At 73.7% G+C, this 57,671-nt stretch carries 40 protein-coding genes (1 of these 40 running past the window's edge); 17 read left to right on the forward strand and 23 right to left on the reverse strand.

Annotated features, from left to right (window positions below):
• Window positions 1-166: 166 nt before the first annotated feature.
• Window positions 167-991: a sulfurtransferase gene (locus ACH4SL_RS35510; RefSeq protein ID WP_398453955.1), complete on the reverse strand. Its 825-nt coding sequence runs from the start codon at window positions 989-991 to the stop codon at window positions 167-169.
• Between the two features lie 136 nt (window positions 992-1,127).
• Here ACH4SL_RS35510 and ACH4SL_RS35515 point away from each other — a divergent pair, with 136 nt between their 5' ends.
• Window positions 1,128-1,901 carry a VOC family protein gene (locus ACH4SL_RS35515; RefSeq protein ID WP_398453956.1) on the forward strand — a complete coding sequence of 258 codons (774 nt, stop codon included), beginning with the start codon at window positions 1,128-1,130 and terminating at the stop codon, window positions 1,899-1,901.
• An 8-nt stretch (window positions 1,902-1,909) separates the two neighbouring features.
• On the opposite strand, the gene ACH4SL_RS35520 is transcribed toward ACH4SL_RS35515, so the two are convergent.
• Window positions 1,910-3,046: an ROK family transcriptional regulator gene (locus tag ACH4SL_RS35520; RefSeq protein ID WP_398453958.1), complete on the reverse strand. Its 1,137-nt coding sequence runs from the start codon at window positions 3,044-3,046 to the stop codon at window positions 1,910-1,912.
• 282 nt (window positions 3,047-3,328) lie between these two features.
• On the opposite strand from ACH4SL_RS35520, the gene ACH4SL_RS35525 reads away from it, so the two are divergent.
• Together ACH4SL_RS35525 and ACH4SL_RS35530 are read left to right on the forward strand one after the other, a co-directional pair.
• Window positions 3,329-4,489: a Gfo/Idh/MocA family protein gene (locus tag ACH4SL_RS35525; protein WP_398454192.1), complete on the forward strand. Its 1,161-nt coding sequence runs from the start codon at window positions 3,329-3,331 to the stop codon at window positions 4,487-4,489.
• An 84-nt stretch (window positions 4,490-4,573) separates the two neighbouring features.
• A complete protein-coding gene (locus ACH4SL_RS35530) occupies window positions 4,574-5,581 on the forward strand; it encodes a sugar phosphate isomerase/epimerase family protein (RefSeq protein WP_398453961.1) in 1,008 nt (335 codons plus the stop codon).
• Between the two features lie 80 nt (window positions 5,582-5,661).
• Here the strand turns inward: ACH4SL_RS35530 and ACH4SL_RS35535 are convergent, their stop codons facing one another.
• From ACH4SL_RS35535 to ACH4SL_RS35565, 7 genes are all read right to left on the reverse strand, one after another.
• Window positions 5,662-9,312: a glycoside hydrolase family 3 C-terminal domain-containing protein gene (locus tag ACH4SL_RS35535; protein WP_398453963.1), complete on the reverse strand. Its 3,651-nt coding sequence runs from the start codon at window positions 9,310-9,312 to the stop codon at window positions 5,662-5,664.
• 243 nt (window positions 9,313-9,555) lie between these two features.
• Window positions 9,556-11,808 carry an ROK family protein gene (locus tag ACH4SL_RS35540; protein WP_398453965.1) on the reverse strand — a complete coding sequence of 751 codons (2,253 nt, stop codon included), beginning with the start codon at window positions 11,806-11,808 and terminating at the stop codon, window positions 9,556-9,558.
• The gene (locus ACH4SL_RS35545; RefSeq protein ID WP_398453968.1) at window positions 11,801-15,172 is read right to left on the reverse strand and encodes an alpha-mannosidase; all 3,372 of its coding nucleotides are present in this window, start codon (window positions 15,170-15,172) and stop codon (window positions 11,801-11,803) included. The genes ACH4SL_RS35540 and ACH4SL_RS35545 overlap by 8 nt, the downstream gene beginning before the upstream one ends.
• 259 nt (window positions 15,173-15,431) lie before the next feature.
• Window positions 15,432-16,508, reverse strand: coding sequence for a Gfo/Idh/MocA family protein (locus tag ACH4SL_RS35550; RefSeq protein ID WP_398453970.1), 1,077 nt, complete (start codon window positions 16,506-16,508; stop codon window positions 15,432-15,434).
• On the reverse strand, window positions 16,493-17,146 hold the full coding sequence (locus tag ACH4SL_RS35555) for a ThuA domain-containing protein (protein WP_398453972.1): 654 nt from the start codon (window positions 17,144-17,146) through the stop codon (window positions 16,493-16,495). The genes ACH4SL_RS35550 and ACH4SL_RS35555 overlap by 16 nt, the downstream gene beginning before the upstream one ends.
• Window positions 17,143-18,462: an enolase C-terminal domain-like protein gene (locus ACH4SL_RS35560; RefSeq protein WP_398453975.1), complete on the reverse strand. Its 1,320-nt coding sequence runs from the start codon at window positions 18,460-18,462 to the stop codon at window positions 17,143-17,145. The genes ACH4SL_RS35555 and ACH4SL_RS35560 overlap by 4 nt, the downstream gene beginning before the upstream one ends.
• 211 nt (window positions 18,463-18,673) lie before the next feature.
• The gene (locus ACH4SL_RS35565; RefSeq protein ID WP_398453977.1) at window positions 18,674-19,456 is read right to left on the reverse strand and encodes an IclR family transcriptional regulator; all 783 of its coding nucleotides are present in this window, start codon (window positions 19,454-19,456) and stop codon (window positions 18,674-18,676) included.
• 214 nt (window positions 19,457-19,670) lie between these two features.
• Between ACH4SL_RS35565 and ACH4SL_RS35570 the strand changes: the two genes are divergently transcribed.
• From ACH4SL_RS35570 to ACH4SL_RS35595, 6 genes are all read left to right on the forward strand, one after another.
• A complete protein-coding gene (locus ACH4SL_RS35570) occupies window positions 19,671-21,020 on the forward strand; it encodes an ABC transporter substrate-binding protein (RefSeq protein ID WP_398453981.1) in 1,350 nt (449 codons plus the stop codon).
• A complete protein-coding gene (locus ACH4SL_RS35575) occupies window positions 21,017-22,018 on the forward strand; it encodes a carbohydrate ABC transporter permease (RefSeq protein ID WP_398453984.1) in 1,002 nt (333 codons plus the stop codon). Before ACH4SL_RS35570 ends, ACH4SL_RS35575 begins: the two co-directional genes overlap by 4 nt.
• On the forward strand, window positions 22,015-22,905 hold the full coding sequence (locus ACH4SL_RS35580) for a carbohydrate ABC transporter permease (RefSeq protein ID WP_398453986.1): 891 nt from the start codon (window positions 22,015-22,017) through the stop codon (window positions 22,903-22,905). The genes ACH4SL_RS35575 and ACH4SL_RS35580 overlap by 4 nt, the downstream gene beginning before the upstream one ends.
• Window positions 22,905-23,756: an NAD-dependent epimerase/dehydratase family protein gene (locus tag ACH4SL_RS35585; RefSeq protein ID WP_398453988.1), complete on the forward strand. Its 852-nt coding sequence runs from the start codon at window positions 22,905-22,907 to the stop codon at window positions 23,754-23,756. The genes ACH4SL_RS35580 and ACH4SL_RS35585 overlap by 1 nt, the downstream gene beginning before the upstream one ends.
• Window positions 23,757-23,835: 79 nt before the next feature.
• On the forward strand, window positions 23,836-26,928 hold the full coding sequence (locus tag ACH4SL_RS35590) for an alpha-mannosidase (RefSeq protein WP_398453991.1): 3,093 nt from the start codon (window positions 23,836-23,838) through the stop codon (window positions 26,926-26,928).
• Window positions 26,929-27,183: 255 nt separating this feature from the next.
• Window positions 27,184-31,119, forward strand: coding sequence for a discoidin domain-containing protein (locus ACH4SL_RS35595; RefSeq protein ID WP_398453993.1), 3,936 nt, complete (start codon window positions 27,184-27,186; stop codon window positions 31,117-31,119).
• Between the two features lie 71 nt (window positions 31,120-31,190).
• Here ACH4SL_RS35595 and ACH4SL_RS35600 read toward each other — a convergent pair whose 3' ends face one another.
• The 4 genes from ACH4SL_RS35600 to ACH4SL_RS35615 all read right to left on the reverse strand — a co-directional run bounded on the left by ACH4SL_RS35600 (window position 31,191) and on the right by ACH4SL_RS35615 (window position 36,597).
• Window positions 31,191-31,838, reverse strand: coding sequence for a thymidine kinase (locus ACH4SL_RS35600; protein WP_398453995.1), 648 nt, complete (start codon window positions 31,836-31,838; stop codon window positions 31,191-31,193).
• Window positions 31,839-31,897: 59 nt separating this feature from the next.
• Entirely contained in the window at window positions 31,898-33,082 is a 1,185-nt protein-coding gene (locus ACH4SL_RS35605) for an alkaline phosphatase family protein (RefSeq protein WP_398453997.1), read from the reverse strand.
• On the reverse strand, window positions 33,082-33,666 hold the full coding sequence (locus ACH4SL_RS35610; RefSeq protein WP_398453999.1) for a DUF5998 family protein: 585 nt from the start codon (window positions 33,664-33,666) through the stop codon (window positions 33,082-33,084). The genes ACH4SL_RS35605 and ACH4SL_RS35610 overlap by 1 nt, the downstream gene beginning before the upstream one ends.
• 84 nt (window positions 33,667-33,750) lie before the next feature.
• Window positions 33,751-36,597, reverse strand: coding sequence for a GNAT family N-acetyltransferase (locus ACH4SL_RS35615; protein ID WP_398454195.1), 2,847 nt, complete (start codon window positions 36,595-36,597; stop codon window positions 33,751-33,753).
• 143 nt (window positions 36,598-36,740) lie between these two features.
• Here ACH4SL_RS35615 and ACH4SL_RS35620 point away from each other — a divergent pair, with 143 nt between their 5' ends.
• Window positions 36,741-37,022, forward strand: a complete 282-nt coding sequence (locus ACH4SL_RS35620) for an HPr family phosphocarrier protein (RefSeq protein ID WP_398454002.1) — start codon at window positions 36,741-36,743, stop codon at window positions 37,020-37,022.
• A gap of 225 nt (window positions 37,023-37,247) precedes the next feature.
• Here ACH4SL_RS35620 and ACH4SL_RS35625 read toward each other — a convergent pair whose 3' ends face one another.
• The 3 genes from ACH4SL_RS35625 to ACH4SL_RS35635 all read right to left on the reverse strand — a co-directional run bounded on the left by ACH4SL_RS35625 (window position 37,248) and on the right by ACH4SL_RS35635 (window position 40,877).
• Window positions 37,248-37,922 (reverse strand): GntR family transcriptional regulator, encoded by a 675-nt coding sequence (locus ACH4SL_RS35625; protein ID WP_398454004.1) that lies wholly within the window; start codon window positions 37,920-37,922, stop codon window positions 37,248-37,250.
• A gap of 187 nt (window positions 37,923-38,109) precedes the next feature.
• Window positions 38,110-39,474 (reverse strand): M16 family metallopeptidase, encoded by a 1,365-nt coding sequence (locus ACH4SL_RS35630; RefSeq protein WP_398454198.1) that lies wholly within the window; start codon window positions 39,472-39,474, stop codon window positions 38,110-38,112.
• A 17-nt stretch (window positions 39,475-39,491) separates the two neighbouring features.
• On the reverse strand, window positions 39,492-40,877 hold the full coding sequence (locus ACH4SL_RS35635) for a M16 family metallopeptidase (protein ID WP_398454007.1): 1,386 nt from the start codon (window positions 40,875-40,877) through the stop codon (window positions 39,492-39,494).
• A gap of 246 nt (window positions 40,878-41,123) precedes the next feature.
• On the opposite strand from ACH4SL_RS35635, the gene ACH4SL_RS35640 reads away from it, so the two are divergent.
• Both ACH4SL_RS35640 and ACH4SL_RS35645 read left to right on the forward strand, forming a co-directional pair.
• Window positions 41,124-43,571, forward strand: a complete 2,448-nt coding sequence (locus tag ACH4SL_RS35640) for a DNA topoisomerase (ATP-hydrolyzing) subunit A (protein WP_398454010.1) — start codon at window positions 41,124-41,126, stop codon at window positions 43,569-43,571.
• Window positions 43,572-43,682: 111 nt separating this feature from the next.
• Window positions 43,683-44,603 carry a sucrase ferredoxin gene (locus ACH4SL_RS35645; RefSeq protein WP_398454013.1) on the forward strand — a complete coding sequence of 307 codons (921 nt, stop codon included), beginning with the start codon at window positions 43,683-43,685 and terminating at the stop codon, window positions 44,601-44,603.
• A 76-nt stretch (window positions 44,604-44,679) separates the two neighbouring features.
• Here ACH4SL_RS35645 and ACH4SL_RS35650 read toward each other — a convergent pair whose 3' ends face one another.
• The 5 genes from ACH4SL_RS35650 to ACH4SL_RS35670 form a co-directional block, all read right to left on the reverse strand.
• The gene (locus ACH4SL_RS35650) at window positions 44,680-46,326 is read right to left on the reverse strand and encodes a cation acetate symporter (RefSeq protein ID WP_398454016.1); all 1,647 of its coding nucleotides are present in this window, start codon (window positions 46,324-46,326) and stop codon (window positions 44,680-44,682) included.
• Between the two features lie 11 nt (window positions 46,327-46,337).
• Window positions 46,338-46,817, reverse strand: coding sequence for a DUF485 domain-containing protein (locus ACH4SL_RS35655; RefSeq protein WP_398454019.1), 480 nt, complete (start codon window positions 46,815-46,817; stop codon window positions 46,338-46,340).
• Window positions 46,818-46,911: 94 nt separating this feature from the next.
• On the reverse strand, window positions 46,912-47,571 hold the full coding sequence (locus tag ACH4SL_RS35660; protein WP_398454022.1) for a response regulator: 660 nt from the start codon (window positions 47,569-47,571) through the stop codon (window positions 46,912-46,914).
• Window positions 47,568-48,722, reverse strand: coding sequence for a histidine kinase (locus tag ACH4SL_RS35665; RefSeq protein WP_398454025.1), 1,155 nt, complete (start codon window positions 48,720-48,722; stop codon window positions 47,568-47,570). Before ACH4SL_RS35665 ends, ACH4SL_RS35660 begins: the two co-directional genes overlap by 4 nt.
• The gene (locus ACH4SL_RS35670) at window positions 48,719-49,198 is read right to left on the reverse strand and encodes a DUF1453 domain-containing protein (protein WP_398454028.1); all 480 of its coding nucleotides are present in this window, start codon (window positions 49,196-49,198) and stop codon (window positions 48,719-48,721) included. The genes ACH4SL_RS35665 and ACH4SL_RS35670 overlap by 4 nt, the downstream gene beginning before the upstream one ends.
• Window positions 49,199-49,463: 265 nt before the next feature.
• Between ACH4SL_RS35670 and ACH4SL_RS35675 the strand changes: the two genes are divergently transcribed.
• The 5 genes from ACH4SL_RS35675 (at window position 49,464) to ACH4SL_RS35695 (ending at window position 55,134) form a co-directional block, all read left to right on the forward strand.
• Window positions 49,464-50,120, forward strand: coding sequence for a maleylpyruvate isomerase N-terminal domain-containing protein (locus tag ACH4SL_RS35675; RefSeq protein ID WP_398454031.1), 657 nt, complete (start codon window positions 49,464-49,466; stop codon window positions 50,118-50,120).
• A gap of 149 nt (window positions 50,121-50,269) precedes the next feature.
• The gene (locus ACH4SL_RS35680; protein ID WP_398454033.1) at window positions 50,270-51,508 is read left to right on the forward strand and encodes a phosphatidylserine/phosphatidylglycerophosphate/cardiolipin synthase family protein; all 1,239 of its coding nucleotides are present in this window, start codon (window positions 50,270-50,272) and stop codon (window positions 51,506-51,508) included.
• Between the two features lie 124 nt (window positions 51,509-51,632).
• A complete protein-coding gene (locus ACH4SL_RS35685) occupies window positions 51,633-53,372 on the forward strand; it encodes a diacylglycerol kinase family protein (protein WP_398454036.1) in 1,740 nt (579 codons plus the stop codon).
• Complete coding sequence (locus ACH4SL_RS35690; protein ID WP_398454039.1) at window positions 53,373-54,329, forward strand: YihY/virulence factor BrkB family protein; 957 nt, start codon at window positions 53,373-53,375, stop codon at window positions 54,327-54,329.
• Window position 54,330: 1 nt separating this feature from the next.
• Window positions 54,331-55,134 (forward strand): phosphatase PAP2 family protein, encoded by an 804-nt coding sequence (locus ACH4SL_RS35695; RefSeq protein ID WP_398454042.1) that lies wholly within the window; start codon window positions 54,331-54,333, stop codon window positions 55,132-55,134.
• Between the two features lie 33 nt (window positions 55,135-55,167).
• On the opposite strand, the gene ACH4SL_RS35700 is transcribed toward ACH4SL_RS35695, so the two are convergent.
• Together ACH4SL_RS35700 and ACH4SL_RS35705 are read right to left on the reverse strand one after the other, a co-directional pair.
• Complete coding sequence (locus tag ACH4SL_RS35700) at window positions 55,168-56,733, reverse strand: glycoside hydrolase family 88 protein (protein ID WP_398454045.1); 1,566 nt, start codon at window positions 56,731-56,733, stop codon at window positions 55,168-55,170.
• 338 nt (window positions 56,734-57,071) lie between these two features.
• Window positions 57,072-57,671 carry the 3' portion of a suppressor of fused domain protein gene (locus ACH4SL_RS35705; protein ID WP_398454048.1) on the reverse strand. Its footprint extends 105 nt past the window's final position, so only the last 600 of its 705 coding nucleotides appear in the window; the start codon falls outside the window, past its right edge; the stop codon is at window positions 57,072-57,074.

Consider the following 57,671-nt stretch of genomic DNA (forward strand, 5'->3'; position numbering starts at 1 on the left):
CGGGGCGCGGGTCGTCACCGACCCAAAGGGTCTCTTCGGTCCGATCCGGACCACCGGCCGGTGGTGGGTTGCTCGCGCAGTTCCCCGCGCCCCTGATGGTTGCCCGGCGCCGCAGGCGCAAGCCCCGCGCGGCAGCGCAGAACGCTTGCCGCGCGGGGCGAAGGGGTCAGAGGGGGCTGGGGCCCGTTTCGACGGGGAGGCCGGACGCAGTCCATTCGCTCCAGGAGCCGGGGTAGAGCGCCGCGGTGATGCCCGCCTCGGCGAGAGCGAGAACCTCCTGCGCGGCGGAGACGCCCGAGCCGCAGTAGACGCCGACCTCCGTGCCGGGCGCAGCCCCCAGCGCGGTGAAGCGGGCGGCGAGCGCCTGGGCCGGCAGGAAGGTGCCCTCGGCGGTCACGTTCCCGGTCGTGGGCGCGTTGACCGCGCCCGGGATGTGCCCGGCGACCGCGTCGATCGGCTCGACCTCTCCCCGGTAGCGCTCCCCGGCGCGGGCGTCGAGCAGCAGGCCGCTGCGGGCGAGCGCGGCGGCCCCCGCGGCGTCGAGCACCGGCATGCCGCCCGGCTTCGGCGTGAAGTCGCCCTCCCCCGGCGGGGGTTCCTCCGTGGAGAGCGGGAGTCCGGCGGCCCGCCAGGCGGCGAGCCCGCCGTCCAGCACCTTCACCCGGTGGTGGCCCGCCCAGCGCAGCAGCCACCAGGCGCGGGCGGGGCCCCAGCCGTTCCAGTCGTCGTAGACGACGACGTCGGAATCGGCGCTCACGCCCGCCCTGCGCATGGCGGCGCCGAACTCCTCGGCGTCCGGCAGCGGGTGGCGGCCGGCGGCGCCGGGCGGCGAGGCGAGTTCGGCGTCCAGGTCGACGTAACGGGCCCCGGGGATGTGCCCCTTGGCGTATTCACCGGCTCCGGGCGGTCCGCCCATCTTGTAGCGCACGTCGAGCAGGACCGGCGGCACGGGCGCGGCGGCGAGGTCGCCGGCCGAGATCAGGAAATCCATACGCCTATTGTGGAGGCCCGGCACCGCGTTGCGGCGCGGCCCGACGGCGTACCGCCACCCCTGGTGCGACGATCGCTGTGCCGGCTCCCGCGGAAAGCCGGGCAGGCAGCGGGCTGCCCACGAGGAGAGCGTTCGCATGACCACCGAGGTACCGGACCGGCGGGCGCCGGGCAGTCCTTGCTGGGCCAGTCTCATGGCCCACCGGGCGGACCGGACACGGGAGTTCTACGCGGCCCTGTTCGGCTGGGAGTTCGCGCCGGGGCCGCCGCAGCTCGGCTCGTACACGCTGGCGGCGAAGGACGGGCTGCGGGTCGCGGGGATCGGCGAGGGGTCGTCGGAGCCGCACCGCCCGGTGTCCTGGACGACGATGCTGGCGGCGGACGACGTGGACACCGCGGCGGAGCGGGTGCGCGAGTGCGGCGGCACGGTGGGCATCGGGCCGCTGAACGCGGGCGAGGACGGCCGGCTCGCCATCGCGGTGGACCCCTCGGGCGCGGTCTTCGGCATCTGGCAGGGCGGCCTGTTCAGCGGCGCGGACGTCATGGGGGTGCCGGGCAGTGTCGGCTGGAGCGAGCTGCTGACCCGTGAGGCGTCGATGGTCGGGAAGTTCTACGAGGTGGTCTTCGGCCTCACCGTGGAGCGGGTCGGGGAGCAGGACGAGGACCGCGCGGTGCTCGTGACCGGCGGCAACGCGGTCGCCGGGATCCGCGGGCTGGGCCGCGCGCTGCCGCGCGACCGCGGGGCGCACTGGATGACGAGCTTCGCCGTCGCGGACGTGGACGCCGCGGCCCATCTGGCCGTGCGGCTGGGCGGCCGGATCCTGACCGCCCCGCACGCGGGCCCGCACGGGCCCACGGCGGCGCTGTCCGACCCGGAGGGCTCCCCCTTCTCACTCGTGGGCCTGCCGTAGCGGCAGGCTCACGCCAGCAGTTGCGGGGCGGCCGTCAGCACCAGGCCCGCCGCGCCGCGGACCTCGGCGCCGGCGCCGAGGCCGCCGGTGACGATCTCGATGCCGCGGGCGGCGGAGGGCAGGGTGTGCCGCTCGATGCCCGCCCGGAGCGGTTCGAGCAGGTCCTCACCGGCCGCGGCGAGGTCGCCGCCGACCACGACGAGCCGCGGGTTGAGCAGCGTGACCAGGGTGGCCAGGGCGCGGCCCACCGCGTCACCGGCGTCCCGGACGGCCCGCAGCGCGCCGGTGTTGCGCTGCTTGATGAGCGCGAGCAGGTCGCGCGCGGCGATCGGTCGGCCCCAGCTCTGGCTGAGCAGCCGGGCGATGGCGACGGGGCTGGCGACGGTCTCCAGGCAGCCGCGGTTGCCGCAGCGGCAGATGAGCCCGTCGGTGATGAGCGGCAGGTGGCCGATCTCGCCCGCGAGGCCGCGGGCGCCGAGCAGCAGCCGCCCGTTGCTGACGATCCCCGCGCCGATGCCGGCGGACAGCCGGATGTAGACCATGTCGTCGACCTGCCGTCCGGCGCCGTACATCAGCTCGGCGAGGGCTCCGGCGTTGGCGTCGTTGGTGACGCGGACCGGCAGCCCGGTGCGGCCGCGCAGTTCGTCGGTGAGGTGCAGGCCGACCCAGCCGGGCATGATGCCCTCGGCGCCGAGTTCGCCGCTGCCCTTCTCGACGGGCGAGGCGATGCCCGCGCCGATGCCGAGCACCCGCGCGCGGTCGACGCCGGTCTCCTGGAGGGCGCGGCCGACGAGGACCGCGACGAGGTCGAGGGTCTCGCCGGGGGCGCGGTCGACGTCCTTGGCGACCCAGTGCTCCCACAGCACCGTGCCGAACAGGTCGCTGAGGATGACCCGGACGTGCTGGTGGCCGATGTCCGCGCCGATCGCGTACCCGGCGCTGGGCACCAGGGACAGCGTCTGGGCGGGGCGGCCGGTGCGCCGCGGCTCCGGCTCGTCGGCCCCTTCCCGGTGCGCCTCCTCGGTGACGAGGCCGACCGTGATGAGGTCGGCGACGAGTGAGGAGACGGTGGCCCGGGACAGCCCGGTGACCCGTACCAGTTCGGGGCGGCTGATGCGCGGCGCCGCGTGCAGCGCCTCCAGCACCCGGAGCCGTCCGACCTCGCGCAGGTTGACTGGTGTGTCGATCGTGACTCCCGTGGTGTGCCGGCGCGGCGCTGCGGGTAATCGGTTCGCAACACGGCGCCCTCTTGCGTCAGGCCCGGTCAAGAGCCTTGACTTATGACGAACTTCAGGCAGAAACTCGCGAACTGTTCTACCCAACTCGCTGACTTTCAGTCGATCCCGGATGAATAACGATTCACGGCCGCGCGCCGCCCGAGGAGGACACACGTGACGACGACAGACCCGCAGCCCCTGCGGATCGGCATGGTGGGCCATGCGTTCATGGGGGCGGCGCACTCGCACGCGTGGCGCACCGCGGGCCGCTTCTTCGACCTGCCGCGGCCGGTGGAGATGACCGCGGTGTGCGGGCGCTCGGCCGACCGCGTCCAGCAGGCCGCCGAGCGCTACGGCTGGCAGTCGTACGAGACGGACTGGCGCGTGCTGGTCGCCCGGCCGGACATCGATGTGGTGGACATCTGCACTCCCGGCGACAGCCACGCGGAGATCGCGCTCGCGGCGCTGGCCGCGGGCAAGCACGTGCTGTGCGAGAAGCCGCTGGCCAACTCGGTGCGGGAGGCCGAGGAGATGACCGTGGCGGCGGCCAAGGCGGCGGCCGAGGGCGTGCGTTCGATGGTCGCCTTCAACTACCGCCGGGTGCCGGCGCTGGCGCTCGCCCGGCAGCTGGTCGAGGAGGGCCGGCTGGGCCGGATCCACCAGGTGCGGGCGCAGTACCTGCAGGACTGGCTGGTCGACCCGGAATTCCCGCTGGCCTGGCGGCTGCGCAAGGACCGCGCGGGCTCCGGGGCGCTGGGGGATCTGGGCGCGCACAGCATCGACGTCGCCCAGTACCTGACCGGCCAGCGGATCTCGTCGGTGGGCGCGGTGCTGGAGACGTTCGTCACCGAGCGCCCGCTGCCGGCCACTTCCAGCGGCCTGTCCGGCACCGCGAGCAGCGAGCGCGGCCAGGTGACGGTGGACGACGCGGCGCTGTTCACCGCGCGCTTCGACGGCGGCGCGATCGGCGTGTTCGAGGCGACGCGCTTCGCCACCGGGCACAAGAACGCGATGCGGATCGAGATCAGCGGCTCGGCGGGCAGCCTGTCCTTCGACGCGGAGTCGATGAACGAGCTGTCCTTCCACGACCGCGGCGAGGACCCGTCGACCGCGGGCTTCCGCCGCATCCTGGTGACCGAGGACACCCACCCCTACCTGCACGCCTGGTGGCCGCCCGGCCACCTGATCGGCTACGAGCACACCTTCACCCACCAGGTGTCGGACTTCGTTTCGGCGATCGCCGAGGGCCGCGACCCGAAGCCGTCCTTCGCGGACGGCCTCCAGGTGCAGAAGGTGCTGTCCGCCGTAGAGTCCAGCGCGGCCGCGCTGGGCGTGCACATCCCCGTCCAGGGCGCTCCCGCGGCGTCCTGACGCCGGCGCCGCCCCTTCCCCGCCACCGGTCACCGTCCCCGCCCTCGCCCGTACTCCCGCCCACCTGTCCCAGGAGGACGCATCATGGCACGACCCGTCACGCTCTTCACCGGCCAGTTCGCCGATCTGCCCTTCACCGAGGTGTGCCGGCTGGCCTCGCAGTGGGGCTACGACGGCCTGGAGATCGCCTGCTGGGGCGACCACTTCGACGTCGAGGCGGCGCTCGCCGACGACGGCTACCTGCCGCGGCTGCGCGACACCCTGGACAAGCACGGGCTCAAGTGCTGGACGATCTCCTGCCACTTGACCGGGCAGGCGGTGTGCGACCACCCGATCGACGAGCGGCACCAGGGCATCCTGCCGGCCCGCATCTGGGGCGACGGGGAGCCCGAGGGGGTACGGCAGCGGGCGGCGGAGGAGATCAAGAACACCGCGCGCGCCGCGGCCGCCTTCGGGGTGGACACGGTGGTGGGCTTCACCGGCTCGTCGATCTGGCACACCGTGGCGATGTTCCCGCCGGTGCCGCCGTCGATGATCGAGCGCGGCTACCAGGACTTCGCCGACCGCTGGAACCCGATCCTGGACGTCTTCGACGAGGTCGGTGTGCGCTTCGCGCACGAGGTGCACCCCAGCGAGATCGCGTACGACTACCACACCACCGTGCGGACGCTGGAGGCGATCGGCCACCGCCCGGCCTTCGGGCTGAACTTCGACCCGAGCCACTTCGTGTGGCAGGACCTCGACCCGGTCGGCTTCCTGTGGGACTTCAAGGACCGGATCTACCACGTCGACTGCAAGGAGTCCGTCAAGCAGCTGAACGGGCGAAACGGCCGGCTCGGCTCGCACCTGCCGTGGGGCGACCCGCGGCGCGGCTGGGACTTCGTGTCCACCGGGCACGGCGACGTGCCGTGGGAGCCGGTCTTCCGGATGCTCAACAGCATCGGCTACGCGGGCCCGATCTCGGTCGAGTGGGAGGACGCCGGCATGGACCGCCTCCTGGGCGCCCCGCAGGCCCTCGCCCATGTGCGGGCGCTGGCCGCGATCGAGCCGCCGGCCGCCTCCTTCGACTCGGCGTTCAGCTCCTCCTCCTGACACCGCACGCGGTAAGGCAGCGGCCGCCCCGCCCGGAGAACCCGGGCGGGGCGGCCGCTGCCGTGTGCGGCGCCGGCGGCTCAGCCGCCGATCGCGACGGAGAACAGGTGCATGCCGACCTGGTGGTCGATCTGCCCCTTGCTGACGTTCGGCAGGGTGATCGCCTGCACGGTCTTGCCCGGCAGCAGGTCCACGGTGGCCGCGGAGATGTGCACGGTCTGCGTCTGCTGCCCGCCGCCGTTGTTCAGGTAGGGCAGGCTGGCGGCGAAGTCGCTGCCCTGCGAGGGTGCTCCGGCCCACCAGTCCGACAGCGCCAGCGCGTACGTCTGCGTGGTGCCGTCGGTGTAGAGGATCACGCCGGTGCCGGACGTGGAGCCGAAGGTGCTGGTGCCGACGAAGCCGAGCTTGCTGCCCGTCCCGGTGATCTGGACGGCCTGGCCGCCTGCGACGACGTTGTCGGGCTGCCCGGTGCCCGCGGTGGCGGGCCAGGGGAAGGACACCCCGTCGTGGTCGGTGCTCTTCCCGGCCGTCCAGCCCTGCGCGGCGAGCGCCTGGAGGGAGAGGCTGGCGCCCTCGGCGTCGATGCTGCCGGTCGTGGTGTGCGCGTCGTCGCTGATGCCCGAGTTGTCGAAGGCCGCGGCGAACGAGGCGTACGGGACGGTGACCGGGGCCTGCGCGCCGTAGTCGCCGCCCGGGGTGCTGACGGTCGCGCCGAGGGTGAGGGCGTCGGGCTTCGCCCCGTCCGGGACGGTCACGTTCCACCGGGTGGTGACCGACTGCCCGGGGCCGACCTCGCCGAAGACGTCCGGTGTGGCGGCGGTCGCCTGCCAGCCGTCCGGGACGGTGAGCCCCACCGCGACGTTCTGCACGGCCTGCGGGCTGCCGTTGGTAAAGGTCGTCGTGGCGGTCAGGGTGCTGCCCGCCGCGGCGATCGGCGGGGCGGTGAGGGTCAGCGTGTTGCGGACGACGATCGGCGCGGAGCCGGTGACGCCGCCCACGGTGGCCGACAGGGTCGCGACGCCGTCGGCGACCGCGTGCACGGTGCCGTCCGCGTCGACCGAGGCGACCGCCGGGTTGCTGCTGGCGTAGCGGACCTTGGTCTTGGACAGGTCCACGAAGGACTGGTCGTTGTTGACCGCCTCGACGACGCCGTCCGCGGTGATCGAGGTGTCGCGCTGCTCGCGCGTGTGGTCGGTGTCGTCCGCGATCCACCGGTTCCTGCCGGCGAGCGAGAAGGTGGCGCCCGCGTCCAGCACGACGTTCTCCGGCTGGACGGTGACGGTCTGCACCTTCGGGGTGAGGCTGCCGGTGATCTTGACCTTGGTGCTGCCCGCGGGGTGCGCGGAGTCCGGGCCGACCGAGAAGCGGTAGCCGCCGGCCGGCACGGTCTGCCGCGAGGCGGCGGCGTCCCACACCGCGAGGTCGGCGGCCTTGACGGTGAAGCTGAGGTGCTGGGACTTGCCGGGCTTCAGCACCTTGGTCTTGCCGAAGCCCGCGAGCCGCTGCTGCGGCAGGGTGAGGCCGGGGACGGCGAAGGGGGTGGCCGCGTAGAGCTGGGCGACGGCGGCGCCGGCGGCCTTGCCGGTGTTGGTGACGTCGACGCCGATCTTGACGGTGCCGTCCGCGGTGATCTGCGACTTGTTGGCGCTGATGTTCGTGAAGGAGAAGCTGGTGTAGCTCAGGCCGTAGCCGAAGGGGTAGGTCGGCTCGCCGGTGAAGTACTGGTAGGTGCGGCCGAGTCCGCCGGTCTCGGCCGGGGTGAGGCCGTAGTTCTGCTTGTCGGGGAGCTGCGAGTCGTCCTTGTACCAGGTGAAGTTCAGGTGCGCGGAGGGATTCTGCTTGCCGAAGAGTACGTCGGCGAGCGCGGTGCCCTGGTCCTGGCCGTTGTAGCCGCTGAAGAGGACCGAGGAGACCTTGTCCTGCACGTCGTCGACCTTGACCGGGCCGTCGGACTGGATGACCAGGGCCGTCCTGTCGTTGCCGAGGGCGGCGGTCTGGTCGATGAGCGAGTGGTAGTTGCCGGGCATGGCGAGGTTGTCGCGGTCGTTGCCCTCGTCGCCGTTGGCCTGGGTGGTGCCGACGAAGACCACGACGAGGTCCGCGGCCTTGATCGCGTCCTTGGTCGCGTCGCTGAGCACCGCCGGGGTGGTGGCGGTGGAGGAGGTGCCTGCCGCGTCGTAGACGACCGAGGCGTACGGGTCGACCGAGTGGACGGCGTTGAGCACGCCGCGCAGCGGGGTCGTGGTGTGGCTGGGCTTGCCGGAGTAGAGGCCGAGGGTGGTGGCGTCGGCGAGGTCGCCGAGGACCACGACCTTCTTCGCCTTGGCGACGTCCACCGGCAGCAGGGGCGCCTTGGCGGCGGCCGGCTTCGCGTTCTTGAGCAGCACCAGCGAGTTGTCGGCGACCTCGGTGGCCAGCGCCTGGTGCGCGGGGCTCTCCACCTGGTCCTTGGTGATCTTCGTGTACGGCACCGAGGCCGCCGGGTCGAACTCGCCGGTGGCCATCCGCACCGCGAAGACCTGCACCAGCGCGGTGTCCACGACGCCCTCGCTGAGCGCGCCGGAGGCGATGGCCTCCTGGATGTTCGCGGTGGTGGCCTCGTCACCGGTGCAGTTCAGGTCGGTGCCGGCGCGCAGCGCATAGGCCTGGCTGCCGGCCTGGCCGGAGAGCTTCCTGCCGGTCGCGGTCTCGGTCCAGGTGGGGTTGTCCGCGTCGTGGTCGGTGGTCCACCCGGGCGGCGCCCAGTCGTGGCCGCCGGGGAACTGCCGCCAGCCGGTGCCGACGGCGCCGCAGTCGGAGGTGATGTAGCCGTCGAAGCCGTAGGTGCGCTGCGCGAGTTCGTCGGTGGTGTACGTGTCGGCGACCGAGGGGGTGCCGTTGATCGCGTTGTACGACGTCATGAGGCCGGCCACGTGCGCCTGCTCGATGAGGTCGCGGAACTGCGCGGTGTAGTAGTCGCGCAGCTCGGTGTCGCTCACGTCGGAGCTGATGCCGGTGCGGTTGTCCTCGACGTTGTTGAGGGCGTAGTGCTTGGCGGTCGCGGCGACCTTGAGGTAGCCGGTCGGGGAGCTTCCGTCGGGGTTGTTGCCCTGGTAGCCGTCGATGAACTGCCCGGCCATCTGCCCGACGAAGTACGGGTCCTCGCCGAACGCCTCGTCGGTACGGCCCCAGCGCGGGTCGCGGTCCAGGTTGACGGTGGGCGCCCAGAAGGTGAGCGAGCCGTAGTCGTCGGCCGAGGGCCCGAGGTTGTTCTGCCCCTTGCCGAACAGCGACTTGTCCAGGAAGCCGCGGATCTCGTCGGAGATCGCCGTGGTCTCCCGGTACATCAGGTCCTTGTCCCAGGACATCGACGAGGCGAAGTTGACCGGGAAGCTGGTCGCCGCCGGGTCGAGCTCGCCCTGCCCGCCCGCCGCGGTGTCGGCGCCGAGCCGGTTGACGCCGTGCTGGCCCTCGCTCCAGTAGGTGTACTGCTGGACGCCGAGCCGCGGAATGGCGGGGGCGTTGTTCGTGCTGAGCTGGTGCACCTTCTCCTCCAGCGTCATCCGGGACACCAGGTCCGCGGCGCGCTCCTCGAAGGAGTAGTGGGTGTCCAGGTAGATCGGGGTGGCCGCGGCCGTCGCGCGGGGGGTGCCGGCCGCGGCCGCGGCGCCGCTCCCCGCGGTCAACGCCGCCGCGCACGCCATGGCGCACGCGACGGCGACTCCCGCGCGCCGGCGCTTTCGCTGGTCCATCCTGCCTCCGTAACTCATCGAGCAGGGACCCGGGCCGCTCCGCGACTTTCGTCCAAGTCCGGAGAAAGGTCCGGGCAGTGCGGTAACAACTGGGCAGTGTGTGGCCAGATCTGATGCAAGGTCAAGACGTTTGCACGAAATTATCCGATGAATAATGCTGGAAAATGACACACTGGATCACGCAAATTGCGCAAGTTCCTTGCAGTGGCGAGGTCGCGGCAGGCCCTGGGCCGACCGCGCCGCTCAGGAGCGGTCCCGGCCGCGCAGCCGCGGGGTGAAGGTGGCGTGGAAGATCGTCGATGCCGCGCCGACCGCCGCGGCCTCCGCGCTGAGCACCGACGGCTCCACCTCGACCTGGCGCAGCCGGCGCGCCTGCGGGAAGTCGTTGACCACCCGGCGGATCTCGTCCAGGTAGTAGGAGGCCGTGTCGTCGGTGAAGAAGGGGCCGCCCAGCACGATCAGGTCGATGTCCAGCAGGTCGACCAGCCCCAGCGCGCCGCGCCCGACCGCTCCCGCGACCTCCCGCAGCGCCGCGGCCGCCGCGGGGTCGCCGCCCGCCGCTGCCCGCCCCACCGCGTGGTAGGCCGCCGACGAGCCGCCGGGCCCGCCCGGCGCGGACGGGTCGGCGCGGCCCGCCGCCCGCAGGCCCAGCCGCGCCGCCGCCTCGGGCACGGACACCGGCGGGTTGCACTCCGGCAGCAGCTCGGGCCTGCCGTCCGGGCCGACCCGGCCGAGCGCGACCGCGCACAGCTGGCCGAACTCCCCGGCGTTGGCGCTCACCCCGCGGTAGATGTCGCCGTTGAGGTAGAGGCCGGAGCCCACGCCCGTACCGAGGTAGAGGTACGCGAAGTCGCGTGCCCGGCGGTCGCGGCCGATCCACCGCTCCCCCGCGGCCGCGGCCAGCGAGTCCTTCTCGATGATCACCGGGCAGGGGAAGTGGTCCTGGAGCAGGTAGAGCAGCGGCAGGTCGTTCCACGCCGACATCAGCGGCGGGTCCAGCACGGTGCCCGACGCGATGTCGACCGGGCCCGGCACGGCGACACCGATACCGAGGAAGCCGTCCGCGCGCAGCGCGCCGCGCGCCTTCTCCAGCGCCTCCCGGCCCAGCGCGACGACCTGTGCGACGAATTCACCCGGGTCGATGTCGGCGCTGACCGGCCGGGTGCAGGTGCACACGATCGCGCCGTCCAGGTCGATGACGACCGCGGTGATCACCTCGGGGTCGATGTGCAGGCCCAGCGCGTGCGCCGCGGTGCCGCACAGCCGCACCGGTGTGCGCGGCTTGCCCGAGGTCGCCCGCCGCTGCGCGTCCTCGACGAGGATGCCGCGGTCCAGCAGCGACCGGGCGATCCGGGAGACGGACTGCTGGGTGAGGCCGGTGCGGTGCGCGATCTCGCCGCGGGTGATGGTGCCGGCCAGCCGTACGGCCTCGATCACCACGCACTCGTTGAACGAGCCCAGGTCGATCTGGTTGACGCCGCTGGAGGACACCTGGCGTGGGACCGCTCCCAGGGCGGCGGCGTCCGGGGCCGCGGCCCTGGGGTCGCGCAGATGCCCGGCGACGCTCTCCCGCAGCCAGCCCACCGGGCCCTCGGCCTGCTGGAGCGCGGCGATCAGGTCGAGGTAGACGCGGCGCGACGACTCCGGGTGGCTGGTGCTGTCCAGCGCGACCATCGCGCGCAGGAAGCCGCGCCAGGACGACCGGGCCGGCAGCAGGTGCCGGCTGGGGCCGCCCCGCGGCGCGGCGGGCAGCACGTCCGGCGCGGCCCCGTCGTCCCACAGCGTGACGGCGTGCAGCGCGATGTCCGGGTGGTGACCGGCGGCGGCGGCGAGGAAGGCGGCGAGCCCGTCCGCGCCGGGCGGCCGGGGCGCGGCGGCCCGGCCCGCGGGGCGGCGCTCCTCCAGCGCCCGGCCGAGCCCGTCCAGCACGTCCTCGCCGATCACGGTCGCCGCCGGGCCCGGCGCCGCTGCCCGGCGGCTGCGGGTCCCGGCCAGCAGCACCGCGCGGCGCGCGTCGGCGTAGAGGCCGAGCACCCATACGTCGGGGCCGGGCAGCGGCGGGACGGTCGGCACCTCGGGGCCCGGGGCACCGGCTTCCGGGGTGAGGCGCCAGCGGCGCCGGATGGCGGCCACCGTGGCGTGCGACAGGCCCAGTTCGCGGGCGATGGCCCGGCCCGCGCCGCTGCCGCCGGGGGCGAGCAGGGCGCGGGTGACGACCTCGGCCTCGTCGACGGTGGCGGGCCGTCCGGTGCGCGGGCGCTGCTCCAGGCCGCGCAGGCCCGCGCTCTGCCAGCGGTGCCGCCAGGTGCCGACGGTCTGCCGGGAGATGCCGAGCCGGCGGGCGATCTCGGCGTCCCGCACGCCCTCCTCGGCGAGCAGCACCACCCGGGCGCGTACCGCGAGCGGCCCGCCCTCGGCGGCCCAGCCGCGCAGCACCTCGCGGCTGCCGGGCTGCTCCTCCCCCGTGGCCACGGTGACGGTCCCGGCCTCAGCCACGGCGGGGGCCTGTGGTGGAAGCGGCGTCGTCCACGCCAGGCGCTTCCCCGGGTGGCGCCCCGGGGCGCGAGGGAGCGGGCAGCAGGTCGCTGCCGCCGAGGGCAGCGGGAGAGCCGTGCCGACGGCCGGCGGCGCCTCCTGCCGAAGGCGCGGGCAGGGCGGGCGTGCCGGGCTCCTGCGCGCGGGCGGGACTTTCGCCGCGGGGTCCCGCCCCGCGTGCTGTGGCCGGGGTCAGCCGCAGCGTGAGGATCTGGAACGGGCGCAGGGTGAGCGGTACGCCGTCGGCGGCGTGCGGGCGGGGGCTCAGCGGGGACTCCAGCAGGTCGGTTTCGTGGACGGCGGCGACGGGGAAGCCGGCCGCGAGCGTGGCGGTCGCGCGGCCGCCCCGCGACTCGTACAGTCTGACAACGATGTCTCCGCTGCGGTCGTCGGCCAGCTTGACCGTTTCCACCAGCACGTCCGGGTGGTCGACGGCGACCAGCGGCTCCTGCGGGCGGTCGGGGCCGGGGCGCAGCGGCAGGGCGAGCGCGTAGCCCTCGGCGACCGCGTCGCCGATCCCGGCGCCCGGGCGCAGGGTGTGCCGGAAGTGCTGGACGCCGCGGTCGGCGTGCGGGTCGGGGCTGTGCGGGGCGCGCAGCAAGGTGCTGCGGACGACCGTGGTGGTGCCGCCGTCGGCGCGGGTGTGCCGGGTGACGTCGTAGCCGTAGCCCGCGTCGCCGGCCAGGGCGACGCCGAAACCGTGCTCGCCGACGTGGATCCAGCGCTGGGCGGCGGCCTCCTGGTGGGCGGCGTCCTGCGCGGTGTTCTCGTGCGTGGGGCGGGTGACGTGCCCGAACTGCACTTCGGCGCGGGTGTTCTCGGCGTGCACGTCCAGCGGCCAGGCGGCCTTGAGCACGGTGTCCTGCTCGCGCCAGTCGACCTCGGTGTCCACCGCGAGCACCCGGCTGCCCGCGCCGAGCGCGAGGTCCTGGACAACGGTGGAGCGGCCGGTGCCGCGGGTCACCCGCACCACGGCGAGCAGCGGTCCGGCCGCCCGTACCTCGACCCGTTCGGCGGTGTCGAGGTCGCGGCGGGTCGCGCGGTAGCCGGGGTCGAGCTGCTGGGCGCTCCAGCCGGCCGGCTCGTCGCGGTGCAGTTGGAGCAGGTTGCCCGCCTCGCCGGGGGCAATGGCGTCCCGCCCGGCGGCCAGGTCGACCGCGGAGCGCACCAGGCCGGCGGCGTCGACGCGGACCCGGAGCAGGCCGTTGTCCAGGACGTGCCCGCCGTCGTCGGTCGCGGTGACGGTGACCGGGGCGGTGCCGTCGAGCGGCAGTCCCGCGGGGCCGGCGCCGAGGGCGGGCGCCTGCGCCAGGACGGCCACCTTGCCGTCGGGCAGCGGCTGGGCGACGGGGTAGCAGGCACCGGCGCCGGCCTCGGGCGCGGGCAGCACGGCGACCTCGCGGCGGGCGTGCGGCGCGGAGTTGAGCACGTGCGCGCCCTCGGGGTCGCCGGTCGCACGCCGCACCAGCCGGTCGAGGCGGCGGTGGACGTCGCGGTGGGCCTGCTCGGCCTCCTCGTGCACCCAGGCGATCGAGGTGCCGGGCAGGATGTCGTGGCACTGCTGGAGCAGCACCTTCTTCCACAGCCGTTCCAGCTCCTGGTAGGGGTAGGCGGCGCCGAGCCGCACCGCGGCGGTGGCCGACCACAGCTCGGCCTCGTGCAGCAGCGCCTCGCTGCGCCGGTTGCCGCGCTTGGTGCGGGCCTGGCTCGTGTACGAACCGGTGTGCGGGGTCAGGTCGATCTCGCCGCGCCAGACCGGGGCGGCGGCGCGGCCGTCCCCTCCGGCGGGCCCGCCCGGTCCGCCCGCGGGCGCGGCGTACTCGGCGGCGGCGTCGCGGAAGAAGTGGTCGGGCCGGCGCAGCGTCACACGCGGGGCGCCGTCGAGGTCGGCGAGGCGGCGGGCGCGCTCCAGCATCTCGCGGTCGGGCCCGCCGTCGCTGCGGCCGAAGGGCAGCAGCGAGCGGGTGGCGAGCCCCTTCTCGGCGAAGCCCGCGACGGCGTCGGCGGTGTCCCCCGCGGTCAGCTCGCTGCCCTCGGGCCCGCCGGGCGCGAGGTGGGTGAACAGCCGGGTGCCGTCGAGGCCCTCCCACCAGAAGGTGTGGTGCGCGGGGCCGCAGCCCGGGTCGGGGCGGCGGCTGAGGAACCAGGTGGCGCCGGACAGCGCCGCGATCTGCGGGAAGGCGGCGGAGGCGCCGGACGCGTCGGGCAGCCAGACCCCGTCGCTCTCGACACCGAGCTCGTCGCGGAAGAAGCGCCGCCCGTAGACGAACTGCCGCACCAGCGCCTCGCCGCCGGGCAGTTCCGCGTCGGCCTCGACCCACATGCCGCCGACCGGCGCCCAGGTGCCGTGCGCGACGGCCTTGCGTATCCGCTCGAAGACGTGCGGGTGGTGCTCCTTGGTCCAGGCGTAGTGCTGGGCGGCGGACGCGGCGACGATCAGCTCGGGGTATTCCTCGGTGAGCGCGGCCATGGTGCTGAAGGTGCGGGCGCACTTGCGCACGGTCTCGCGCACCGGCCACAGCCAGGCGGAGTCGATGTGCGCGTGGCCGACGGCGTCCAGGCGGTGGGCGGAGTCGTGGGCCGGGCGGGCGAGCAGCGGGGCGAGGACGGCGCGGGCGCGGGCCGCGGTGCGGCCGACCGCGCGCGGGTCGACGGCGGCGATCGCGCGCTCCAGGCCGACGGCGATCTCGTACCGCCGCGGGGTGCCGTCGGGCAGCGCGCGCATCAGGCCGAGCAGCGTCTCGACGTCGTGGACGAGCTGCCACACGTCCTCGTCGCGGATGGCGAGGTCGGCGCGGCGCAGCCGGAAGAGCGGGGTGTCGCCGGCGGTCGCGGGGTCGCCGTAGCGGGTGCCCGCGCCGCTGCCGCCCTCGATGCGGGGGTTGGCCGCGGCCTCGACGAGCAGCCGGACGCTCTCGCCGCCGGACGCCGAGCGGTGCAGCAGCACCGCGCCGAGCCCGGGGTGCAGGCCCTGCAGCGGGATGCCGTGCGCGTCGTGGACGAGGGCCTCGGCGCGGCCGCCGCGGTCACCCGCGCCCTCCTCGGCGCCGAGGTCGACGAGCGCCTCGACGCGGCGGCCCGCCCACCGCTCGGGCACGGTCGCGCGGACGTCGAACCAGCTGGTCGCCCAGGGACGGCCCCAGGAGTCGCCCACGGTGAAGGGGGTGAAGTCGGCACGCAGGGCCACCTCGGCGGGCACCGGTTCACCGGCGATGTGCCAGGCGCCGACGTCCATGGGCAGCCGCTGCGGATAGAGCGCGGGGCGCAGCCTGTCGGCGAGGAAGGCGGCCGTGCGCTCTTCCCCGGAAGTGGTCCGGTCATGCATGGGCAGCCCTTCCTGTCCAGCCAGTAACCGCTATGTAAAACCATGTGTGTTATCAAGTCAACGCTTACGACACTTTCGGCTTTCTTGCAGGTCGTGACCTGCGAAGACGTAATTGTCAGGCGAATTAACCGCCGCTGCGCGCATTCTTCGGACGATAATTGACATGACATCGGGGAGACGAAAAGACGGCGGAGGGACCGGCCCCCATGACCGGTACCTCCGCCGCCCTTCCGTGCCCGCGCCGCCGCTGGTGGCGGGCTTATGTGAGCGGCACCGCCGCGGGGCGCTCGCACGCAGTGGCGACGGCCAGCGCGCGGCCGTCGTGCGCCGCATCCAGCAGGGTGAGCATCACGTCGAGGACGTGCTCGGCCAGTTCGCCCGACGCCAGGTGCGGGCGGCCCGCCGCCACGGCCCCGGCGAGGTCCGCGAGCCCGGTGCCGCGCCCGGCGCCGCGGTGGCCCGCGGAGACCGGGAGCTGCTGCCAGGCACCGCCGGTGAAGAACTCCACGGGGCCGTCGAAGCCGTTCGGGTCCGGGACCCCGAGCGAGCCCCGCGTCCCATGCACCTCGATCCGCGGCAGGTGGGCGGCGTGGATGTCGAAGCTCATCACCAGCGTGGACAGCGCGCCCCCGGCGTGCTCCAGCACGCCCGTGACGTGCGTGTCGACCTCGACCGGGAAGCGCTGCCCGGCCCGCGGCCCGCTGCCGATCTCCCGCTCGGCGCGCGGGGTGCTCGCCGCGCCGGTCACCTTGACGACCGGCCCGAGCAGGTGCACCAGCGCCGAGAGGTAGTACGGGCCCATGTCCAGCAGCGGCCCGCCGCCCGGCCGGTAGTAGAACTCCGGGTCGGGGTGCCAGGCCTCGTGGCCCGCGGTGGTCATGAAGGCCGTCGCGGCGACCGGCCGGCCGATCAGCCCGTCGTCGACCGCCTTGCGCGCGGTCTGGGTGCCGGTGCCGAGCACGGTGTCCGGCGCGCTGCCGACCCGGACGCCCGCGGTGCGCGCGGCGGCCAGGACGGCGGTGGCCTCCGCGCGGGTCGCGGCGAGCGGCTTCTCGCCGTAGACGTGCTTGCCCGCCGCGATCGCGGCGAGCGCGACCTCGGCGTGCACCGCGGGGATCGTCAGGTTGAGCACCGCGTCCACGTCGTCGCGCGCGACCAGCTCGGCGACATCGCTCGCGACCTCGGCGCCGGCCGCCGCGGCGGCCTCCTTGGCGCGTGCCGGGTCCAGGTCCGTCACGGCGGTCAGCCGCAGGGTGTCCAGCCGGGCGATGGTGTCGAGGTACTGGCCGCTGATCTTGCCGGCCCCGACCATGCCTATCCTCAGCGGCTCGCCCACAGCAGTCCCCTCTCGGTGATCGCCCGCACCTCGGGCACGTCGAAGTCGTCGGCCTTGTGGCCGATGGCGGAGACGAAGACCCGTCCCGCGCCGTGCGTCCTGGTCCACACCTGCGGCATGACCACGTCCTGCGGGCGGTCGCCGGCGGCCGGGAAGACCGAGGTGGCCAGCACCTGGCTCGCCGGGTCGGTGGACATGAAGTAGTGCTCGGTGTGCACCGCGAAGTCCTTCAGGCCCGCGGTGATCGCGTGGCCGTCGCCGGTCAGTTCGACGGTGTAGTCGACGAAGCCGGGCGGGTGCATGAGGAACTGGCCGCCGGTCAACTGGGCGTAGTCCAGGTCGCCGCGGAAGGAGTCCAGGACCCCGCCGTGCCAGCCGGCGAACCCGGTGCCCGCGCGCACCGCGGCGGACAGGCCCCGGCTCTGCTCGGGCGTGATCGCGCCCATCGTCCAGCACTGGACGACCAGGTCGGTGCCGGCCAGCAGCGCGTCGTCGGTGTAGACGTCGAGCGAGTCGGAGATCTCGACGGCGAAGCCCTGGTCCTGGAGGAAGGGCAGGAAGAGGCCGGTGATCTCCACCGGGCTGTGCCCTTCCCAGCCGCCCCGGACGACCAGGGCCTTCCGTACGGATTCGGTCACGGGCGTTGCACGCTCCCATCGGTGTTGCGCAGCAGGGCCCACCGGTCGTGGGCCAGCGGTTCGGGTACCGGGTACCGGCGTGCGGCGGCCTCGTCGAAGTCGACCCCGTGGCCGGGCGCCTCGTTGGGGCGCAGGCCCCCGCCCTCCGCCACGACCGTACCCGGGTAGACCTCGTGCACCGGCGGCTTGAAGACGGCCGCCTCCTGCACCCCGAAGGCGTGGCTGGAGATGTCCATGGCCAGGGTCGCGGCCTGCGCGACCGGGCTGACGTCGGCCGGGCCGTGCGGCGCGAGGCGCACCCCGCGCAGCTCGCACATGGCCGCGACCTTGCGCGCCGGGGTCAGTCCGCCGAGCGTGGGGACCCTGATCCGGGCGAAGTCGATGTCCGGCCCGGCGAGCAGCGCGGTGAACTGCGCCGGGTCGTGGAAGAGCTCGCCGACCGCGAGCGGTACGGGCGAGGCGTCGTGCAGCCGCTTGAAGTGGCCGGCGTCCTCGGGGGCGAGCAGGTCCTCGACGAAGTACATCCGGGCGTCCTCGACGCGGCGCAGGAACTCCCTGGCCTGCCGCGGGTCGAGGCGCTCGTGCACGTCGTGCAGCAGCTCGACGTCGTCGCCGACCAGCTCGCGGACCCGGGTGAGGACCGGCGGGACGTGCCGCAGGTAGCCGGCGCTGTCCCACGGCACCCGCCGCTCGTGCACCGCCCGCGGGTCGGCCGCGCCGCCGCCCGCGGTGCCGTACGTGTCGGCGCCGGGCACCGCGGCCTGGATCCGCACGTGCCGGTAGCCGCGCTCGCGGGCGGCCAGCACCTTGTCGGCGATCTCGGCGGCGTCCTGGCCGTCGACGTGCGTGTAGGCCTCGGCGAAGGCCCGGACCCGGCCGCCGAACAGCGAGTGCAGCGGGACCCCGAGGCGCTTGGCCTTCAGATCCCACAGCGCGACGTCGACCCCGCCGAGAGCGTTTCCGGTGACGGAGCCGCCGCGCCAGTAGCCGCTGTTGAGCAGCAGCCGGTGGATGTCCTCGATGTCGTCGGGGTCGCGGCCGACCAGCAGCGGTGCGACGTAAGTGTCGAGGACCGAGCGGACGGCCAGCGTACGCTGGGGGTCGCTCGCACAGCCGAGGCCGTAGAGTCCCGGGTCGTCGGTCTCGACCCGGACGACGAGGTGGGGACAGCCGTGCGGGGCTGTCAGGAACGTGCGGACGGCCGTGATGCGTACGGCGGCACCGCGCTCCTCGACCCACGGTGCGGGGGCGAGGACCACGGGTCCGTCGGGGGCGGTGCCGGTATGGCTGTCGGTGCCGGCATCAGGCAATGCCATGTGGGCTCCCACGTACAGATAGCAGAATGTCGTACTGCCATCCGAACGTATGGAGGGCGGTCGACACTTGTCAATGCCTGTCGGCGGCCGTCGACCGGCCGTCCGTCAACACCCGTGCATTCAACGGGAGTTGGCCTGCCGGAGGCGGCAGGGCATGCCGCAGCACGCACCGGCGGCGCGGAGGGGCGCCGGGCGTGCCGGGGGCGGTCGGTCAGTGCTGGCCGAGGCGTTTGAGCAGGGTGCTGAGGCTGTGCGCGGCCTCGGTGACGGCCTGCGCGACCTCCTCCAGCCGGGCGTCGTCCATCCGGCTCTTGGGAGCGGAGCAGCTGATGGCGTCCATGCCCTGGCCGCTGCCGAGCGGGACCGCGACGCAGCGGATGTCGACGGAGTTCTCGCCGTCGTCGGTCGCCCAGCCGCGCAGCCGGGTCTCGGCGAGCTGGGCCAGGAAGGCCTCGGGGTCGGTCACCGTGCTGGGGGTCAGCCGCTCCAGCGGCCAGTCCAGCCGGCGCTGCACCTCGGCCGGATCCAGCTGCGAGAGCACCGCCTTGCCCAGTCCTGTGGCGTGCGCCGGCAGTCGCCGGCCGACCGCCGAATACATCCGAAGCGCGTGTCTGGACTCGCGTTTTGCCAGGTAGACGACGTGCGTGCCGTCGAGCCTGCCCAGGTGGACCGCCTCGCCCGTCTCCTCGGCGAGCGCGTCGAGCACCGGCCCGGCCAGGCTCGTGACGTCGTCGCCCTCCAGATAGGCCGTGCCCGTCAGCAGCGCCTTCAGACCGATGCCGTACCGCGTGCCCGAGGCGTCCAGGTCGACCCATCTGCGGGCCTCCATGGTCCGCAGGATCGCATGCAGGCTGCTCTTCGGCACGGACATGGCCGCGGCCATCTCGGCCAGTGAGAGCCGGGCCCCCTGCACCCCGAGCAGCTCCAGCACTTCCAGCACGCGCGCCGCGGACTTGACCTCTTCCGGCTTCCGTCCGCGCGCCGCTTCTGCCACCGATTCCACTGATCCTCCGCTCCCCGCGCCGACGCCTCTCGGCCGCGCTGTGCCCATCTCACCTCAGCGCGCGTCTTGACGCTATACCAAACACGACCCTAAGTTCAGGGACTCCAACGTCATTCGGTCTTCTGAACGGCCGAAGCCTAGGTAGGGGCCCATGCGCACACCATTCGCACGTTTTACCCCGAAAACAAGACTTGCCGCAGGAGCGGTGGCGGCCGTGTTGTCGATGAGCCCGCTCGCCGCGTGCGGCGGCGGCTCCTCCGGCGGCGGTGGCGGGGACGCCAAGTCGCTGACCATGTGGACCTTCAAGCAGTCCCACGTGGCGGCGCTGAAGAACGCGGCGGCGGAGTTCAAGAAGCAGACCGGCATCACGGTGGACATCCAGGCGTACGGCCCGGACGACGCCTACACCACCAAGGTGCAGGCCGCCGCCAAGACGCACGACCTGCCCGACGTCCTGGAGGTGCACTCCGACGGTGAGGACTTCGCGCTCGGTGCCACCGGCATCACCAAGGACATCGCCAAGGACGTCGGCAGCGACTGGAGCGGCCTGTACCAGAAGGGCGTCCAGACCTCCGGCACGGTGACCCCCGCGCACTACAAGGAGTCGGTCCCCACCGACTCCAAGTCGCACGGCGTCAAGGAGGGCCAGCGCTTCAGCGTGCCGCTGACCTCGGGCACCTTCGGCATCGTCATGGGCAACAAGAAGATGCTGGCCGCGGCGGGCGTCACCAAGCCCCCGGCCACCTACGAGGAGTGGCTCGCCGACCTCAAGGCGACGACCGACAAGGACCCGAAGAACGGCGGCGTCTCCCTCGGCCTGAAGGTCAAGGCCACCGGCCTGACCTGGGCGCTCCAGCCGCTGGCCTTCGGCGAGCTGGGCAAGGACAAGTACCAGGCGCTGTGGGGCCAGGACTCCGCCGCCGACTTCTCCTCGCCCGACGGCCAGAAGGTGCTCGCCGACTACGCGAAGATGCAGCCGTACTGGATGCCCGGCACCCAGAGCCTGGACATCGACGCGGCCGACCAGGCGTTCGCCCAGGGCAAGTCGGCCTGGGACATCGGCGGCACCTTCACGCTGGCCTTCCTCCAGCAGAACGGCATGAACCCCGACGACGTCATGGCCTTCGGCTTCCCCGGCCCGCAGTCCGGCGCGGTGCCGAAGCCGGCGCTCGCCCCCCTGGCCCTCACCGGTCTGGCCGTCACCTCCACCAGCGCGCACCCTGACAACGCGCTCAAGTGGATGAAGTTCCTGGGCCAGCCCGACATCGCCTCGAAGTTCGCCAAGGACGCCACCGAGGTGCCCTCCACCGAACTCGGCGCGGACGCCGCCTCGGTGATGGGCGCGACCCTCGCCGACATGACCAAGGCCTTCGAGGGGACCCCGGAGAACACCTACGACCCGAACGTCGCCGACTTCCGGCCGCCGGGCTACGACCAGGACTCGATGGCGGAGATCCTCGCCGACCTCACCCCGCTCAAGCAGAAGGGCGTGGACGCCACCGGCAAGGCCCTGGCCAAGCTGAACAACAACTTCTGGGCGACGGCGAACAAGTGAGCACCGCATCCCGTCCCGCACTGACGGAGACGGCCGCCGCCGGCCGGGGCACCCCCCGGCCGGCGGACGCGGCCGGCCCCGGGAACGGCCGCCGCATGCGGCGCCGCACCTACGAGGCCCTCTCCGGATACCTGTTCGTCGCCCCGGCCGTGATCCTCTTCGCGGTCATGGGCCTGTACACCGTGGGCTACGGCTTCATGCTGAGCTTCGCCCGGTGGAACGGCTTCGCGCCGCACTGGGACTGGGTGGGCCTGCAGAACTACAAGGACCTGCTCTGGCAGAACCCCGCCTACGCCCCCCGGCTGCACCACGCGGCGAAGCACACGCTCTACGTGATGATCTTCGTCCCGCTGCTGACCGTGCTGGTGTCCTTCCCGCTCGCGGTGCTGCTCAACTCCGCCAAGCGGATGCAGGGCCTGCTGCGCTCGGTCTACTTCGTGCCGTACGTGACCAGCGGTGTCGCGGTGTTCTTCGCCTGGCAGTACATCCTCCAGCCGGACGGCGCGATCAACACCGTGCTGAGCAGCCTTGGTATGGGCTCGCTCAGCGAGCCGCAGGGCTGGCTCGGCAACCCGGACACCGCACTGCCCACGATGATCGTGGTCACGGTATGGGGCGCGGTGCCCGTCGCGATGCTGCTCTACCTGACGGGCCTGCAGGGCATCGACCGCAGCGTGCTGGAGGCCGCGCAGCTCGACGGCGCCGGATGGTGGCGCACCAATGTCTCGGTGGTGTGGCCGCTGGTGCGGCCGATCACCTCGATCGTGGTGCTGCTCAACCTGCGCGACTCGCTGCAGGGCTTCCAGACCTTCCTGGTGATGACCAACGGCGGTCCCGGCGACCACACCAACGTGCTGGGCCTGGAGGCCTACCGGCTGGCCTTCCTCAAGGACCTCGCGCCGACCCTGGGCCTGGCGAGCGCGCTGGGCTGGCTGCTGTTCGCCGCCGCGCTGGTCATCGCGCTGATCAACCTGCGAGTCATGCGGAGCAAAACATGACAACGATTTCCCTCGGCTCGGGACGCGGCCGCACGGACGGCAAGGACGGCGCGGCAGCCGCCCGCGCCCGCAGGATCAGCGCCCGCGTGCTGGTCGCGGTGCTCCTCACGCTCTACGGCGTGATCAGCCTCTACCCCTTCCTGTGGATGGTGTCGGCGGCCTTCAAGGACCAGATCGAGGTGGTCCGCGGCGGCCACCTGATCCCGCACCACCCGACGCTGGACACCCTCACCAGCACGTGGAACCAGCTGCACTTCTTCCGCTACTTCATGAACAGCCTGGAAGTCACCCTGCTGACCGTGGTGCTGACGCTGGTGGTCTACGCGGCCGCCGGGTACGCCTTCGCGGTGCTGGACTTCCCCGGCCGCGGGGCGCTGCAGAAGCTCTTCGTCGCGCTGCTGTTCGTGCCCGGCGTGACGGTGATGCTGCCGATCGTGCTGCTGGAGAACAAGATGGGCATCCTCGGCACCCACATGGGGCTGGTGCTGCCCTTCGTCAACGGCGGCGCGCCGCTGTCGGTGCTGCTGATGACCGGTGCCTTCGCGACGGTGCCGAAGGAGCTGCGCGAGTCGGCGCGGGTGGACGGGGCCAACGAGTTCCACATCTTCACCCGCATCTACCTGCCGCTCACCCGCCCGGCGCTCATCACGGTGGCGCTGATCACCGCGATCCCCACCTGGAACGAGTACCTGCTGACCCGGGTGTCGCTCAACGACCCGAACACGTACACGCTGCCGCTGGGCCTGCAGACCCTCGCCTCGGAGAACGTGCCGCACTACAACAACCTGATGGCCGGCGCGCTCATCGTCGTGGTGCCGGTGATCCTGCTCTTCCTGGCCCTCCAGCGCTACTTCGTCAACGGCCTGGTCGGGGCGGTGAAGGGCTGATGCGGATCCTGGTGACCGGGGCCGCGGGCCACATCGGCGGCCATGTCACCGACGAGCTGCTCGCGGCCGGCCACGAGCTGGTGCTGACCGACCTGCTGCCGGTCGACGAACCGCGCGCGCTCCGGGTGCACACCGGCGACCTGCAGGACGCCGACCTGGTGTGCAAGGCCATGGAGGGCGCGGACGCGGTGGTCCACCTGGGGGCGGTCCCGCACCCCAACGTGCCCGACCGCAGCGCGATGTTCGCCGCCAACTGCCTGTCCGCGCACCGGGTGTTCGACGAGGCCGGCCGCTCCGGGGTCCGCCGCGTGGTGGCCGCCTCCAGCATGGCGGCGGCCGGCCTCGCGTGGTCCCCGGTGCCGGTGTCGCCCTCGTACGTCCCGTTGGACGAGAGGCACCCGAGCCTGGTGCGCGACCCGTACGGGCTGTCCAAGGTGGTGCTGGAGGAGATCGCCGGGACCGCGCACCGGCGGTGGGGGCTGGACGCGGTGTGCATGCGCTTCCCCTTCACGGGCACCGGCGACCGGCTCGCCGACTTCCTGGCCACCTGCGCCGCCGACCCCGCGGCGCAGCGGCACGACCTGTGGGGCTGGCTGCACACCGGCGACGCGGCGCGGGCGATCCGGCTCGCCGTCGAGGGCGACGTGACCGGCTGCCACGTCGTCAACGTCACCGCCGCCGACACCACGTCCGCGGTGCCCTCGGCGGAGCTGATGGCCGCGCACCACCCCGGCGTACCCGTACCGCCCTCGGTCACCGGCCACGCGAGCCTGTTCGACACGAGCGCGTGCACCGATCTGCTGGGGTTCACCCCCCGGCTCACCTGGCGTACCACCGAAGGAGAGAGCTGATGTCGCACGCATCCCCCTCCCGCCGCTGACCGCACCCTCCCCCGGCCCTCGGCAAACCCCCAGCAGAAAGAGCACACGAGTGCATGACGACCGGCATATCGTCGAAGAGCGGATCACCAAATTCCTCGCGCAGGTGGTCAGGCCCGCCCTCTACCGCGACCCGGTGGACCTGGAGCTGACCGTCTGGCACGTCCCGGGCGAACCCGTCCCGGTGGCGGACGCCCTGGCCGCCGCGTACGAGCCGACGGCGATCGGCGAGACCTGGGGCGGGCCCTGGTCGACCAGCTGGCTCAAGGCCGTCGGCCGCGTCCCGCAGGAGTGGGCGGGGCAGCGTGTCGAGGCCGTCTTCGACCTGGGCTTCGATCCCACCAAGGGCCCGGGCGGGCAGGCGGAGGGCTTCGCCCACGACGCCACCGGGTCGCCCCTGCAGGGACTGCACCCGCACCACCGCAGCGTGCTGCTCGCCGAGTCCGCCGCGGGCGGCGAGCCGGTGGAGCTGCTGGTGGAGCTGGCCGCGAACCCGATGATCGAGGGCGCGAAGTCGGTCGGCACATGGTTCGGCTCCAAGGAGACCGCGGGCACCGAGCACCTCTACCAGCTGCGCGAGGCGCACATCGCGGTACGCGAGAACGCGGTCTGGCACCTGCTGCACGACATGGAGGTGCTCGACGAGCTGATGCGCGAGCTGCCCGAGGGCGGCTCACGGCGGCACGAGATCCTGCGCGCGCTGGCGCACGCGATCGACGCCGTCGACGTCAAGGACGTCGCCGGCACCGCGCAGGACGCCCGCGACCGGCTCGCCGACGTGCTGTCCCGCCCGGCGTACGCGTCCGCGCACACCGTCGCCGCGGTCGGCCACGCGCACATCGACTCGGCGTGGCTGTGGCCGATCCGGGAGACGGTGCGCAAGTGCGCCCGCACCTTCACCAACATGACCACGCTCGCCGAGGAATACCCGGAGCTGGTCTTCGCGTGCTCGTCCGCGCAGCAGTACGCATGGATCAAGGAGCGTCGCCCGGAGATCTTCGAGCGCATCAAGAAGGCCGTCACCGACGGCAACTGGGCGCCCGTCGGCGGCATGTGGGTGGAGGCCGACGGCAACCTGCCCGGCGGCGAGGCGCTGGCCCGGCAGCTGATCTTCGGCCGCCGCTTCTTCGCCGAGGAGTTCGGCCTCGCGCAGGAGGGCGTGTGGCTGCCGGACTCCTTCGGCTACACCGCCGCCTACCCGCAGCTGGCCACCCTCGCCGGGGCCACGTGGTTCCTCACGCAGAAGCTGTCGTGGAACGAGACCAACCGGCTGCCGCACCACACCTTCGCATGGGAGGGCATCGACGGCACCCGCATCTTCACCCACTTCCCGCCCGTCGACACCTACAACGCGAGCCTGACCGGCGCCGAACTGGCCCACGCCGAGAACAACTTCGCCGACAAGGGCGCCGCGACCCGCTCGCTGGCCCCCTTCGGCTTCGGCGACGGCGGCGGCGGCCCCACCCGGGAGATGCTGGAGAAGGCCCGCCGGCTGCGCGACCTGGAGGGTTCCACCAAGGTCGAGGTCGGCCACCCGGAGGACTTCTTCGCCGCGGCCCGCGCGGAGTACGCGAAGCTGCCGGTCTGGCGCGGCGAGCTCTACCTGGAGAACCACCGCGGCACGTACACCAGCCAGGCCCGTACCAAGCAGGGCAACCGGCGCGCCGAGGCGCTGCTGCGCGAGGCCGAGCTGTGGTCGGTGGCGGCCGCGGTGCGGGGCGGGGCGCCCTACCCGTACGAGAAGCTGGAGTCGATCTGGCAGCGGGTGCTGCTGCACCAGTTCCACGACATCCTGCCCGGCTCGTCGATCGCCTGGGTGCACCAGGAGGCCGAGCGGGTGCACGGCGAGCTGCAGGCGGAGCTGGCCGAGGTGATCGGCACCGCGCTGGACGGCGGCGAGGGCGTGGCGTTCTTCAACGCCGGTCCCTACGCGCGCCGCGAGGTCGCGGTGCTCCCCGAGGGCATGCGGACGGAGGGCGGGCAGCAGCTCGCCGACGGGCGGCAGGCCGTGCTGGTCGAGGCACCCGCGCTGGGCAGCGGGCAGGCCGTCGACCCGGCAGGGACGCCGCCGGTCACCGCGGTCGCCGAGGACGGCACGATCACCCTGGACAACGGGGTGCTGCGGGTCGGCATCGACGCCCAGGGCCTGGTGCGCTCGGTGTACGACCTTCGGGCGCGCCGTGAGGCCATCGCGCCGGGAGCCGCGGGCAACCTGCTCCAGCTGCACCCGGACGACCCGAACCTGTGGAGCGCCTGGAACATCGACGGCTACTACCGCGACACCGTCCGCGACCTCACCGACGCGGTGTCCGTCGAGATCGCCGAGTCCGGTCCGCTGCTGGCGTCGGTACGGGTGGAGCGCGCGTTCGGCGACTCGCGCCTGGTGCAGCACCTGGAGCTGACCGCGGGCAGCAACCGGCTGGCCGTCAGGACCGACATCGACTGGCAGGAGCGCGACACCCTGCTCAAGGCCGCCTGGCCGGTCGCCGTGCACGCCGAGACCGAGAGCGCGGAGATCCAGTTCGGCCACGTCCGCCGCCCCACCCACGAGAACACCAGCTGGGACGCGGCCCGCTTCGAGCTGTGGGCGCACCGCTGGGTGCACATCGGCGAGCACAACTGGGGCGCCGCGGTGGTCAACGACTCCACCTACGGCCACGACGTGTCCCGCACCACCCGCGAGGACGGCGGCACCACGACCACGCTGCGGCTGTCGCTGCTGCGCTCCCCGCACAGCCCCGACCCGCAGGCCGACCGCGGCCGGCACAGCTTCGGCTACGCGTTCGTCGCCGGCGCCGGTGTCGAGGACGCCATCGCCGCGGGCTACGCCTTCAACCTGCCGCTGCGCCCGGCCGGCGCGGCACCGGCCGGCGGGCCCGCGCTCGTCGCCGTCGACAACCCGGACATCGTCGTGGAGACGGTCAAGCTCGCCGACGACCGCAGCGGCGACGTCGTGGTGCGGCTGTACGAGTCGCGCGGCGGCGCCGCCCGCGGTGTGCTGCACGCCGGCTTCGCCCTGGCCGGGGCCGAGGTCACCGACCTGCTGGAGAACCCGGTGGAGCCGGCCGGCTCCACCGCGGACGGCGGGCTGCCGCTGGAGCTGCGGCCCTTCCAGATCCTGACGCTGCGGCTGCGCCGGGCCTGACCCGCACCACCCCGAACCGCCGCGCCGCCCCTGCCGACGGGGGCGGCGCGGTCCGGGCCCGCCCCGGGCCGGTCCGCCGGTCCGGCGGTTCCGGCTGCCCCGGAGCCGGGCCCGTGACGCACCACCAGCACCACCTGGAGTACATGCACCATCAGCACCACTGTCACCACCAGCACTGCCCGCACCGCACGTACACGCACCATCCGCACGACCCCTGACCGTACGTCCTGTCGTGATCCTCCGGAGGTTGTCCCCGTGCCACCCAGACGTTCCCCGCTCCGGGCGCTGCTGCGCGCCCCCGCGCTGCTGCTGCTCACCGTGGCCGCGCTGCTGCTGCCGGCCTCGCTGCCGGCGTGGGCCGCCGCGCCCACCCTCTATCCGCTGGGGGTCGGCGCCGACCTCGGCCCCGAGCCCTTCACCCTGGGCCTGACCGCGACCGCCGGTGACGACGCCGATGCCCTCAAGACCGGTACGCAGGACGGCACGCCGTACTGGCGCACCGATGTTGCGGACGGCGCCGGATACCTGGCGTTCGACCTCGACCAGGACTACACCGACACCGTGACGGCCGGTCAGCTCACCGTCGCCGTCACCTACCAGGACACCGGCAGCGGCACGCTGCGGCTGACCCGGGGCGACGGCTCCGGGGACGCGCTGGGCAGCGTCGCGCTGGCCGGTTCCGGTGACTTCACCACCGCGGCCTTCACCGTGCCCGCCGACTTCTCCGCCGGCCGCGAGCTGCGGATCTCCGGCACCGACGGCGGCGCCCCGGCCGACATCACGGTGTCCCGGGTGCGGATCGCCGCCGGCCTGTCGGTCGACCTCGGCCCCACGGTCGAGACGCACGGCGTCGACCCGCGCGCGGGTGACAACGACTCCCACCTGGTCACCGGCAGCGTCGACGGCCGCAACTACTGGCAGACCGACCAGAGCCACCCGGGCGCCGAGACCGGCTTCTTCTACATGAACGCCGACGACACCGCGGTGTACGACACCACCGACCCGGTCGCCGTCAGCATCGACTACTACGACCAGGGCAGCGGCGCGATCCAGCTGCAGTACGACTCCCCGGGCGACACCATCCCGCAGATGTTCAAGCCGTCGCCGCTGTTCACCTACGGCGACACGGGGACGTGGAAGACCCACACCTTCGTGCTGGACGACGCGATCCTCACCAACCGCTCCAACGGCTCCGACTTCCGCATCACCACCGGCGGCAGCGCGGCCGAACTCAAGGTCGCGCGGGTCACCGTGACGGCGCTGCCGAAGACGCTCGACCCGACGACGGGGCTGAAGCAGCTCGTCGCCCAGGCCGATCTGGCCTACCTCGCCGCCCGTGAGGGCACCCGCGACGGGCAGTACCCGGCGGGCGCCAAGGAGGCCCTGAAGCAGGCCGCCGACCAGGCCCGTACGGTCGCGGCCGGCACCGGCGTGACGGACGAGCAGGCGCGTACCGCCTTCCACACCCTGCAGGCGGCGCTCGACGCCTTCCACGCGCTGGCCGTGAACACCGACCTGGCGCACCTGGGCACCGCCACCGCGTCCAGCTCGGCGGCCGGCTCCTCCCCCGCCGCGGCCATCGACGGCGACGGCGGCACCGCCTGGACCAGCGGCGACGCCGGCAAGGGCGAGACGTTCACGGTGGACCTGGGCAGGCCGCAGCGCTTCGACCAGGTCCTGGCCACCTGGCAGGGGGCCTTCGGCTGGGATTACACCGTGCAGGTCGGCACCGACGGCAGGCACTTCACCACCGTCGGCCGCAGCGGCGCCACCGGCGCGGGCTCCGCCACCAGCACCGCCTTCCCGCTCACCACCGCCCGCTACGTCCGGCTCGCGGTGACCGGCTACGCGCCCGGCACGAGCAAGGTCGCGCTGGCCGACCTCGAAGTGCACCGGCGCACCGCGGCCACCCCGCACCCGGTGCTCGTCCACACCCGCTACCCCACCGCCGACCCGGTGGTCGCCGACTTCGACGTCCGCGCCTACGGCGCCGACGCGACCGGCCGCAAGGACGCCACCGCCGCCGTGCAGCAGGCGCTGTACGCCTGCCAGGACGCGGGCGGCGGCACGGTCTGGATGGGCGCGGGCACCTACCGGATCACCACCACCGTGGAGATCCCGGCCTTCTGCTCGCTGCGCGGCGACCGGCGCGACCCGGACACCGGCTCGGGCCCGTACGGCACCGTGATCAGCGCCGACCTGCCGTCCGGCGCGGACGGCCCGGTGCTCTTCCGGATCGGCGGCAGCGCCTCCGTGCAGGGCCTGACCACGTACTACCCGCACCAGAGCGCCACCCACCCGGTCCCGTACGGCAACACGTTCGAGATCCCGGGCTCGGCCTGGCAGAGCGACGCCAACTTCATGATGGGCACCGTCGCGCACGTCACGATGCTCAACTCCTACCAGGGCATCGGCATCTCCACGAAGGCCGACGACCGCGGGCGCCCCGCGGTGCAGGGCCAGGTGCACGAGTCGGCGACCGTCGACGACGTCAAGGGCACCGTGCTGTCGGCCGGCGCGACCGCGTACAACGGCTCGGACGTCGGCACCTGGAGCGACGTCACCTTCTCGAACTCCTACTGGGCGAAGGCCCCGGCGGCCTACCAGCCGCCGAAGCGGGCCGACCTGGACCGCTGGACCCGGGCCAACGCGACCGGGCTGGTGCTCGGCGACCTCGAATGGGACCAGTTCTCCGGCATCTCGCTGTCCGATCTCCACATCGGCATCCGGACGGTCAAGGGCCAGCGCGCCACCTTCACCGGCGCGTTCCTCGACACCTCGGTGGTCCGCACGGACGTCGCCCTCCAGGTGGACGACCTCGACAGCCGCTGGGGCATGTCCTTCGCCGGCGGCACCCTCCAGGGCAGCACGGCCTCGGTGCGCAACACCACCGGCGGTTACGTGAAGCTCACCGGCACCACCCTGGACGGCCCCGCCACCGGCACCGTCGTCCAGCTGCCCGGAGGCGTCCCGGCCGCCCCGGCCGCGACCGCCGACCCGGCGCCGAAGCGGCAGGCGCTGTACGTCGCGAGCGGCGTGCCGCACGGCGTGGGCTACCTGCCCGCGGCCGACGCGACCGGCCCGCTGCAGAAGCTGCTGGACAAGGCGGGCAGGCAGGGCGGCGGCACCGTCTACCTGCCGGCCGGCTGGTACCGCGTCAACAGTCACGTGAAGGTCCCGGCCGGCGTCGAGCTGCGCGGCGCGGCGGCCTCACCGAACCGCGACGAGGACGGCGACAGCGGCGGCACCGTGCTCTTCGCCTACGAGGGCCGGAACACCTCGGCCCCCGCCACCGCCACCGCCCTGGTCACGCTGGCCGGCGACGGCGCCGGGGTCCGCGGCCTGCGGGTCTTCCACCCGGAGAACAACCCGGGCACCGGCTACGTCCCCTACCCGTACGCCATCCGCGGGGCGGGGCGCGGCACCTACGTCGTCGACGTCACGATGACCAACACCTGGAACGGCATCGACCTCACCTCGCCGCGCAACGACGGCTTCACGGTGCACAAGGTCGGCGGCGTCTTCCTCAACCGGGGCATCACCGTGGGCGCCAACGACCACGGCACGGTCGACGGTGTCCTCAGCAACGGCAACGCCGTCAACCGGACCGGCTTCTACGAGCCGAACTGGGGCCTCGGGAGCAACCTCTTCCCGCAGACCATCGACGGCGTGACCCGCAAGAACACCGACCTGGTGCACGTCGCGGGCGCCCGTGGCCTGACGGTCCTGGACGTCTTCGGCTACGGCATGCACGACGGCCTGGCCGTCGAGTCGGGCCGGGTCAGCGCCTTCAACCTGGGCACGGACAACCTCGGCGACGGCGGCTACACCGTCAAGGCCGGGCCGTCCGCGGACGTCGAGGCGGTCAACGTCATGCGCTACAACGGCACGACGTACACCGGTCCGGCGAAGCTGTTCAACATCATGGCGATCAACATCGTGCAGCAGTCGGTGACGGCGACCGCCGCCCCGGCGGCCGGCGGCAAGGTCGCGGTGACCGGCAACGCCACCGAGCCCGGCCGCTACGAGAAGGGCGACACGGTGACGGTCACCGCCGTCCCGGCCGCCGGATACCGGCTGCTCGGCTGGACGCTGGACGGGGCCGACGTGCCCGCCGACGGCAACTCGCTGAGCGTCCCGGTCACGGCCGACCGCACGGTGCAGGCGCGGTTCGGCCCGCTCGCGGGCTGACCGCGGCCGTTGGAACGCGCGGGCCCGGGGCCATCCCCCGGGCCCGCGCCCGTCCGTCCGGCGCCCGGCCCTCAGCCGCCCGGCACCGGCAGCACGTCGGGCGACAGGGCCGCGGCGCCCGCCGAGGCGCTCGTCATCCGGCGCCGGTGGTGGCGGCGGCACAGCACCTCGTAGCCGGTCTCGTCCTGCGCGGAGACGTCCCCGACCACCACCTGGGCGCCCTCCACGACCATCTGCCCGCCGACCGTGCGGGCGTTGTGCGTGGCCCGCGCCCCGCACCAGCACAGCGCCTCGACCTGCAACGCCTCGATACGGTCGGCGAGTTCGATGAGCCGCTGGGAGCCGGGGAAGAGCCGGGTGCGGAAGTCGGTGGCGATGCCGAAGGCGTAGACGTCCACGTCCAGCTCGTCGACCGCGCGGGCGAGCTGGTCGATCTGCTCCGGCGCCAGGAACTGCGCCTCGTCGACGACCACGAAGTCCGCGCGGCCGCCGCGGCTTATCAGGGCGACCAGGTGCGCGTAGAGGTCCATGCCGTCCAGCGCCTCGACCGCGTCGGTGACCAGTCCGAGCCGCGACGACAGCTTGCCCTCGCCCGCCCGGTCGTCCTTGGTGAAGATCACCGCCTGAAGGCCGCGCGAGGCGCGGTTGTGGACGATCTGCAGGGCGAGGGTGCTCTTGCCGCAGTCCATCGTTCCGGAGAAGAAGACCAGCTCGGACATGGCGGGACAGCGGCCTTTCGGTGAGGGGGCAGGGCGGGGCGCGAGGTCGGGCGGATCGCTCAGGTGCGGACTTCGAGGAGCGGCACGAGCTGTTCGGCGGGGACCATCGAGCCGTGCAGGCCGGTCATCTTCGACTCCCCCGGCTCGCTGCGGGTCGCGACGATCGCGATGTCGTCGCGCGCGACCGCGACCACGTCGCCGATCCTGGGCAGCACCCGCGGCTCGACGTGCGGCCCGAACCAGCCCGCCGCCACCGCCTCGGCGCGCCCCGCGACCCACATCCGGTCGCCCAGCACCTCGCGCCACACCGCGAGCACGTCGGCCGCGGCGCCCGGCACCGCGTAGACGTGCCGCGCGCGCCCCTCGCCGCCCAGCAGCCCCACCCCGGCGCGCAGCTCCCAGTCCTCGTCGACGTCGATGCGCGACTCCTCGTCGAAGGGGATGTCGGTCATGCCGTGGTCGGCGGTGACGTACAGCACCGAGCGGGGCGGCAGCTGCTCGGCGAGCCGCTGCACCAGCCGGTCGACCGTCATCAGCTGCCCGCGCCAGGCGTCGGAGTCCACGCCGTGCCGGTGGCCCATGCCGTCCAGCTCGCTGTAGTACGTGTAGACCAGGGTGCGGCCGGCGGCGGCGAGCCGGTCGGCGGCCAGGTCCATCCGCTCCTCGCCGGTCAGCCGGCCGTGGAAGGTGCCGCCGGACAGCGCGACCTGGGTGAGCGGGGTCCGCGCGAAGTCCGGCGAGGACACCTGGCAGGTGGCGATGCCGGCGGCGTCGGCGAGCCGGAAGACGGAAGGGTGCGGCTGCCAGACCTCCGGCGGGGTCCAGGGCTGCCAGCGCAGCTGGTTCATCAGCTCGCCGGTCGCCGGGTTGAGCGTCATGTAGCTCGCCAGGCCGTGCCGCCCGGGCGGCAGCCCGGTGCCCACGGAGGCCAGCGAGGTCGCGGTGGTGGCCGGGAAGCCCGCGGTCAGCGGGCGGCCGGTGCCGCCCAGCGAGGACGGCAGCAGCGCGTTCAGGTACGGCGCCTCGTCCGGATGCCGGGCGATCAGCTCCCAGCCGAGCCCGTCGACGAGGAAGACGCACACCCGGTCGGCGGAGGTGAGCTCCAGCCCGGTGCGCGGCACGCCGTCGATGCCGAATCCCGCGACCGCGGCCGGCAGGACGTCGCACAGCGCGGCGCTGCCGTAGGCGGGTACGGGGGCGGTGCGGGGGTCGAGCAGCCCGTCGTCGTGCAGGGGCTGGACCATCAGGCGGCAGCCGCCGTCGCCTCGGACAGCGCCTGCGCGAAGGCGAGCGCCTGCTTCACGGTGTCGGGCCCGTCGCCCGCCTCGCTGACCCGCAGGGACAGGTCGTCGGCGGTGGAGGAGCCGGTGTAGCCGTGGTCCGCCTCGCAGTTGGGATCCCCGCAGGCGGCCGGCTCCAGGTCGATCCGGGAGACGGCGCCCCAGCCGATCGTCAGCACCACCTCGCGCGGCAGCGTGCCCGGCGTGTACGCCTCCGGGTTGGCCACCACGCGGCTGACCACGACGGAGGAGATCCGGCCGATCTTGACCGACTCCGTCGACGTGGTGGCGTAGGGCGTCGGCGAGGAGTCGTCGGCGGCCTGCTCGTCGGTATGGCTGACGATGAAGCGGCTCGCGGTGAGTACCAGCACGGTCACGTGCCGACGCACCTCGTTCGCGTCGAACGTGGTCTCCTGGTGCACCAGATACGACGTGACGGGCTCCTGCCCCACCGCGGCCTCCACGGCCTCCGACACGAGCCCCGGGTAGTACCCGCTGCGCTCGATCGCCGTCCGCAGTCCCTGCGTCGTGATCCCCGACTTCGCCATACGCCCATCCTAGGGGTGTTGCGCAGGTCCCGGCGGCGCCGCGTCTGCGGCGCGCGCATCTTCGCGCCGCCCCGCGGCGGGAGGTCAGAAGAGCGACAGGGCCCGCGGACCGAGGTCGGTGCGCGCGGGCGGCGGCGCCAGCCGTACGGTCGCGGCCAGCACGGTCAGCCCGCGCGGGGCGACGACCACCGGGTCCAGCCGCACCGCGACGACCTCCGGCAGGTCGTCGGCCAGCAGCGACACCCGCAGCAGCAGCTCCTCCAGCGCGCCGGTGTCGACCGGCTCCGCGCCGCGCCAGCCGAAGAGCAGCGGCGCGGCCTTGATGGAGCGGACCAGATCGGCGGCGTCCCGGTCGGTCGCGGGGACGAGCCGGTGCGCGAGGTCGCCGAGCAGCTCGGAGGGCGGGCCGGCCAGCCCGAAGGAGAGCACCGCCCCGGCGGCCGGGTCCACCCCGGCGCGGATCACCGTGTCCACCCCGCGCGGCGCCATGGCCTGGACGACCGGCAGCAGTTCCGCGGGTCCGCCGAGCCGCGCGGTCAGCTCCTCGTACGCCCGCCGCAGGCCGCCCTCGTCGGCCAGGTCCAGGCGCACCCCGCCGAGGTCCGGGCGGTGCCGCAGGTGCGGGGCGGTGGCCTTGAGGGCGACGGGGTAGCCGATCGACTCGGCGGCGGCGACGGCCGCGTCCGGCCCGGGGGCGGGCAGCGCGCGGCGCACGGTCACGCCGTAGCGGGCGAGCAGGGCCGCCGCGTCGGCGTCGGCGAGGGTGACGCCCTGCGGCGGGGACCCGGGCGGCAGCAGCCGGCGGACGTCCTCGGCGGCCGCGGCCTCCTGGATGTCGTCGAAGGCCGGGACGCGGCCCGGTTCGGCGGCGCCCGCGCGCCACGCGGCGTACCGGGCGGCCTCGGCGAGCGAGCCGACGGCCCGGTCGGGCGCCCGGTAGGCGGGCAGCCGGGCGCCCTCGCCGTCGGGCGCGCAGAGCCGTTCGGCGAAGGTCTCCAGGGCCAGGTGCACCACGACGACCGGTTTGTCCCCGGTGGCGGCGCGGCGCAGCGCGTCGGCGAGCGCCGGGTCGTCGCCCTCGTCCGGCACCCCGTCCAGGGCCTCCACGGCGGGCGGGGCGGCGTCCGCGGTGACCCGCGGGATGGCGGTGACCACGACGGCGTCCGTCGCCGGGTCGGCGAGCGCGCGCTGCAGGGCGGCGGTGAAGTCGGCGGGGGCGGCGGAGGTGGTGAGGTCCAGCGGGGCGGTGGGGCGCAGGCCCGCGGTGCGGGCGGCGTCGTAGGTGAGCAGGCCGAGGGATTCGGAATTGCCCAGGATCGCCAGCCGGTCGCCCGCGGGGAGCGGCTGGAGGGCGAGGAGGAGCCCGGCGTCGAGGAGTTCGGTGACGGTGTCGACGCGGATCACGCCGGCCTGCCGGAAGAGCGCGCTGACGGTGCTGTCCGGGATGCGGGTGACGGGCACGGCGTGCCCGGCGGGCACCGAGCCGGTGTGCAGGGCGCCCTTGACGACCACGACGGGCTTGGCGGCGGCCGTCCGGCGGGCGAGCCGGCTGAACTTGCGCGGGTTGCCGAAGGACTCCAGGTACATCAGCACCGCGTCGGTGTCCGGGTCGTCCTGCCAGAACTGGAGCAGGTCGTTGCCGGAGACGTCCGCGCGGTTGCCGGCCGAGACGAAGGTGGAGAGGCCCGCGCCGCGCCGGTGCAGCCCGGACAGCAGCGCGATGCCGATGGAACCGGACTGCGTGAAGAGCCCCAGCCGCCCCTGGTGCGGCATCCCCGGCGAGAGCGAGGCGTTGAGCCGGACCGACGGCGCGGTGTTGAGCACCCCGAAGGCGTTCGGCCCGATGAGCCGCATGCCGTGGCCGCGGGCCAGCCGCACCAGCTCGCGCTGCCGCTCGCGGCCCTCGGGCCCGGTCTCGGAGTAGCCGGCCGCGACCACGACCAGGCCGCGTACGCCCGCCTCGCCGCAGTCGGCGACGGCCTGCGGCACCTGCCCGGCGGGCACGGCGACCACCGCGAGGTCGACGCTCTCGCCGCGCGCGGCGATCTCCCGCACCGACCGGAAGCCGGGCACCCCGTCGAGGTCGGCGTCCGGCGCGAAGGAGTGGTTGACGGCGTAGAGGCGGCCGGTGAAGCCGCCGGCGGCGATGTTGCGCAGCAGTGTGCGCCCCACGCCGCCGGGCCGCCGCCCGGCGCCGATCACCGCGACCGACTCCGGGCGCAGCAGCCGCTGCATCGAGCGGGCCTCGGCGCGGTGCTCGCGCGAGCGCATGACCTGCACGGACTCGGCGGTGGGCTCCAGGTCCAGGTCGAGGTGGACGACGCCGTCGGCGAAGCTGCGCCGCTGGGTGTAGCCGGCGTCGGTGAAGACCTTGACCATCTTGCTGTTGGCGGGCAGGACGTCGGCGGTGAAGTGCAGGATGCCGCGCTCACGGGCGACCGCGGCGATGTGTTCGAGCAGCGCGGAGGCGACCCCGCGGCCCTGGTGGGCGTCCTGGACCAGGAAGGCGACCTCGGCGCTGGTGCCGGCGGATCCGGACGCGGCCCTGCCGTGCTCGTCGGTGCGGTCGTAGCGGACGGTGGCGATGAACTCGCCGCCGACGGTGGCGGCCAGGCCCACGCGGTCGTCGTAGTCGTGGTGCGTGAAGCGGTGCACGTCGCGGTCGGACAGCCGGGGGTAGGGCGCGAAGAAGCGGTAGTACTTGGACTCGTCGGAGACGAGTCCGTAGAAGTCCACGAGCCGGCCCGCGTCGTCCGGGCCGATCGGCCGGATGTGGGCGATACCGCCGTCCCGCAGCACCACGTCGGCCTCCCAGTGGACGGGGTAGGGCCGGGGGGCGGCTCCCTGCGGATCTCGCGGGCCTTGCGCGCCGTGCGGGGCTTGCGGGCCTTGCGGATCTCGCGGGCCTTGCGGGTCGGTCATGGCCTCCAGCGTAGGCGGCGTGGCCATCTGGCGGGCGGCAGGCGCACGCGGGACCCTGGGCTCACCGGCCGGGTGCCCGGGCTGCACCCGCGTCGTGCAAAAATGGTCTAGACAACTTGCACGACCTGACACACACACCGAAGGGCAACACCATGGTTGAGCGCCGCGTCAACGTCGGCTGGGCGGAGGGCCTGCACGCCCGCCCGGCGTCCATCTTCGTCCGCGCGGCGACCGCCGCCGGGGTGCCGGTCACCATCGCCAGGGAGGGCGGCAGCCCGGTCAACGCCGCCTCGATGCTCGCGGTGCTGAGCCTGGGCGCGAAGGGCGGCGAGGAGGTCGTGCTGGCGTGCGACGCCGAGGGCGCCGAGGCCGCGCTGGACCGGCTGGCGAAGCTGGTCGCCGAGGGACTGGAAGAGCTTCCCGAGACCGTCTGACGCCCGGGCCCCGGTGCGGCGTACGCGTACGCGCGGGGTGCCCTTCCGCGGCTCCCACGGCTGTCCGCCGGGCGCCGGGAATTGCGCGCAGGCCGGAACGAGCGGGTCCCGCAATCCTCCAGGATTGCCGGGGCCCGCTTTTTCACGCCCTCTTCACGCCTTTTCCCCGGCCCCCCGCGACGATAGGCGGCCGATAATCACGCACTCTTGTATACGGTGCGATTGTTAATTGCGGCGGCGCCCCGCGTTTACACGGTGTTTCAGGGTTCTCACCGCCGCGGCGTGCTCCACATGGACGGCGGCCAGCCGGCGGGCCCGCTCGGCGTCACCGCGCGCGACCGCGTCCACGATCGCCGCGTGCTCCTCCCACGCCTCGGCGGCGCGCCCCGACCCGTCGTCGGCGTAGACCCAGGAGATCTTGTGCCGCAGCTGGATCAGCAGCGCGGCCAGCGTCGGGCTGCCGGAGGCCTGCGCGAGCGTCTCGTGGAACCACCCGCTCAGCGACGGCAGATCGGACAGCTGCCCCTGCACCGCCCGCTCCTGGCCCAGCCGCACCAGCCCGCGCAGCACCTTCAGATGCGCGTCGGTGCGCCGCTGCGCCGCCCGCGCGGTGCCCAGCGGCTCCAGCAGCCGGCGGATCTCCAGCAGGTCGGCGGCCTCCTGCTCGGTGGGCTCGGCGACCGACGCGCCGGCGTGCTTGCGGGTCCGGACGAAGCCCTCGGACTCCAGGGTGCGCAGCGCCTCGCGCACCGGCACCCGCGAGACCCCGTAGCGCTGCGCGAGCAGCTCCTCGGTCAGCCGGCTCCCCGGCGGGAAGTAGCCCGCGACGATGTCGTCGCGTATCGCCGTACACACCACCTCGGCCGAGATTCGCCGCGCGGTGCCTTCCGACCCGCTCACGTCCGATTCCGCATCGCCCGACCACGCCCTTTCCCCGAATTGTGCAGTGACTCTATTCCAGCACACCGGGAAAGGGGAATGCGGCCCGGGAATTACGGTGGTATGCGCATATGCGCGGACCCCGGCACGCGCGGGCGTGCCGGGGTCCTGGTGTCCTTCTCGAGGGGGCCCTGGGCCCCTGCGGGGCTCAGCTGGTGACGCGCACCGGCCCGATGCCCAGCTCGCGGACCGGCTCGGCGATCGCGGAGGCGTCGCCGACCAGGATCACCACCATGCGGTCCAGCGGGAAGGCGCTGACCACGGCGGCGGTGGCCTCGACCGTGCCGGTGGCGGCCAGCCGCTCGTACAGATGCGCCTGGAAGTCGTCCGGCAGCTGCTGCTCGACCTGGTCGGTGAGCGTGCCGGCCACGGCCGCGGCCGTCTCGTACCGCAGCGGGGCCACGCCGACCAGGTTCTGCACCGCGACGTCCCGCTCCTCGTCGGTCAGGCCGCCCTCGGCGAGGGTGCGGATCACCTGCCAGGCGTCGGCCAGCGCGGGCCCGGTGACCTCGGTGGCCACCGAGCCGTTGATCGCCAGCAGCGCCGCGCCCGTACCGTCCGCGGAGGCGAGCAGCACCTGCGCGAAGGCCCGCACGCCGTAGGTGTAGCCCTTCTCCTCGCGCAGCACCCGGTCCAGCCGCGAGGTGAGGGTGCCGCCCAGGCAGTACGTGCCGATGACCTGGGCCGGCCACACCAGGGCGTGCCGGTCGGGGCCGGTGCGGCCGATGAGGATCTGGGTCTGCACCGCGCCGGGCCGGTCCACGATGACCACGCGGGCGGCGTCGTTCGCGGTGATCACCGGGCGCGGGCGCGGCTGCGCGGCCGCGCCGGTCCAGCGGCCGAGGGTGTCGTCGAGCAGCGCGGGCAGGTCGATGCCGGTCAGGTCGCCGACGACCACCGCGGTGGCCGTCGCGGGCCGGACGTGCGCGGTGTAGAAGGCCCGCACCGCCGCCGCGTCGATCCGCCGGACGGTCTCCTCGGTGCCCAGCCGCGGGCGGGAGCAGCGCAGCTCCGCCGGGAAGAGCTCCTTGGACAGCTCCATGGCGGCCCGGCGCGCCGGGTTGGCCAGCTCGTGCTCGATCTCGTCGAGCCGGTTGGCGACCAGCCGCTCGACCTCATCGTCCGCGAAGGCCGGCGAGCGCAGCGCCTGGGCCAGCAGCGCCAGCGCCCGGTCCAGCCGGGAGGCGGGCACCTCCAGCGACACCCGCACCCCGGGGTGGTCGGCATGCGCGTCCAGGGTGGCGCCGCAGCGCTCCAGCTCGGCCGCGAACTCCTCGGCGGTGTGCTCGTCGGTGCCCTCCGACAGCGCCCTGGCCATGATGGTCGCGACGCCGTCCAGGCCCTCGGGCTCGGCGTCCAGCGGCGCCGCGAGCAGCACCTCGACCGCGACGACCTGCTGGCCGGGGCGGTGGCTGGTGAGCAGCGTCAGCCCGTTGCCGAGCGCACCCCGCTCGGGGGCCGGGAAGGCCCACGGCTTGGGCGCGCCGGCCTGCGGCTGCGGGTGGAACGTCATGACGGCGGTGGTGTCGCTCACAGCTCGCCCTCCTCCTGGTCCGCGGCGGCCTCGGCACCCGCGTCGTCGGCGTCCCCGTCGGCTTCCGCGGCCTCCTGCGCCGCCTTGCCCGTGGGCTCGTACAGCAGCACCGCCCGGTTGTCGGGGCGCAGCCGCGCCGCGGCCACCGCCCGGACCTCCTCCGGGGTGACTTCCAGCACACGCTGCACCGCGGTCAGCGCCTTCTGCGGGTCGCCGAACAGCACCGCGAAGCGGCACAGTTCGTCCGCCCGGCCGCCGACGGTGGCCAGCCGGTCCAGCCACTCGCGCTCCAGCTGCGCCTGCGCCCGTTCCATCTCCTCGGGCGTGGGGCCCTCGGCGGCGAAGCGGGCCAGCTCCTCGTCGACCGCGGCCTCGATCGCGGCCAGCTCGGCGCCGCCGGACGACTTGACGTCCAGCCAGCCCAGCGACGGCGCTCCGGCCAGCCGCAGCAGCCCGAATCCGGCGGTCACGGCGGTGCGGTCGCGGCGCACCAGCCGGTTGTGCAGCCGGGAGGACTCGCCGCCGCCCAGCACCGTCAGCGCCAGATCGGCCGCGTCACCCGCACGGGTGCCGTCCTCGGGCAGCCGGTAGGCGGCCATCAGGGCGCGCGAGGGCACGTCCTCCTCGACGACCTCACGCAACTGGCCGCCCATCACGTCGGGCAGCGAGCCGTCGCGCGGCTCGGGCTTGCCGTCATGGGCGGGGATGGTGCCGAAGTACTTCTCCACCCAGGCGAGCGTCTGCTCCGGGTCGATGTCGCCGACGACCGCGAGCACCGCGTTGCCGGGCGCGTAATACGTGCGGAAGAACGCCTGGGCGTCCTCCAGCGAGGCCGCGTCCAGGTCGGCCATCGAGCCGATCGGAGTGTGGTGGTACGGGTGGCCGTCGGGGTAGGCGAGCGCGGTGAGGCGCTCGAAGGCGGTGCCGTAGGGCACGTTGTCGTACCGCTGGCGGCGCTCGTTCTTGACCACGTCCCGCTGGTTGTCCAGGCTCTCCTGGTCCAGCGCGGTCAGCAGGCTGCCCATCCGGTCGGCCTCCAGCCACAGGGCCAGTTCCAGCTGGTGGGCGGGCATGGTCTCGAAGTAGTTGGTGCGCTCGAAGCTGGTGGTGCCGTTGAGCGAGCCGCCCGCGCCCTGGACCAGTTCGAAGTGGCCGTTGCCCGTGACGCTCGCCGAGCCCTGGAACATCAGGTGCTCGAAGAGGTGGGCAAGGCCGGTGCGCCCCTTGACCTCGTGGCGCGAACCGACGTCGTACCAGAGGCAGACGGCCGCGACCGGGGTGAGGTGGTCCACTGAGAGCACCACCCGCAACCCGTTCGCCAGGCGGTGCTCGGTGGCTGTCAGGCCGCTGGAGTGTGCCTCCGGCGAGGCCGTGTGACCCATGGGCAAGCTGTCCTTCCGGTCGCGTGCGTCAGTCCGCTGACTGCGTAGAGTGCTGCCACTCTAGGCAAGCGAGTGCGCGGGCGGTGAAGTTCCCGGTCGCGGACGCGCTCGTGCCGGGCCGTGGTCGGCGTTGTCGGCGGCGCGGTCCACAATGGTCCGCGTCAGTTCACCCGGTCCAGCCGAACAGATGTCCGGTGCAGCAGAACCACCGGTGCAGCAGGAACCAGACGAAGGAGCGCCGCCGAGATGGCCCGCCGCACGACGAAGACCCCGCCGCCGGACGACGGTTTCGAGGAGCGGATCCTCGACATCGACGTCGTGGACGAGATGCAGGCGTCGTATCTCGAATACGCCTACTCGGTCATCTACGCGCGCGCCCTGCCCGACGCCCGGGACGGCATGAAGCCGGTGCACCGCCGCATCGTCTACCAGATGAACGAGATGGGCCTGCGCCCCGACCGCGGCTTCGTCAAGTGCGCGCGCGTCGTCGGCGAGGTGATGGGCAAGCTGCACCCGCACGGCGACGCGTCCATCTACGACGCGATGGTGCGGATGGCGCAGCCCTTCTCGCAGCGCCTCCCGCTGGTCGACGGGCACGGCAACTTCGGCTCGCTGGACGACATGCCGGCCGCCATGCGCTACACCGAGGCCCGCATGTCCGGCCCGGCGCAGCTGATGGTCGAGTCGATCGACGAGGACACCGTCGACTTCTCGCCGAACTACGACGGCCAGGAGCAGGAGCCCGCGGTCCTGCCGTCCGCGTATCCCAACCTGCTGGTGAACGGCTCGTCGGGCATCGCGGTGGGCATGGCCACCAACATGCCGCCGCACAACCTCGGCGAGGTCGTCGCGGCCGCCCGGCACCTGATCCGCTACCCCAATGCCGACCTGGACGCGCTGATGCGCCATGTCCCGGGCCCCGACCTGCCGACCGGCGGCCGGATCATCGGCCTGGACGGGATCCGCGACGCGTACGAGACCGGCCGCGGCACCTTCCGCATCCGCGCCACGGTGACCGTCGAGGACGTCACCCCGCGCCGCAAGGGCCTGGTCGTCACCGAACTGCCCTTCACCGTCGGGCCCGAGAAGGTCATCGCCAAGATCAAGGACATGGTCGGCGCGAAGAAGCTCCAGGGCATCGCCGACGTCAAGGACCTCACCGACCGCGAGCACGGCCTGCGGCTGGTCATCGAGATCAAGAACGGCTTCAACCCCGAGGCCGTGCTCGAACAGCTCTACAAGCTCACGCCGATGGAGGACTCCTTCGGCATCAACAACGTGGCGCTCGTCGACGGCCAGCCGCTCACCCTGGGCCTGCGCGAGCTGCTCCAGGTCTACGTCGACCACCGCTTCGAGGTGGTGCGCAGACGCAGCGAGTTCCGCCGCACCAAGCGCCGCGACCGGCTGCACCTGGTCGACGGACTGCTGGTCGCGCTCGTCGACATCGACGAGGTCATCGCGATCATCCGGGCCAGCGAGAACGCGGCGCAGGCCAAGGAGCGCCTGATGGAGCGCTTCGGCCTGTCGGAGATCCAGACGCAGTACATCCTGGACACCCCGCTGCGCCGGCTGACCCGCTTCGACCGGATCGAGCTGGAGGCCGAACGCGACCGGCTGAACGCGGAGATCGCCGAGCTGACGCGGATCCTGGACTCCGACGCGGAGCTGCGCAAGCTGGTGTCCGCGGAGCTGGCGGCGGTGGCCAAGCAGTACGGCACCGAGCGCCGCACGCTGCTGCTGGAGTCCGGCGGCGCGCCGGTCGCCGCGGTGCCGCTGGAGGTCGCCGACGACCCGTGCCGGGTGCTGCTGTCCTCCACCGGGCTGCTGGCCCGCACCACGACCGGCGCCACCGGGGACGGGGGCGGCGGCAAGCGCGCCAAGCACGACGTGATCGTCTCGGCGGTGCCCACCACCGCCCGCGCCGACATCGGGGCGGTGACCACGCACGGCCGGCTGCTGCGGCTGACGGTCATCGACCTGCCGGTGCTGCCGGAGTCCGCCGGGCCGCTGACGCTCGCCGGGGGCGCGCCGCTCGCCGAGTTCGTCTCGCTGGAGGACGACGAGCGGGTGCTGTGCCTGACCACGCTGGACGAGTCCTCGCCGGGCCTCGCGCTCGGCACGGAGCAGGGCGTGGTCAAGCGCGTCGTGCCGGACTACCCGGCCAACAAGGACGACCTGGAGGTCATCGGCCTCAGGGACGGCGACACGGTGGTGGGCGCGGTCGAGCTGCGGACGGGCGAGGAGGACCTGGTCTTCATCACCGACGACGCCCAGCTGCTGCGCTACCCCGCGGGCCAGGTGCGCCCGCAGGGCCGGCCGGCCGGCGGCATGGCGGGCATCAAGCTCGCGGAGGGCGCCAAGGTGATCTCCTTCACCGCGGTGGACCCGGCGGTGGACGCGGTGGTCCTCACCGTGGCCCGGTCCGAGGGCACACTGGACGGCGCGGGCGAGGGCACCGCGAAGCTGACACCGTTCGAGCAGTTCCCGCGCAAGGGCCGGGCGACGGGCGGGGTGCGCTGCCAGCGCTTCCTGCGGGGCGAGGACGGGCTGATCCTGGCCTGGGCGGGCGCCACGCCGGCCCGCGCCGCCACGGCGACCGGCGCCGCGGCCGAGCTGCCGCCGAAGGACCCGCGCCGCGACGGCTCGGGGGTGCCGCTGGCGAAGCCGGTGACGGTGGTGGCCGGGCCGGTGTGAGGCCGCGGGGCCCGGCGCCGCAGCGGTGGCCGGGCCCCTGCGCGGGAAGCGCGCGACGGGGCTGCCGGGGGCCGTACCGGATGTGGCGGAGCTGCGGGTTAGGCTCGCCCGGTGAGAGGTACGTGTACGTCCGCGTCGGCGGAGCTGGGCGAATCCGTGGCGGCGACCGCGGCCGTCGCGCGCACCTGGCTGCTGGTCGAGCAGCCCGGGCCGTGGGGCCCCAAGGCGCTGACATCGAGCCGGCTCGACCCCGCGGTGGGCCGGGAGCTGGAGCGGCTCGCCGACGGCACGGGGGTGCGGGTCGCGCTGATCCGGCGGCCCGGGCGGCACGCCGACCGGCACGTCCCCGCCGCGCACCGGGTCTTCCTGGCGCACACCGCGCCGGGCGCCTCCTGGGTGCGCGCCGGGTCCGTCGCGGATCCGGCGGAGCTGGCGGCGCTGGACTTCACGGCGCTGGGCACCGGCTCGCACGGCGGCTTCGGGGACGGCTACGCGGGCCCGCCGCTCGCGCTGGTGTGCACCAACGGGCGGCGCGACCGCTGCTGCGCGGTGCAGGGCCGTCCGCTCGCCGCCGCGCTGGCCGCCGCCGAGGGCGCCGGCGTCTGGGAGGCCACCCATCTGGGCGGCCACCGCTTCTCCCCGACCATGCTGGTGCTGCCCTTCGGCTACGCGTACGGGCGGGTCGACGGCCCGCTCGCCAAGGAGGTGCTGGCGGCGGCGCACGCCGGGCGGGTCGTCCTGGACGGCTGCCGCGGCCGCTCCTTCTGGGACCGCCCCGAGCAGGCCGCAGACCTCGCCGTACGCGCGCTGACCGGCGAGGAGCGGGAGGGCGCGCTGGAGGTCTCGGGCACCACCGCGGACGGGCCCGACCACTGGACGGTCCGGGTGCGGCACGCCGACGGCCGGGCCTGGGACGTCTCCGTCGCCCGGACGGCCGCGCAGCCGCCGCGCCCGGAGAGCTGCGGCGGCGCGCTGGGCACCCCCGCCGCCCTCGCGGCGGAGCGGGTGTCGGCCGTCGGCTTCCGTTCCTGAAGAACCCGTACGGCGACACCCGCGCGGCCCGGGCACCGCAGTGCCCGGGCCGCGGCGAGCCGCCTGGCCGGGCGGGCTACACCGCTCCGGCCCCGGTGAGCGACCTGACCTCGGTCTCGGCGAAGCGCTTCGGGTCGGCGGGCTCCGGCGACAGCACCGTGCCGAGCCATCCGGCGAGGAAGCCGAGCGGGATCGAGATCAGCCCGGGGTTCTCCAGCGGGAAGATGTGGAAGTCGACCCCGGGGAAGAGCGCGTCCGGCCGCCCCGACACGACCGGCGACAGCGCCACCAGCAGCAGCGCGGGCACCAGACCGCCGTAGATCGCCCACACCGAACCGCGGGTGGTGAAGCGGGACCAGAACAGCGAGTAGAGCAGCGCCGGCAGGTTCGCCGACGCGGCCACCGCGAAGGCCAGACCCACCAGGAAGGCGATGTTCTGGTCCTGGGCGAGCAGGCTCAGCGCGATCGCCACCGCACCGATGCCGACGGCGGCGAAACGCGCGACCCGCACCTCGTCCTCCTCCATGGCCTCGCTGGGGTCGCGCCGCCCGTGCCGGGCCGCGGGGCGGCGCAGCGCGGTGTAGAGGTCGTGCGCGACCGACGCCGAGGAGGCCAGGGTGATACCGGCGACCACGGCCAGGATGGTCGCGAAGGCCACGGCGCCGACGATGGCGAACAGCACCGTCCCGCCGGTCGTCCCCGCCCCGCCGCCGAGCGCCTCGGCGAGCAGCGGCACGGCGGTGTTGCCCGCCGCGTTGGACGAGCGCACGGTGTCCGACCCGACGACGGCCGCGGCGCCGAAGCCCAGCACGATCGTCATCAGGTAGAACGCCCCGATGAGTCCGATCGCCCACACCACCGACTGCCGCGCCGAGCGGGCCGTCGGCACCGTGTAGAAGCGCGACAGGATGTGCGGCAGCCCCGCGGTGCCCAGCACCAGGGCGAGGCCGAGGCTCACGAAGTCCAGCCGCGAGGTCCAGCTCCCGCCGTACTTGAGCCCGGGCGCCAGGAAGGCGTGCCCCTGCCCGCTGCCGCCGACCGCCGACCGCAGGAGGTCGTCGACGTTGCCGTGGAAGCGCCACAGCACCATCACGGTGAGCAGCACCGTGCCGCTCATCAGCAGCACCGTCTTGACGATCTGGATCCACGTGGTGGCCCGCATCCCGCCGAAGGTCACGTAGAAGACCATCAGCGCCCCGCAGCCGATCACCGCCCAGGTGCGCGCCGCGGTGCTCTCCCCGCCGAGCAGCAGCCCGACCAGGCTGCTGGCCCCCACCATCTGCGCCACCAGGTAGAGCACGGACACCACGACCGACGAGGTGCCCGCCGCGATCCGCACCGGGCGCTGCTTCATCCTGGCCGACAGCACGTCCGCCAGCGTGTAGCGCCCGCAGTTGCGCACCAGCTCCGCGACCAGCATGAGCACCACGAGCCAGGCGACCAGGAAGCCCACCGAGTACAGCAGCCCGTCGTAGCCGTACAGCGCGATCAGCCCCGAGATGCCGAGGAAGGACGCCGCCGACATGTAGTCGCCGGAGATCGCGAATCCGTTCTCCATGGGGCTGAACATCCGGCCGCCGGCGAAGAACTCCACCGACGAGCTGCGCTGCCGCCCCGCCCACGCGGTGATCGCCAGTGTCACCGAGACGAACACCGTGAACAGCACCACGGCCAGCCCCTGGTGCTCGCCGGCCGAATCCGCCAGATACGCCGCCGCTGTCATCCGTTGGTCCTTCACCGCACGCGCTCCTGCCCGGTCCTGGTCGCCAGCGTCCAGCGCAGGTCGAGTGCCGCCCGGTCCCTGCGCAGCCGCGCGTGCCGGGTGTACGCCCAGGTCAGCAGGAACGTCGTGGCGAACTGCGCCAGCCCCGCGACCATCGCCACGTTGAGCTGCCCGGCGACGCGGCGGCCCATCAGCCCCGGCGCCGTGGTGGCCATCACGACGTAGAGCAGATACCAGGCCACGAACGCGGCCGCCGCCGGGAAGGCGAATCCTCGGTACCGCTGCCGCACTTCCCGGAACGCGGCACTCAACTGCACCTCCTCGTAGACCGCCCCCCGGTCCCCCGTCACCGCCGCGGCAGCCGGAGCTCTCTCCTCGGGCGGCGCGGGAGGCTCGGCCTGACCGGGCAGCCAGAGTTCTTCCTCTCCGGTGTCCCGCCATGGGTCGTCCACCCGCAGCGCCAAAGGGTCGCCGCCGTCGTGCTTGTTCACCGAACTCTCCTCGTTCCACGGCCAGATGAGCCGTGTGCCCCATTTTGGACAGAGCAGGAAGATCCCGGCGGACAATCACGAATCGCTCACCCCATCAGGTGATGCCCTTCCGGTAGGCGTATCCCACGGCCTGAGCGCGGTCCCGCACCCCCGTCTTCGCGAACAGGTTGTTGATGTGCGTCTTCACCGTGGCCATGCTGACCTGCAGCCTCGCGGTGATCTCGGCGTTCGACAGCCCCTCCGCCACCAGCGCCAGCACCTCCGCCTCCCGGACCGTCAACCCGTCCGGCAATTCCCTCCTCTCGGCGCGTCGCGTCGTACCCCCGACATCACCTCGCCCCGCCAGCACCTCCAGCACCCGGCCCTGGAGCGCCGGCGACAACCCTGCCCCGCCCGCGGAGACATCCGCGATCACCCGGGCGATCTCCTCCCCGCCGGCGTCCTTCGTCAGATACCCGCGCGCCCCTGCCCGCAGCGCCGGGAAGAGCGAGTCGTCGTCGGCATAGGTGGTGAGCACCACCACCTGCGTCGCCGGACACCCGGCCCGGATCCTCCGGGTCGCCTCCACCCCGTCGCACCGCGGCATCCGCAGATCCATCAGCACGACGTCCGGCTTCATCTCCGCCGCCAGCCGGACGGCCTCCTCGCCGTCCGCCGCCGCTCCCACCACCTCGATCCCGGGCAGCAGCCCCAACAACGTCACGATTCCCTCGCGCACGACCGTCTGGTCGTCCGCGACCACCACCCGCGTCATGCGGGCACCCGCAACCGCACCACGAAACCCTCCTCCACCGGTCCCGCGTCCAGCGCGCCGCCCAGCAGCTCGGCGCGCTCCCGCATCCCCACAAGACCGTAGCCGGATCCGGAGGCCCCCAGAGAGTTGTCCACAGGCCCTGGAGCACCGAAGTCCCTGAACTCCAGCTGCACCTCCGCCGGGCGGTACTCCAGCCGCAGTTCGACCCGCGCCCCCGGCGCGTGCTTGCGGACGTTCGTCATGGCCTCCTGCGCCACGCGCCGCACCGCCAGACCCGCCTCCGCCGGGATCCCCCGCGACTCCCCCGTCACCTCCAACCGCGCGCCCTCCGACGACACCAGCTCCCGCAGGAAGTCCTCCACCGGCGACATGTCCCCCCGCAGCGCCGACAGCGCCTGCCGCGTCTCGGCCAGGCCCTCCCGCGCCATCCGGCGTGCCGCCACGACCCGCTCCAGCACCACCTCGCGGTCCGCGCCCCGCTCGATGAGCAGCCGGGTCGCCTCCAGGTGGACCGTCTGGGCCGACAGGCTGTGCGCCAGCACGTCGTGGATCTCCCGCGCGATCCGCGCCCGCTCGGCCAGCGCCGCCGTCTCGGCCTCCGCCTTGCGCGCGGCCCGCTCCTGCGCGAGCAGCCGCTGCGTGTTGCCCCGCGCCTCGGCGTCCAGCCGGGCTGTGTAGCCCAGCAGGCACAACCCCAGCACCGTGAGCAGCGCCGCCGGCCTGCCGTCGGAACCGCCGACCAGGACGAAGTCGGCCAGCGCCACCCCGGCGATCGGCACCGCCGCCGCGAGCGGCAGCCGCTGCAGGGAGACCATCGCCACCCCGCAGAGCAGCACGCTCGCCGCGACGGGCGCGTCCAGCGCCTGGCAGGCGCTCGCGGCACCGATCAGCAGCACCATGAGCGCCACCGCGGGCCACAGCAACCGCCGCAGGGTGACCGTGAAGAAGAGCCACAGCACCGCGCTCGCGGCGGCGATACCGGCCAGGGCCAGCGCGATCTGCCAGGCGGGCAGATGCGTCCTGGTGACCGTCGCCCACACCGCGACCGCCAGCAGTACCACCCTGACCCCGCGTCCGAGCCCGCGGCGGCCAGCCGACCTGCCCGAGCGGTCCAGGGCCTCCTTCGACGGCCAGGACGTCCCCATGCTCATGCGACCGTACGGTACGACGGCTCCACGCCCCGGGCCCGCCGTACGAGCAGCGCGGCACGTATCAGCAGCGTGAGGGCCACCGCGAGCAGGACCGACCCCGTCTCCTCGCGCACCCCGGCGGCGGTCCCCGCGGCGTAGAGCGCGACGCGCACGGCTATGCCGACCACCCACACCGTGATGCTCGCCCTCGTCCCCTGCGTCCAGACCGAGCCGTCCTTCTCCGTCCACACCCGGGTCGTCCGTGCCCACGCGAGGCCTATGCCGGCGCCCACCAGCAACTCGGCGCACAGCAGCAGGACCGAGAGATCGCGGTGCGCCGGATCGACCAGCCCGCCGTCCCGTATCGCCAGCACCAGCAAGATCCCGGGGATCAGCCACCACCGCCCGCCCGCCGAGACCCGGCGCGGACGGAGCTGGCGGGCGATCACCAGGCCGAGGACCGCGACGACCACGAGAGCGTTGAGCCAGCCGGACATGACGGGCACCTCCACAGGATGATGCGGGGATCACCGGCGGTCTGCCGGTGTCTTCGAATCTACGCAAACCCGCTGTTCAGCGGATCAAGCCCCAGGTGGAAATCCCGCGTCCACCCCCAGGTGGAGAGGCCCCGTACCGGGGCCGGGCCCTCCACCCGGCCGCCCTCCCGCGCAGCCCGGCAGCCCCACGGCCCCCGCTCGCGCCGTCCCAAGGTCCGCGCCGCCTCGCCGCCCAGCCGCCCCGCCGCGTTGCTAGGTTGCGGTCATGGACCTCTTCACGCAGTCGTGGACCGCCCTGCGCGCGGCCGTCGCCGGGCTCGCCGAGGAGGACTTCGGCAAGCCCTCGGGATGTGCCGGCTGGCTGGTCCGCGACCTGGTGTGCCACCTGGTCATCGACGCGCAGGACGTGCTGATCACGCTGGCGACCCCCGAAAGCGGCGAGCCGACCCGCGACGCCGTCACGTACTGGGAGGTCTCCTCCACCGCCCCGACGGGCGAGGACCCGCTCGACGCGCTGACGGTCCGGCTCGCCGCGGCCTACCAGGACCCGGCGCTCCTCGCCTTCCACCTCGACGACGTCGGCTCCGCCGCCGGACGCGCCGCGCAACTCGCCGACCCCACTGCCCGGGTCGGCACCCGCGGGCAGATCCTGACCGCCCGCGACTACCTGGGCGCGTACGTCCTGGAGTGGACGCTGCACCACCTCGACCTGACCGCCCACCTCCCCGCGGTCCCCGGCCCGCCGCCCGAGTCCCTGGCCAGGGCCCGCGCCTTGCTGGAACAGCTCGCGGCCGCCCCCTTCCCCGCGGCCTGGCCCGACGCCGAAGCGCTCCTGGTCGGCACCGGCCGCCGCGCCCCGACCGCGGCGCGGCGCGCCGAACTGGGCGCCCTGGCCTCGCGCCTGCCGCTCGTCGTGGGCTGAGCCACCGGACCGCCCGGATCCGGCCGGTCCGCCGTCCTCCGAAGACGTCCCGCTGGTCAGCGGGCCTCATCCGGCGACGGCTGGGCAGACGGGGAATGGGTGCCGTCGGCCGGAGACGGCCGACGGACGCCGTTCCACGGGAGGTTGAGATGACGGTTGTGGATTTCCGCGCCCAGCACGACAGCGGGGCCCCGCGCGACAACGGGCACGCCGAGCCACCGGCCCCCGACCGGCTCGCCCGGGCCCAGCGGCTGCGCAGGCGGCTGGAACGCCTCATCGGCATCGCCGCCACCGAGGGCAACGCGCTGCGCCCGCTGCGCAACGGCGACGAGATCTTCCCCGCCCTCCTCTCCGCGGTGCGAGGCGCCCGGCACACCGTCGACATGATGACCTTCGTGTACTGGCGCGGCCAGATCGCCCGCGACTTCGCGCACGCCCTCGCCGAACGAGCCGCCGCCGGCGTGCGCGTACGGCTGCTGCTCGACGGTTTCGGCGCCCAGCAGATCGAGCCGGCCCTCCTGGAGACGATGGAGGCGGCCGGCGTGCATGTGGCGTGGTTCCGCAAGCCCCTGTGGCTCTCGCCGTTCAAGCAGAACCACCGCTGCCACCGCAAGGCGCTGATCGTCGACGAGGACCGCGCGTTCACCGGTGGCGTGGGCATCGCGCAGGAGTGGTGCGGGGACGCCCGCAACCCCGACGAGTGGCGCGACACCCATGTCGAGGTCCGGGGCCCGGCGGTCGACGGGATCAGCGCCGCCTTCGCGCAGAACTGGGCGGAATGCCACACCGAGCTGTTCGACGACCACGACCGCTTCGTCCCGCACGAGCAGCCGGGGAAGGCGGTGGTGCAGGTGGTCCGCGGGTCCGCGAGCGTCGGGTGGCAGGACCTGCAGACGCTGCTGCGCGTGGTCATCGCCTCGGCCGAGGAGCGCTTCCGGCTCTCCACCGCCTACTTCGCCCCCGACCGCTACTTCGCGGACCTGCTGCGCGCGACCGCCCGGCGCGGCGTCCAGGTGCAGATCATGCTGCCCGGCCCGCACACCGACCAGCGCGCCTGCCGGCTCGCCGGGCAGTATCTGTACGCGTCGCTGCTCGACGCGGGCGTGGAGATCATGGAGTACCAGCCGACGATGCTCCACACGAAGATCGCCACCGTGGACGGGGTGGGCGCGCTGATCGGCTCGTCGAACTTCAACCGCCGGTCGATGGACCACGACGAGGAAGTCATGCTGGCCGTGCTGGACGAGGACTTCACGGCCTCGCTGGACGCCGACTTCGAGCGCGACATGCTGCGTGCCGAGGCGATCGAGCCCTCCCGGTGGCGCCGCCGCGCACCGCTCCAGCGCGCCCGCGAGGCGGCCGTGCTGCCCATCCGCCGCTTCCTCTGAACCACCGCCTCCGCGGATACAGCGTGGCGCCGCCAAGCCCGCGGCCGGAGCCCGTCCGCCCGGCGGCGCAACCGCACACGCACCCGCCCGTCCTCCGCAGCCCACCCGCCGAACAGGGGGTCCCATGCCCACCGTGCTCCCGGACCGTAGCGTTCCCGGCCCCCGCCGCGGCACGAGCCGCCGGTCCGCCGTCCCGTCCCGTGCCGGTGGTCCGCCCCTGCTGACCACCGGAACCGCCGCCACCGCCGCGCGCATCACCGCGCTGACGGCGTGCCAGGCGGCGCTGCTGATCGGGCTGGGCCTGCTGATCACCGGCCCGGCGCGCCATCTGTGGCCGATCACCGCCGAGGACCGCGTCAACGAGGGCTTCGAGCACGTGCGGACGAGCACCTTCGACACGCTGACGTCTCTCGGATCCGAGGCGGGCAACACCCTGACGATCATCGCGATCACGCTGGTCGCCTGCGGCGTCCTGGTCCTCGCGCCGGTCCTGCCGCGGTGGCGCGAGGCCGTCTTCCTCGCGGTGAGCGTGTCGCTCCAGGCGCTCGTGTTCCTCGCCATCACCTCCGCCGTGGATCGCAACCGGCCCGAGGTGCACCGGCTCGACAACTCGCCCCCGACGTCGAGTTACACCTCGGGACACACCGGCGCCGCCACCGCCCTGTACGGCGGGCTCGCCGTTCTCGTGCTCATCCGCGCCCGCAGGCTGAGCCGCCCCTGGCGGATCGCGGTGGCCGTCCTGCTGACGCTGCTACCGCTGATGGTGGGTACCTGCCGCCTGTACCGCGGGATGCACCATCCGACGGACGTCGCGGGCGGGATGCTCAACGGGGCGCTCTCGCTGCTGATCGTGGGCCGAACGGTGCTGACCGGCGACGCCCTCCCCGCCCCGCTCCCGGAGAACGCCGTGGACGCCTCCGTGGCCGAGGCGCGGAAGGACGTCGAGCCGGCTCCCGGTACGACGGTCGTGATCGTCAACCCCGTCTCCGTCACCGCCTCCGACCGCGACCGCCTCCGGCTGGTGCTGGAACGCCACGGCCGGAGGTCACCGCGCTTCGCCGAGACCACCGTCGACGACCCGGGAGGCGGCCAGGCCGCGCGGGCCGTGGCCGACGGAGCGGAAACGGTCGTCGTCTGCGGTGGCGACGGCACCGTCCGGTCGGTCGCCGACGCCCTGGCCGGTACGGGCGTGCCGCTGGCGATCGCCCCGCACGGCACCGGAAATCTGCTCGCCCGCAACCTCGGCCTGCCCCTCGACCCCGCCCGGGCCCTCGACACGGCACTCGGCGGCTCCCCGCGTCCCGTGGACCTCGGCCTCGTCGAGGGCGACGGGCTGCCCGCGACCCACTTCTGCGTCATGGCGGGCGCGGGACTGGACGCCGCGCTGATGGAGGCGACGCCGGACCGCGCCAAGTCCGCGCTGGGCTGGCCCGCCTACGCCCTGGCCTCGGTGCGCGCCCTGCGCACCGCCCGCACACGCCTCTCGCTGTGCCTGGACGGCGGTGAGCCCGTGCACCGCACCGTGCGCATGGCCGTGATCGCCAACGTGGGCCGCCTCCAGGGCGGCGCCTCGCTCGCCCCCGCCGCCCGCCCGGACGACGGCCTCCTGCACGTCGTGCTGCTCGACCCGCACGGCCTGCGCGGCTGGATCTCCGCTACGGCGCAGATCCTCCGGGGGCCCTCCCGGCACCCCCGGCCCGGCGGACCGGAGATCTTCGCCTGCCGTGACGCCGAGCTGATCCTGCACGCCCCCTGCCCGCGCGAGATCGACGGCGACCCGGTGTCCGCCGGGCGGCGCATCTCGGCGCGCGTCGTACGCGGAGGGATACGCGTCTTCCGTCCCGAGCCGGGTACGGAGGTCTGAATGGGCACCGCGACACGGGTCCCGCAGACCCATGACATGCCCGAGGACGAGCTGTCGGCCGACGAGGCGATGGCCGCGCTGCTCCGCTACGGCCGGTGGCCGCTGCTGCGCGACTCCTTCGTCCGCTTCCGCTACGCCGACGGTTTCAGCCATGCGCGGGCCCTGGCCCTGCAGATCGTGCTGGCGGTGATCCCGCTGGCCATTGCCTTCGTGGGCCTGTCCACCGCGCTGCACGGCGAGAGCCTGGGGCGGATCGCCGAGCTGACGATCCGCCGGCTGGCGTCCGGCCCGAGCGAGCAGGTCGTCGAGGACGCGCTCGCCCGCAGCCGCCGGCACGCCGGGGAGGGCGCCCGGTTCGCCCTGTGGTTCGGCCTGATCTTCTCCTGGGTGAATCTCACGACGGCCATGTGCCAGATCGAGCGCGGGGCGAACCGGATCTACGGCGTCGAGCGGGACCGGCCCTTCCGCCAGAAGTACGCCCGGGGCCTGGTGATGTCGGTGACGGCCGGCGCGCCGCTGGGCCTGGCGACCGTCGCGATGGTGGCCGGGGACGAACTCGGGGCCTCGGTGGTGGAGGTCTGGCACGCGGGGGGCGGCACCGCCCTGAGCGTGTGGAACGCCCTACGCTGGCCCGCCGGGGTACTCCTCGCCCTGGCGTCGGCGAGTGTGATCTTCCGCGGGTCGCCGCGACGGCGTCAGCCGGGCTACACATGGCTGGCGTTCGGGGCCGCCGTCTCCATCGTCCTGTGGGCCGGACTCACCACGCTGCTGGCCCTGTACCTGCGCTACAGCGGTTCGTTCGACACCGTCTACGGCCCGCTGAGCGCGTTCATGGCCCTTCTCCTGTGGTCCTACCTGACATCGCTCGCCCTCTTCCTCGGACTGTCCTTCGCGGCCCAGTTGGAGGCGGCGCGGGCGTTGCGGCCGGGCCCCGCCCAAGCCGATCCCGGAGCATGACATGCCCTCGCACCCCGCCCCCACGAGGCTCACCGGCCCCCCGTCCGCCCGCGACCGCATCCGCCGGGCCGACCGCAAGTACGGCGCCCACCTGCTCGGTTCGGCTGCCGGCGCGGCGGTCGCGGCGGCGCTGTTCGGGCTCGTGCTCGTCCTGGTGGAGGCGCACTGGGGACCGCTCCGGCGCGTGGACAGCGGAGCAGCCGACACCCTGCACCGCCGAGCGCTCCACCACCAGGGGTGGACGGACGGGCTGGCCTTCGTGTCGAACCACATCCTCAGCCCCGGCACCCTGCGCACCGCGGTGGCGCTGCTCACCCTCTGGCTGCTGCACCGCAGGGCCTGGCGGCTGGCCGCGTGGTCGGCGGTGACCGCGCTCGCGAGCGCGCTCACCGGCACGCTCGTGAAGGCGGTCGTCGAACGGGCCCGCCCCGCCCTGCCGGATCCGGTGGCGCACGCGCCGGGATACTCCTTCCCCTCCGGACACGCGATGACGGCCACCACGTCCTTCGCGATCTTCCTGCTGGTCCTGCTGCCGCTGGTGCCGCGCGCCGCGCACCGGCTGTGCTGGCTGACCTCCGCGGTGGCCGTGGTGGGCGTGGGCTTCACGCGCGTGGCGCTCGGCGTCCACTGGTGCAGCGACGTGATCGGCGGCTGGCTGCTCGGCCTCACGGTGGTGGCGGCGACGGCCTGGGCCTTCGAAGCCTGGCGCTCCGACGCCCACCGGCCCGCCGCCGCCGTGACCGAGGGCCTGGAACCCGAGATCGACGCCCCCCACCCGGAACCGGCCCATTCCCCCGACGCCTGACCCGGCTCTCCGGCCCCTCCGCGGCCCGGCCTCCTACAGGGCGAGGAGGTCGAACTGCTCCCACGTCCCGACCGTCGCGGCGCTCGCGACGAGCGCCGAGGCACCGGCGTTCCCCGCGGTGACGTACTTGCCGTTGGCCTGCGCCCGCAGGCTCACCGAGCCGTTGGCGTTGGCGACGACCTGGAAGGTCTCCCAGGCCTGCGCCGCCGCGCGGTTGGCGATGAGCGGCGAGGCACCCGCGTCGTCCGCACTGACGTACTTGCCGTTGGCCTGCGCCCGCAGCGTCACGTCGCCGCCGGAGCCGGCCGTCAGGGTGAAGGTCTCCCGCCCCTGCACGCTGGTGCGGTTGGCGATCAGCGGCGAAGCGCCGCCGTCCTCGGCGGTGACGTAGCGGCTGTTGATCCGGGCGCGCAGCGCGTACGTGCCCGAGGCCGGACCGCCGCCGCCGGTTCCGGGCGAGGCGAGCGCGGCCACCTCCGTGCCGCCCAGCAGGAAGCCGCCGACGCCGAAGTCGGCGCTGCTGTCGTAGGTGACGGGCTGGCTGGAGTCGGGGCGGTCGCCGACCTTCTGGACGTAGCCGAGCACTCCGTCCGGGTGGACGGCGGTGGCGACCAGGCCGTTCCAGGCGCGGGCCGCGACCGGCAGATAAGTGCTGGGGTCCACCAGGCCGGAGGCGACGGCGTAGGCGGTGCCGTAGAGGAAGAAGGCGGTGCCGCTGGTCTCGGGCCCGGGGAAGTGGGCGGGGTCGGCGAGGTTGACGTTCCAGAAGCCGTCGCTGCGCTGGACGGGAGCGACCGCGGTGATCAGCCGGGTGAGGGTGGCGCGGTATTCGGGGACGTCTGCCTGGCCGGCGGGCAGGGCCTTGAGGACCTTGGTGTGCGCCCCTGCGACCCAGCCGTTGCCGCGCGACCACACCACCGGCTTGCCGGACGGCGAGACGATGCCGCCGGGCAGGAAGTTCTTGTCGCGGTACCACAGCCCGGTCGCCGCGTCGTAGAGCCCGGGGCCGCCTTCGGCGCTCTTGGTGTGGGTGTAGAGCCGGTGCAGCTTGTCGAAGTAGCCGCTGTCGCCGCGTAGCACACCGAGCCGGGCGAACTGCGGCATGGCCATGTGGAGGGCGTCGTCCCACCACCAGTCGTCGTTCTTGTTGACCTGGTTGACGTACGTCATGGTGTGCAGGCAGGACTCGATCGCCGCGATCTTGCTGTCGGCGGGCGCGAGGTCGTACAGGTCGAGGTACGCCTGCCCCGCGCACTGGTTGTCGGCGTCACGGGTGCCGGTGCCGCCGTTGAGCCCCCAGCTGTGCGCCTGGGCCCAGTTCGTCACGTAGTTCAGGTATGTGGCGTCGGAGGTGAGCCGGTAGAGCGCCATGAGGCCGCTCATCAGGGTGGCGTTGGCCCACTGGTTGTCCCCGCCCCGGGGATGCGCGCCGATCCACTGGTCGGCCACCCGACGCAGCACCAGGACGATGTCGGGCCGCGCCGGCAAGGTGGACGCCGGCGCCGCGGCACTCACGGCGCGTGCGGCGGGCGCGGCCAGCGTGGGTAAACCGGCCGCGGTGAGCGCGAGCGTGCCGGTCAGAAAACTGCGTCGTTCCATGGCGATGCCTCTCACGAACGGTTGGTGGGGGACGAGCCTTCGTGATCGCTCACGCGCGCCACGCCCGCACTCCCCCGGTCGCGTTCACACTCGCGAACAAGGAACACCAACGTGACTCACCGCGCATCGCGACCATAGGACTGGACCAATCACGCGGTCAATCCCCCACCCTGCCGGACGCCGGCAGGCACCTGCCCGACACGGTCGTACGAGCTTCGGCCCGCGTCCCTGAACGACGGGGCCGTCCCGAGCTGGAGCGGCTGTCCGTTCGTGCCCGGCGTCGGCACCACCCGCGAGACAGGCACCACCACACGCTCGCGCGGGCCGCGCGCGAAAGCTCAGGCGACGGATCGCCTCTTCGGATCGGTGGGAACGATCGCGTGCTCGTCGAAGCGCTGCTCAAGAGCCTCGTGGCCGTGCTCACGGCGGTATGCCATCTCCGCCGCGGTGACCGGCAGAACCCAGAGAATGCGGGCGTGGCCGTCCGGCAGCGGGCAGTGTTCGAGGTCGGGACCGTGGAGGTAGGGAAGGCTGATCAGCAGGTGGTCGCACGCGGACCCGGGCAGCCACGGTTCCCCGATGGGCAGGCTGTGCCCGAGATCCAGGTGGTGAACGGCGTGGTAATAGGCGGTCATGGCGAGAAGCGCGGCGAACCGCTCGTCGCGAACAGGCGCCGCAAGGACGAACTCCAGGCCGTGGCCGTCTTTCCCCACCACGGACCAGCAGCCCGCGGTGACGTACGCCCAACTGTCAGCGCGCGGCCCCGGGCTCACGGTGAGAATCCGCAGGTTAGGAACCTTCTCCCTACGCCCAGCCCCGAGGTCGTAGTCCTCCGCGGTGACCGAGTGCCCCTGGAAGAAGCCCCGCACGTGGCTCTCCACGCCTCCCACCGCCCGCTGCCCACCCTGGTTCCCGACCATGGCCGACAGGATCCCACG

The organism is Streptomyces sp. NPDC021020, assembly GCF_044333285.1.
GTDB lineage: Bacteria > Actinomycetota > Actinomycetes > Streptomycetales > Streptomycetaceae > Actinacidiphila.

What these genes read in the sequence shown, in the direction of transcription:
- ACH4SL_RS35510 (WP_398453955.1), bottom strand. Translation starts at nt 991, where the DNA reads ATGGATTTCCTGATCTCGGCCGGCGACCTCGCCGCCGCGCCCGTGCCG.
- ACH4SL_RS35515 (WP_398453956.1), top strand. Translation starts at nt 1,128, where the DNA reads ATGACCACCGAGGTACCGGACCGGCGGGCGCCGGGCAGTCCTTGCTGG.
- ACH4SL_RS35525 (WP_398454192.1), top strand. Translation starts at nt 3,329, where the DNA reads ATGGTGGGCCATGCGTTCATGGGGGCGGCGCACTCGCACGCGTGGCGC.
- ACH4SL_RS35530 (WP_398453961.1), top strand. Translation starts at nt 4,574, where the DNA reads ATGGCACGACCCGTCACGCTCTTCACCGGCCAGTTCGCCGATCTGCCC.
- ACH4SL_RS35535 (WP_398453963.1), bottom strand. Translation starts at nt 9,312, where the DNA reads ATGGACCAGCGAAAGCGCCGGCGCGCGGGAGTCGCCGTCGCGTGCGCC.
- ACH4SL_RS35545 (WP_398453968.1), bottom strand. Translation starts at nt 15,172, where the DNA reads ATGCATGACCGGACCACTTCCGGGGAAGAGCGCACGGCCGCCTTCCTC.
- ACH4SL_RS35560 (WP_398453975.1), bottom strand. Translation starts at nt 18,462, where the DNA reads ATGGCATTGCCTGATGCCGGCACCGACAGCCATACCGGCACCGCCCCC.
- ACH4SL_RS35580 (WP_398453986.1), top strand. Translation starts at nt 22,015, where the DNA reads ATGACAACGATTTCCCTCGGCTCGGGACGCGGCCGCACGGACGGCAAG.
- ACH4SL_RS35585 (WP_398453988.1), top strand. Translation starts at nt 22,905, where the DNA reads ATGCGGATCCTGGTGACCGGGGCCGCGGGCCACATCGGCGGCCATGTC.
- ACH4SL_RS35600 (WP_398453995.1), bottom strand. Translation starts at nt 31,838, where the DNA reads ATGTCCGAGCTGGTCTTCTTCTCCGGAACGATGGACTGCGGCAAGAGC.
- ACH4SL_RS35605 (WP_398453997.1), bottom strand. Translation starts at nt 33,082, where the DNA reads ATGGTCCAGCCCCTGCACGACGACGGGCTGCTCGACCCCCGCACCGCC.
- ACH4SL_RS35610 (WP_398453999.1), bottom strand. Translation starts at nt 33,666, where the DNA reads ATGGCGAAGTCGGGGATCACGACGCAGGGACTGCGGACGGCGATCGAG.
- ACH4SL_RS35620 (WP_398454002.1), top strand. Translation starts at nt 36,741, where the DNA reads ATGGTTGAGCGCCGCGTCAACGTCGGCTGGGCGGAGGGCCTGCACGCC.
- ACH4SL_RS35630 (WP_398454198.1), bottom strand. Translation starts at nt 39,474, where the DNA reads ATGACGTTCCACCCGCAGCCGCAGGCCGGCGCGCCCAAGCCGTGGGCC.
- ACH4SL_RS35635 (WP_398454007.1), bottom strand. Translation starts at nt 40,877, where the DNA reads ATGGGTCACACGGCCTCGCCGGAGGCACACTCCAGCGGCCTGACAGCC.
- ACH4SL_RS35640 (WP_398454010.1), top strand. Translation starts at nt 41,124, where the DNA reads ATGGCCCGCCGCACGACGAAGACCCCGCCGCCGGACGACGGTTTCGAG.
- ACH4SL_RS35650 (WP_398454016.1), bottom strand. Translation starts at nt 46,326, where the DNA reads ATGACAGCGGCGGCGTATCTGGCGGATTCGGCCGGCGAGCACCAGGGG.
- ACH4SL_RS35660 (WP_398454022.1), bottom strand. Translation starts at nt 47,571, where the DNA reads ATGACGCGGGTGGTGGTCGCGGACGACCAGACGGTCGTGCGCGAGGGA.
- ACH4SL_RS35665 (WP_398454025.1), bottom strand. Translation starts at nt 48,722, where the DNA reads ATGAGCATGGGGACGTCCTGGCCGTCGAAGGAGGCCCTGGACCGCTCG.
- ACH4SL_RS35670 (WP_398454028.1), bottom strand. Translation starts at nt 49,198, where the DNA reads ATGTCCGGCTGGCTCAACGCTCTCGTGGTCGTCGCGGTCCTCGGCCTG.
- ACH4SL_RS35675 (WP_398454031.1), top strand. Translation starts at nt 49,464, where the DNA reads ATGGACCTCTTCACGCAGTCGTGGACCGCCCTGCGCGCGGCCGTCGCC.
- ACH4SL_RS35680 (WP_398454033.1), top strand. Translation starts at nt 50,270, where the DNA reads ATGACGGTTGTGGATTTCCGCGCCCAGCACGACAGCGGGGCCCCGCGC.
- ACH4SL_RS35685 (WP_398454036.1), top strand. Translation starts at nt 51,633, where the DNA reads ATGCCCACCGTGCTCCCGGACCGTAGCGTTCCCGGCCCCCGCCGCGGC.
- ACH4SL_RS35690 (WP_398454039.1), top strand. Translation starts at nt 53,373, where the DNA reads ATGGGCACCGCGACACGGGTCCCGCAGACCCATGACATGCCCGAGGAC.
- ACH4SL_RS35695 (WP_398454042.1), top strand. Translation starts at nt 54,331, where the DNA reads ATGCCCTCGCACCCCGCCCCCACGAGGCTCACCGGCCCCCCGTCCGCC.
- ACH4SL_RS35700 (WP_398454045.1), bottom strand. Translation starts at nt 56,733, where the DNA reads ATGGAACGACGCAGTTTTCTGACCGGCACGCTCGCGCTCACCGCGGCC.